This is a genomic window from Thiohalocapsa sp. (assembly GCF_022340605.1).
GTDB lineage: Bacteria > Pseudomonadota > Gammaproteobacteria > Chromatiales > Chromatiaceae > Thiohalocapsa.
Map to the genome: position 1 here is coordinate 1 of NZ_JAJDNQ010000076.1, position 56905 is coordinate 56905.

Annotated in this window: 53 protein-coding genes, 1 tRNA gene and 1 pseudogene (1 of these 55 cut by a window edge); 31 read left to right on the forward strand and 24 right to left on the reverse strand. The window is 67.1% G+C overall.

Annotated features, from left to right (window positions below; genetic code table 11):
* From LJE69_RS09680 to LJE69_RS20980, 7 genes are all read left to right on the forward strand, one after another.
* Window positions 1–930, forward strand: a 930-nt coding sequence (locus LJE69_RS09680) for a hypothetical protein (protein WP_296924328.1), incomplete at its 5' end; no start/stop codon positions are given.
* Between the two features lie 132 nt (window positions 931–1062).
* Complete coding sequence (locus tag LJE69_RS09685; RefSeq protein WP_296924331.1) at window positions 1063–1650, forward strand: hypothetical protein; 588 nt, start codon at window positions 1063–1065, stop codon at window positions 1648–1650.
* An 85-nt stretch (window positions 1651–1735) separates the two neighbouring features.
* On the forward strand, window positions 1736–1945 hold the full coding sequence (locus LJE69_RS09690; RefSeq protein ID WP_296924332.1) for a helix-turn-helix domain-containing protein: 210 nt from the start codon (window positions 1736–1738) through the stop codon (window positions 1943–1945).
* Between the two features lie 10 nt (window positions 1946–1955).
* Window positions 1956–2309, forward strand: coding sequence for a hypothetical protein (locus LJE69_RS09695; protein WP_296924334.1), 354 nt, complete (start codon window positions 1956–1958; stop codon window positions 2307–2309).
* A complete protein-coding gene (locus tag LJE69_RS09700) occupies window positions 2302–3861 on the forward strand; it encodes a YfjI family protein (protein ID WP_296924336.1) in 1560 nt (519 codons plus the stop codon). Before LJE69_RS09695 ends, LJE69_RS09700 begins: the two co-directional genes overlap by 8 nt.
* Window positions 3858–4232, forward strand: coding sequence for a hypothetical protein (locus tag LJE69_RS09705; protein WP_296924338.1), 375 nt, complete (start codon window positions 3858–3860; stop codon window positions 4230–4232). The genes LJE69_RS09700 and LJE69_RS09705 overlap by 4 nt, the downstream gene beginning before the upstream one ends.
* A gap of 96 nt (window positions 4233–4328) precedes the next feature.
* Entirely contained in the window at window positions 4329–4628 is a 300-nt protein-coding gene (locus LJE69_RS20980) for a ribbon-helix-helix protein, CopG family (RefSeq protein ID WP_367114649.1), read from the forward strand.
* Between the two features lie 273 nt (window positions 4629–4901).
* On the opposite strand, the gene LJE69_RS09710 is transcribed toward LJE69_RS20980, so the two are convergent.
* From LJE69_RS09710 to LJE69_RS09735, 6 genes are all read right to left on the reverse strand, one after another.
* On the reverse strand, window positions 4902–5438 hold the full coding sequence (locus LJE69_RS09710; RefSeq protein WP_296924341.1) for a hypothetical protein: 537 nt from the start codon (window positions 5436–5438) through the stop codon (window positions 4902–4904).
* A gap of 234 nt (window positions 5439–5672) precedes the next feature.
* Window positions 5673–5748: transfer RNA gene (locus tag LJE69_RS09715), tRNA-Thr, on the reverse strand.
* 348 nt (window positions 5749–6096) lie between these two features.
* A complete protein-coding gene (locus LJE69_RS09720) occupies window positions 6097–6849 on the reverse strand; it encodes a type III pantothenate kinase (RefSeq protein ID WP_296924343.1) in 753 nt (250 codons plus the stop codon).
* Between the two features lie 199 nt (window positions 6850–7048).
* Complete coding sequence (locus LJE69_RS09725; protein WP_296924345.1) at window positions 7049–8584, reverse strand: DHA2 family efflux MFS transporter permease subunit; 1536 nt, start codon at window positions 8582–8584, stop codon at window positions 7049–7051.
* A gap of 24 nt (window positions 8585–8608) precedes the next feature.
* A complete protein-coding gene (locus tag LJE69_RS09730; protein ID WP_296924347.1) occupies window positions 8609–9775 on the reverse strand; it encodes an HlyD family secretion protein in 1167 nt (388 codons plus the stop codon).
* Window positions 9776–10103: 328 nt separating this feature from the next.
* A complete protein-coding gene (locus LJE69_RS09735; protein ID WP_296924349.1) occupies window positions 10104–10976 on the reverse strand; it encodes a serine hydrolase in 873 nt (290 codons plus the stop codon).
* A gap of 150 nt (window positions 10977–11126) precedes the next feature.
* On the opposite strand from LJE69_RS09735, the gene LJE69_RS09740 reads away from it, so the two are divergent.
* The 5 genes from LJE69_RS09740 to LJE69_RS09760 all read left to right on the forward strand — a co-directional run bounded on the left by LJE69_RS09740 (window position 11127) and on the right by LJE69_RS09760 (window position 16979).
* The gene (locus LJE69_RS09740) at window positions 11127–12041 is read left to right on the forward strand and encodes a DMT family transporter (protein WP_296924351.1); all 915 of its coding nucleotides are present in this window, start codon (window positions 11127–11129) and stop codon (window positions 12039–12041) included.
* A gap of 88 nt (window positions 12042–12129) precedes the next feature.
* On the forward strand, window positions 12130–13215 hold the full coding sequence (locus tag LJE69_RS09745) for a polyamine ABC transporter substrate-binding protein (RefSeq protein WP_296924534.1): 1086 nt from the start codon (window positions 12130–12132) through the stop codon (window positions 13213–13215).
* Window positions 13216–13696: 481 nt separating this feature from the next.
* Window positions 13697–14848 carry a polyamine ABC transporter ATP-binding protein gene (locus LJE69_RS09750; RefSeq protein WP_296924353.1) on the forward strand — a complete coding sequence of 384 codons (1152 nt, stop codon included), beginning with the start codon at window positions 13697–13699 and terminating at the stop codon, window positions 14846–14848.
* Window positions 14849–15255: 407 nt separating this feature from the next.
* Window positions 15256–16185, forward strand: a complete 930-nt coding sequence (locus LJE69_RS09755) for an ABC transporter permease subunit (RefSeq protein WP_296924354.1) — start codon at window positions 15256–15258, stop codon at window positions 16183–16185.
* Window positions 16182–16979, forward strand: a complete 798-nt coding sequence (locus tag LJE69_RS09760; RefSeq protein ID WP_296924356.1) for an ABC transporter permease subunit — start codon at window positions 16182–16184, stop codon at window positions 16977–16979. Before LJE69_RS09755 ends, LJE69_RS09760 begins: the two co-directional genes overlap by 4 nt.
* Window positions 16980–17323: 344 nt before the next feature.
* Here LJE69_RS09760 and LJE69_RS09770 read toward each other — a convergent pair whose 3' ends face one another.
* From LJE69_RS09770 to LJE69_RS09785, 4 genes are all read right to left on the reverse strand, one after another.
* A complete protein-coding gene (locus LJE69_RS09770) occupies window positions 17324–17575 on the reverse strand; it encodes an antitoxin (RefSeq protein WP_296924358.1) in 252 nt (83 codons plus the stop codon).
* A gap of 140 nt (window positions 17576–17715) precedes the next feature.
* Window positions 17716–19359: a chaperonin GroEL gene (groL, locus tag LJE69_RS09775; RefSeq protein WP_296924360.1), complete on the reverse strand. Its 1644-nt coding sequence runs from the start codon at window positions 19357–19359 to the stop codon at window positions 17716–17718.
* Window positions 19360–19443: 84 nt separating this feature from the next.
* Window positions 19444–19734 carry a co-chaperone GroES gene (groES, locus tag LJE69_RS09780; protein ID WP_296924362.1) on the reverse strand — a complete coding sequence of 97 codons (291 nt, stop codon included), beginning with the start codon at window positions 19732–19734 and terminating at the stop codon, window positions 19444–19446.
* Between the two features lie 886 nt (window positions 19735–20620).
* A complete protein-coding gene (locus LJE69_RS09785; protein WP_296924364.1) occupies window positions 20621–21058 on the reverse strand; it encodes an FxsA family protein in 438 nt (145 codons plus the stop codon).
* 376 nt (window positions 21059–21434) lie between these two features.
* Between LJE69_RS09785 and cutA the strand changes: the two genes are divergently transcribed.
* The 14 genes from cutA (at window position 21435) to LJE69_RS09855 (ending at window position 37190) form a co-directional block, all read left to right on the forward strand.
* Entirely contained in the window at window positions 21435–21776 is a 342-nt protein-coding gene (gene cutA / locus LJE69_RS09790; protein ID WP_296924366.1) for a divalent-cation tolerance protein CutA, read from the forward strand.
* Between the two features lie 116 nt (window positions 21777–21892).
* Window positions 21893–24286, forward strand: coding sequence for a protein-disulfide reductase DsbD (dsbD, locus tag LJE69_RS09795; RefSeq protein WP_367114653.1), 2394 nt, complete (start codon window positions 21893–21895; stop codon window positions 24284–24286).
* Window positions 24283–24846: a TlpA disulfide reductase family protein gene (locus LJE69_RS09800; protein WP_296924370.1), complete on the forward strand. Its 564-nt coding sequence runs from the start codon at window positions 24283–24285 to the stop codon at window positions 24844–24846. Before dsbD ends, LJE69_RS09800 begins: the two co-directional genes overlap by 4 nt.
* A gap of 425 nt (window positions 24847–25271) precedes the next feature.
* A complete protein-coding gene (gene aroQ / locus LJE69_RS09805) occupies window positions 25272–25721 on the forward strand; it encodes a type II 3-dehydroquinate dehydratase (protein WP_296924372.1) in 450 nt (149 codons plus the stop codon).
* Between the two features lie 86 nt (window positions 25722–25807).
* A complete protein-coding gene (accB, locus tag LJE69_RS09810) occupies window positions 25808–26266 on the forward strand; it encodes an acetyl-CoA carboxylase biotin carboxyl carrier protein (protein ID WP_296924373.1) in 459 nt (152 codons plus the stop codon).
* A complete protein-coding gene (gene accC, locus LJE69_RS09815; RefSeq protein WP_296924375.1) occupies window positions 26263–27603 on the forward strand; it encodes an acetyl-CoA carboxylase biotin carboxylase subunit in 1341 nt (446 codons plus the stop codon). Before accB ends, accC begins: the two co-directional genes overlap by 4 nt.
* A 445-nt stretch (window positions 27604–28048) precedes the next feature.
* Window positions 28049–28978 carry a 50S ribosomal protein L11 methyltransferase gene (gene prmA / locus LJE69_RS09820; RefSeq protein WP_296924377.1) on the forward strand — a complete coding sequence of 310 codons (930 nt, stop codon included), beginning with the start codon at window positions 28049–28051 and terminating at the stop codon, window positions 28976–28978.
* A 382-nt stretch (window positions 28979–29360) separates the two neighbouring features.
* Entirely contained in the window at window positions 29361–30383 is a 1023-nt protein-coding gene (gene dusB, locus LJE69_RS09825) for a tRNA dihydrouridine synthase DusB (protein WP_296924379.1), read from the forward strand.
* Window positions 30380–30709, forward strand: coding sequence for a helix-turn-helix domain-containing protein (locus LJE69_RS09830; RefSeq protein WP_296924381.1), 330 nt, complete (start codon window positions 30380–30382; stop codon window positions 30707–30709). The genes dusB and LJE69_RS09830 overlap by 4 nt, the downstream gene beginning before the upstream one ends.
* 289 nt (window positions 30710–30998) lie before the next feature.
* Complete coding sequence (purH, locus tag LJE69_RS09835) at window positions 30999–32567, forward strand: bifunctional phosphoribosylaminoimidazolecarboxamide formyltransferase/IMP cyclohydrolase (protein WP_296924383.1); 1569 nt, start codon at window positions 30999–31001, stop codon at window positions 32565–32567.
* A gap of 203 nt (window positions 32568–32770) precedes the next feature.
* The gene (lpxA, locus tag LJE69_RS09840) at window positions 32771–33544 is read left to right on the forward strand and encodes an acyl-ACP--UDP-N-acetylglucosamine O-acyltransferase (RefSeq protein WP_296924385.1); all 774 of its coding nucleotides are present in this window, start codon (window positions 32771–32773) and stop codon (window positions 33542–33544) included.
* Between the two features lie 23 nt (window positions 33545–33567).
* A complete protein-coding gene (apaG, locus tag LJE69_RS09845; protein WP_296924387.1) occupies window positions 33568–33951 on the forward strand; it encodes a Co2+/Mg2+ efflux protein ApaG in 384 nt (127 codons plus the stop codon).
* 330 nt (window positions 33952–34281) lie between these two features.
* Window positions 34282–35115 carry a symmetrical bis(5'-nucleosyl)-tetraphosphatase gene (locus tag LJE69_RS09850; RefSeq protein ID WP_296924389.1) on the forward strand — a complete coding sequence of 278 codons (834 nt, stop codon included), beginning with the start codon at window positions 34282–34284 and terminating at the stop codon, window positions 35113–35115.
* A 23-nt stretch (window positions 35116–35138) separates the two neighbouring features.
* Entirely contained in the window at window positions 35139–37190 is a 2052-nt protein-coding gene (locus LJE69_RS09855) for a transglutaminase domain-containing protein (protein ID WP_296924391.1), read from the forward strand.
* A 10-nt stretch (window positions 37191–37200) separates the two neighbouring features.
* Here the strand turns inward: LJE69_RS09855 and LJE69_RS09860 are convergent, their stop codons facing one another.
* The gene (locus LJE69_RS09860; protein WP_296924393.1) at window positions 37201–37866 is read right to left on the reverse strand and encodes a ceramidase domain-containing protein; all 666 of its coding nucleotides are present in this window, start codon (window positions 37864–37866) and stop codon (window positions 37201–37203) included.
* Between the two features lie 158 nt (window positions 37867–38024).
* Here LJE69_RS09860 and LJE69_RS09865 point away from each other — a divergent pair, with 158 nt between their 5' ends.
* The gene (locus tag LJE69_RS09865) at window positions 38025–39308 is read left to right on the forward strand and encodes a serpin family protein (protein ID WP_296924395.1); all 1284 of its coding nucleotides are present in this window, start codon (window positions 38025–38027) and stop codon (window positions 39306–39308) included.
* 106 nt (window positions 39309–39414) lie between these two features.
* Here LJE69_RS09865 and LJE69_RS09870 read toward each other — a convergent pair whose 3' ends face one another.
* The 3 genes from LJE69_RS09870 to LJE69_RS09880 all read right to left on the reverse strand — a co-directional run bounded on the left by LJE69_RS09870 (window position 39415) and on the right by LJE69_RS09880 (window position 42529).
* Window positions 39415–40911, reverse strand: coding sequence for a DHA2 family efflux MFS transporter permease subunit (locus LJE69_RS09870; RefSeq protein ID WP_296924397.1), 1497 nt, complete (start codon window positions 40909–40911; stop codon window positions 39415–39417).
* Between the two features lie 67 nt (window positions 40912–40978).
* Window positions 40979–42058: an HlyD family secretion protein gene (locus LJE69_RS09875; protein WP_296924399.1), complete on the reverse strand. Its 1080-nt coding sequence runs from the start codon at window positions 42056–42058 to the stop codon at window positions 40979–40981.
* Between the two features lie 36 nt (window positions 42059–42094).
* Window positions 42095–42529, reverse strand: coding sequence for a MarR family winged helix-turn-helix transcriptional regulator (locus LJE69_RS09880; RefSeq protein ID WP_296924401.1), 435 nt, complete (start codon window positions 42527–42529; stop codon window positions 42095–42097).
* 222 nt (window positions 42530–42751) lie between these two features.
* On the opposite strand from LJE69_RS09880, the pseudogene LJE69_RS09885 reads away from it, so the two are divergent.
* Window positions 42752–42925: pseudogene (locus LJE69_RS09885) on the forward strand (GxxExxY protein); the annotation flags it as partial.
* Between the two features lie 242 nt (window positions 42926–43167).
* Here the strand turns inward: LJE69_RS09885 and LJE69_RS09890 are convergent.
* From LJE69_RS09890 to LJE69_RS09930, 10 genes are all read right to left on the reverse strand, one after another.
* Window positions 43168–43401, reverse strand: coding sequence for a tautomerase family protein (locus LJE69_RS09890; protein ID WP_296924403.1), 234 nt, complete (start codon window positions 43399–43401; stop codon window positions 43168–43170).
* A 3-nt stretch (window positions 43402–43404) separates the two neighbouring features.
* Window positions 43405–43812: a cupin domain-containing protein gene (locus LJE69_RS09895; RefSeq protein ID WP_296924405.1), complete on the reverse strand. Its 408-nt coding sequence runs from the start codon at window positions 43810–43812 to the stop codon at window positions 43405–43407.
* A gap of 182 nt (window positions 43813–43994) precedes the next feature.
* Window positions 43995–44741, reverse strand: a complete 747-nt coding sequence (locus LJE69_RS09900) for an SDR family oxidoreductase (protein ID WP_367114654.1) — start codon at window positions 44739–44741, stop codon at window positions 43995–43997.
* A gap of 723 nt (window positions 44742–45464) precedes the next feature.
* On the reverse strand, window positions 45465–45635 hold the full coding sequence (locus LJE69_RS20985) for a cyclophilin-like fold protein (protein ID WP_367114650.1): 171 nt from the start codon (window positions 45633–45635) through the stop codon (window positions 45465–45467).
* Between the two features lie 283 nt (window positions 45636–45918).
* Entirely contained in the window at window positions 45919–46353 is a 435-nt protein-coding gene (locus LJE69_RS09905) for a hypothetical protein (protein WP_296924409.1), read from the reverse strand.
* A 994-nt stretch (window positions 46354–47347) separates the two neighbouring features.
* Window positions 47348–49075, reverse strand: coding sequence for an alpha/beta hydrolase (locus tag LJE69_RS09910; protein WP_296924411.1), 1728 nt, complete (start codon window positions 49073–49075; stop codon window positions 47348–47350).
* Between the two features lie 85 nt (window positions 49076–49160).
* The gene (locus LJE69_RS09915) at window positions 49161–50357 is read right to left on the reverse strand and encodes a serine hydrolase (RefSeq protein WP_296924412.1); all 1197 of its coding nucleotides are present in this window, start codon (window positions 50355–50357) and stop codon (window positions 49161–49163) included.
* Window positions 50358–50481: 124 nt separating this feature from the next.
* The gene (locus LJE69_RS09920; RefSeq protein ID WP_296924414.1) at window positions 50482–51276 is read right to left on the reverse strand and encodes a DnaJ domain-containing protein; all 795 of its coding nucleotides are present in this window, start codon (window positions 51274–51276) and stop codon (window positions 50482–50484) included.
* Between the two features lie 37 nt (window positions 51277–51313).
* Entirely contained in the window at window positions 51314–52027 is a 714-nt protein-coding gene (locus LJE69_RS09925; RefSeq protein ID WP_296924416.1) for a VWA domain-containing protein, read from the reverse strand.
* 18 nt (window positions 52028–52045) lie between these two features.
* Window positions 52046–52678: a nucleotidyltransferase family protein gene (locus LJE69_RS09930; protein ID WP_296924418.1), complete on the reverse strand. Its 633-nt coding sequence runs from the start codon at window positions 52676–52678 to the stop codon at window positions 52046–52048.
* Window positions 52679–52858: 180 nt separating this feature from the next.
* On the opposite strand from LJE69_RS09930, the gene LJE69_RS09935 reads away from it, so the two are divergent.
* From LJE69_RS09935 to LJE69_RS09945, 3 genes are all read left to right on the forward strand, one after another.
* Window positions 52859–53548 (forward strand): tellurite resistance TerB family protein, encoded by a 690-nt coding sequence (locus tag LJE69_RS09935; RefSeq protein WP_296924420.1) that lies wholly within the window; start codon window positions 52859–52861, stop codon window positions 53546–53548.
* 499 nt (window positions 53549–54047) lie between these two features.
* The gene (ptsP, locus tag LJE69_RS09940) at window positions 54048–56582 is read left to right on the forward strand and encodes a phosphoenolpyruvate--protein phosphotransferase (RefSeq protein ID WP_296924422.1); all 2535 of its coding nucleotides are present in this window, start codon (window positions 54048–54050) and stop codon (window positions 56580–56582) included.
* A gap of 110 nt (window positions 56583–56692) precedes the next feature.
* Window positions 56693–56905, forward strand: partial view of a hypothetical protein gene (locus LJE69_RS09945; RefSeq protein ID WP_296924424.1) — the beginning only. The gene runs 285 nt beyond the window's last position; 213 of the gene's 498 nt are visible here — the first part of the coding sequence; the start codon lies at window positions 56693–56695; its stop codon lies off the right edge, out of view.

The window sequence follows — 56905 nt, forward strand, 5'->3', positions numbered from 1 at the left end:
GGCATAAGGCTCGACAGCGCGTGCAACCTGTCCGAACAGATCGATGCTGCCGTGGGGGCGAGCGCCGCGAACACCGTTCTTACGAACGTGGAAATCGGGCGCGAGCCCCTCAGCGCCGAACGCGCCAAAGAGACGGTGGAAGCACTGGCCGCAAACCCGCCCGCCCCGGTCAACCTGTCCCGCATGGCCCGCGTGTTCTCCACCAAGGTGCAGTTCGTCGAATGCACGCTACGCGGCGCGCAATGGACCGAGCGCGAAACCAAGGTATCCAGCCTGCTGTTGAACGCGGATGTCTCGGATGACCTCGTGGAACTCTTCGACACCAAGATTCGGCCGTTCTCGAAACAGGCGGACGTGCCAATCCCGGTTCAAGCCATGATTCAGGGTCAACTCGCCTTCGACAAGGGCGGCAAACCGCTGATGACAGCCATGACCCAGGCCGAGATCAAGCAGGTTTGGAACGACATCCTGAAGCGCTACCTGCACCGGATGCGCGGCTTCGGGCTCCTGATCCGCCGTGCGGACAAGCCGCAGTTCGAGGCGGAGGTTACCGCCTTTGAAGAGGTGCTGAAGACCTGGGTCAGCGGATTCCGCAAGCAAGTCAAGACTGACGAGGATGAACTGGTGAAACAGATTGCGGCCCTGGTGCTGAGCCGCCGAGAGCGAGCTTCTTCCGCACCAGCGGGGCCGCAAACCAAGCCCGATGAAATCGAGGCCATCATTCGGACGGGCGTGCAAGGGATGCGGGTCATTGAGCCAACGGTCAAGCTGGTCTTCAAGGACGTGTCGTGGGAATCAACCGGAGACCCGGAATTCGCCCAGGCACTGCGCGACACCCTGCCCGAAAAAGACTTGAAGGGCTGGTTCGAGGTCTACTCTGCCGCGCCGGTCCTGGAGAAGCGGAACGTGTCCGATGCGGAATCGCCATAGTCACGCATTAATCACTAGGAACGAAACGGACCGGATTGCAACCCGACCGACAGCGAAAGACTGCGGCGCAGCGTTCGGACTGCCGCCGCGTAGTCCCGCCTCCAAAGCGGCGCAGTTCGCGAGGGCCGCGGGATGAGCAAGCCTGAACTGAGCTGCGAAGAACTGCGCGACCTGCTGTTCGCCTTCGAGGGTAGCGACGAGCCCGAGGACACCAAGACCGTGTTCAGCCGGCTCTGCGAGTTCTTCGCATGGGCGGCGCAACGGGGCATTGATACGGTTCCTTGTCGCGATGGCGACGATGCGGTTCCGTTGCGCAATTATGCCGCGTTGTTCACCAGCGTCGTCGCATTGCGCATGACCGGGCAGGACGGCAACGCCGAAGAGCCGCCGCGGGGACCTTTGAAGGTAATCGCGCCCAATCAAGCTTTGGGCTGGGCCAACCCGCCTAATCGGCCGCCCGAGTCGAAATACGCCCGCATCGAGCGCGACTTCGCAATGGCCGCGTGCGTCGAGCTGTTCGAGCGTGGGGACAGCGAGCTAGGGAAGCGCAAAAGGGCAGTAACCCGCGTCGCGCGTCTGTTCAATTGCAGCCGGAGGCGCGTGCAGGCTGCGCTGAGTTTCTTCGCGCAAGTTCCCCCCGTCGTTTTCAGAAGCCTATCAACCGCAGAACTAAAGGAGATTCGCAGAGACGCCAAGCCGCTTCCCCCGCGTCGCCGCTAATGTGCAAATAAGCCCCCCGCTCTTATTTGCACGCAACGTGCCTTAGGCTGGCCCTGCATCGTAGTTGACAGCAGAGGCTAGACCGATGACGAACCCCGCAGTATCGCCCGCCCGCCAACTCGACAACGAGAAGGAAGCGGCGGCCTATCTCAAACTTTCCCCGAGGACCCTTCAGGCTTGGCGCCTTCGTGGTGGCGGCCCCGAATACGTGAAGCTCGGCAATGCGGTTCGCTACGACCGCGCGGCCCTCGACCGCTACATTTCTGAGCGCACCCGCCGCAATTCCGCGGGATGAGGTGCGGACCATGAATAACATCCAACGACGACGCCCGCCCTTCGTCCGCACCATCCATCCCGGCACGCGCGACGTGCGTGCGTTTCTCAACTGGGACGATGCCAAGGCATCCGCGGCCGACGGCCGCGCGACTGTTTTGCTCCCGCCCGGCACCGCCCCTGAGGCGATGGACTGGACCTGCTGCCGCGGCGCCGAGGTCTGGCTTCGCTGGCGGACCGACGAGACCGCCCCGGACACCGTTCACCGGTTGGCCGTGGCGATGGTCCGAGCTGGTGCCGAGCTGGTGCTGTCCTGCGAGACCACCGGCGTCCCAGACTGCCAGTTGACCAGCTACCGGCCGCGGGAGGTGCCACGTGTTGCGTGAGCCGACCCGAATCCCGCTTGAGTCGCGACCGGCCGACTTCCTGGTAGACGTGCCCGCCGGCACCGGGCACGGCGACGACTGGCCCGCGCCCGAGGACCTGCCCGCCGGCCTGCCGCCCGTTCAAACCTTCGACCCGGCACTGCTGCCGGCGGCGCTTCGGCCCTGGATTACCGACATTGCTGACCGTATGCAATGCCCGCCGGACTACCCCGCCGCGGCGACCGTTGTCTGTCTGGCGGCCGTTGTCGGGCGGCAAGTCGGCATCCGCCCCAAGGCCCGCGACGACTGGACCGTTGCCGCGAACCTGTGGGGTGCCATCATCGGCCGCCCGTCGCTGCTGAAGAGCCCGGCGCTTGCCGAGCCTATGAAGGCCGTTGACGCCCTGGAAGTGAAGGCCCGCGACGCGCACGCCGACGCCGAGAAGGAGCACCGGGCGGCGCTGACGCTCAACGCGGCCTATGCCAAGGAGGCGACGACCCGGCTACAAAAAGCCGTCAAGGACGGCGACAAGCTGAAGGCCGAAGCCCTGGCGCGCGAAGCCATCGAAGAACCCGAGCCACCCGCGCGGCGACGCTACAAGACTTCCGACGCGACCGTTGAAAAGCTGGGCGAGCTGCTACGCGACAACCCCCGCGGCGTGCTGGTGTTCCGTGATGAGCTTGTCGGCTTCCTGCGAAGCCTCGACCGCGAAGGCCGCGAAGGCACCCGCGCGTTCTATCTCGAAGCCTGGAACGGCACCGGCGGCTTCGTGTTCGACCGCATCGGCCGCGGCACCGTCGAGATCGAAGCGGCTTGTGTGTCCATCCTAGGCGGTATCCAGCCCGGCCCCCTGGCGGACTACCTTAGCGAGACCCTACGCGGCGGCGCTGGCGACGATGGCCTCTTGCAACGCTTCCAAGTCGCGGTTTGGCCCGACCCGCCCGCGGTATGGGTCAACGTGGACCGCTGGCCAGACTCGACCGCGCGGCAAACCGCGCGGCAGGTATTCGACCGACTCGACGCCATCGACCCCGGGGCCATCGGCGCGACCCAGGATGAAGGCGACCGCTTGCCCTGGCTTCGCTTCGACGCGGCGGCACAAGCCCTGTTCGACCACTGGCGCGCGGTCCTTGAGCGGCGCTTGCGGACCGAGGACCTACCGCCCGCCCTGGAATCGCACCTTGCCAAGTATCGAAGCCTTGCCCCGTCCCTGGCGCTGCTGTCCCACCTGGCGGATGTTGGGCGCGGCCCCGTTGGCGAGCCATCACTGCTGCGCGGACTGGCCTGGTGTGAGTATCTGGAATCGCACGCGCGGCGCATCTACGCCCCCGCCCTGGCGCCCGACCTGTGCGCGGCCCGCGAGCTGGACCGGCGCTTGCTGAGTCTGCCCGAGCCGTTCACGGCCAAGGACATCTACAAGAACTGTTGGCGCGGCCTCGACCGCGAAGGCACGACGGCGGCACTGGCGACCCTCGAAGACTTCGGCCGCGTGCGTGGCGAGCGCACCCAAGGCCCCGGACGCCCGACCGTGCGTTACCGCGTCAATCCCGCCCTGCGAGGTGCGCAGCAATGAGCTATCTGGACCTACTGCGCACACTCGACGACGACGGCGATTCTTCGGAAATGCCCAAGTCGCCTACTGTCGAAACCGTCGAAACCCCCTCAAAGCCGGGCTTAGGCAGTTTAGACAGTTCGCCATCTGGCACTTTCCGGAAAATTCGCAGCTTCAGCCCGCCCGAACTGCCGCCGCTTCATGAGCAACTACCCCCCGAGCTGGTGGCCCGGCTCGGGAAGGCCGCGAAACGCATCCTTTGGGACGTGGCCATCGAGTATCGCGACGATGCCGACACCCTTGAAGACCTCACCGATGACGAGCTGGTGCTCGTTGTCGGGCACTACTTGCTAATGCGACACACGCAATACATCGGGTGCGCCAAGCCATGAGCCGCCGACCCAAGCGCCCGAGCCGCGCCCAGATCGGTGCGGAGTTGGCTTTCTTCCAACCGACCGAAACCGTGGCACCGAAGACGAGGACCGACAGTGACGACCGCAGCACGACAAGCCAAATGGCGCCGCCGCGACAGCAAGGCGTTGATACAGGCTAGGCTCACGCCCGAGGCGGTCGAGCGGCTGGACGCGCTCGTTCGGGACCACGGATGGACAGGCCGGGCTGAGGCCATCGAGCGACTACTGACGGCCGATGCAGGACCGGCGCCCGCATGGGTCGCTGACGAGGCAATTCGGCTGGCGCGGGCATTTTTCCAAGCGACTGGCCGCTCGTCATTGTCGGTGCGTGACGGAGGCGCGATTTACACGATTTCGCGCCACGCGCAGTGGTAACGGTTGGACGACGACGCACACGCCTGCGACGCGGCGCCCGTTGGCATGTAGACGCCGCGCCGGCGGCCCGACGGCATTTTCGCGACTGTTACGCGCGCGCGAGGGGGACTTAACGGGGGCGCGCAGCTACCGTGCCCACCGCGTTTCAAACGCGACCCTTCCAAACTCCCCCGCTCCACGCACGCATAACCCGGCCAACCCTGTGCGGCTCCACCGCCACCCGAAGCAAGCCCCGTGCGCCCCGGCTCCCGGTCAATGGCAGATACCTCCTATTCACTTCGGCTGGAACTCACGAACGGCGGACAGCCAGCGTTGTCGACCCACTGCAAACATACTGGCAAGCTGGCCCGCAAGGAACCCGCAGCGAGCGTCGAGACTGTGGTCTTCGCGTCTGGCAGCAGCAAGGAAATTGCCCACGAACTCTTCCGCCTCCTCTTTCGCTTGCGTGGTTGTAGACAACATCAGATCGTTCCAATCTCCATCGTCAAATTCAAATTGCGATACAAAAGCCTCGACTTCTGCCAAAGCCGCCGAATATTCCGGCGGATTCTTGATGAGATAAGCGCATTCCGTGTCCGCGCCGACATTCATCCATACTACAGCCCCAAGGTACGCCCCAAACCCTTCCCCAAGCGTATAGAGTTCGTTCCGCGACTGCACAAGGACTAGCTGCCCAGGCTGTGCATGGGACGCGGTAAACGTATGAGAAGCGCCGACGGGCACGCCCTTCGGTGCATAAACAATAGTCTCGGCCTTAGCCGGATTTAACCATATAGCCGTGCAGAGACCTACGAGCAACACGACCTTCATACTCGAACCTCTCGATAGTCGGGCAGCGGCAGGCTGCGTGACTGGTCAACCTCATCATCGGCATACCCCCCAGCGCTGCTGGCGACCGATGGCCGAGGATGGGAACAGGGTTGGCATCCTTCGCCAAGCCCCGCAGCGGCGACTCAAGCCCGCGAAATCGCCCCGCGTGGTGACTCCATGGTGACTCACGATGGGAGCGGCTTCGGCTGATTCAGCCTAACTATCTGTTTTACATGGAGCTGGCGGACGGATTCGAACCGACGACCTGCTGATTACAAATCAGCTGCTCTGCCAACTGAGCTACGCCAGCGGGGGAAGGAGCGGCGCTGGCTGGTGTCGCCGGCGACCGGTCGGTGATTGTATGCGAGCCGCGCGGCAGCCTCAATCAGTGGAGCCACTGACGGGCGAGTGTCAGCGGCCCAGGCCCGGGTGCGAGCGCAGGGGGCGCTCGGGGCCTCCGCGGGTTTGCCGTGGCGACTGCCGGTGCGCTCGTGGGCTCAGGCGCGTTGGCGATTGCCGTGACCTGCGTAGATCGGGCTGAGGGACGAAGCCCGGCAGGGCGTCCGACCTGAGCACCTGCATGTCAGACTTCCTCGGGTCGGCCCGACCTACGGCGGCTGCAAGCCCCGAAGCCGCAACGGATTTGCGTCAGATCCTCTCAGCCGAAAGCGGCGAGACCGCGCAACACGAGGTCCGGGATGTGCGTCGCGGGCAAGTCGATGGCGGCAGCGAGGCGCTCGGCGTCGCCGCCGCTGAGGATGAGCTGGGGCTCCGTGCCGCCGTGTTGCTGGAGGCGGCGGCCTAGGCGCTCGATGAGGGCGGCGGGAGCCTGGATGCTGGCGGCCGCGATGGCCTCGCCGGTGTCGGCGGCCCAGGCCAGGTCGGCCTCGGCGGGCTCGTAGCGCGGGATCTGAGTGCCGGCGAGCAGACTGTCGCGCATGATGCGGATGCCGGGGAGGATCAGGCCGCCCAAGTGCTGCCCGTCGGCTTGGAGCAGATCGTAGGTGATGGCGGTGCCGGCGTCGACGATGAGGGCCGGGGCAGGATCGCCCTGCTCCGCCGCCAGCCACTGGTGGACCGCGATCAGCGCCAGGAAGCGATCCACGCCGAGGCGTGCTGGCTCCGGGTAGGCGATGCGCACGCCGCATGCCTCGGATCGCGTCTCCACCCACTTGGGCTCACAGCCCCAGCAGGCATCGCAGACCCGGCCGACGGCGTCCTTGACTTCCCGCGGACCGACGCCGGCGGCGATGACCGCATCGATGCCGTCCAATTCATCCCAGACGGCGAGCAGGTCGAGCGGCAGCGCCCCGCCATGCATGGCGGCGCCGTAGTCGTTGAGCTCGGCGTCGTCCGGATGCCGGAGCGCCCACTTGATGCTGGTGTTGCCGATGTCGACGAGGAGTTGCATGGCTAGCTTTATCGAGGTCAGGTAGCTCTCGCGGTGGGTTAGGCATGGAGACCGTGAATGTATGGGAGGTCGGGTTAGCGCAGCGCAACCCGACGTTGAGCGGCGGTAAGCCGTTGATTGTCAGGTTACGCTATCGCTAACCCGACCTACGATCCTCAGCTCGTTGTCGTGATGGTATCCGGATTTTCGCCGCGGGCCATCAGGCGGTCTTCGGCTGCGGCTGGAGCAGCAGGGCCAGCGGCATGGCCAGCAGGGCGAGCACGGCCAGGATCTCGGCGAGCTGGGTGATGGCGAGGATGTGGGATTGCCGCGCGAGCTCGTCGGCCACCACCGCCGCGGTGAGGTCGAGGTTGCCGGACAGCGGTGGGCCGTGCAGGAACTGCTCGAAGGCCGGGTTGCCGGGCGACACGTCGCCCACGTAGCGGGTCCAGTTGCCGAGATTGCCCCGGTAGATCATGGTACCGACGAAGGTAACGCCGAAGGAAAAGCCCAGTGTCTTGACGAAGTTGAACAGGCCGGCGCCCTCGTCGCGCTCGTCGGGGCGCAGGTTGCGGAACGCCTGCGCCGCCAGCAGCGGAAAGATCAGGAACAGCCCGAACATGATGATCGCGCTCGGCACGAAGACGTCAACCGGCCCCGCGTCGGGGTTCAACCCGCTGTAGCGCAGCCAGCCGACGGCCATCAGCCCAGCGCCCACCAGCACCATGAGCCGGATGCCGAAGAAGCCGACGATGCGCCCGCCCACCAGACTGCCGACGACGCCGCAAGCGCCGGCGGCGCCCATCACCAGGCCAGCGGTGACGACCTCCCATTGGTAGTCGTCGATGAGCAGTTCCGGCGTCATGATCAGGCTGCCCAGGAAGATGCTGCCGAGCAGCGCCACCAGCAGCGAGCAGGCGAGAAAGTTCGTGTCGGCGAACAGCCGCAGGCGCATGATGTTGGCGTCGCCGACGACGATGCCGCGAGCGATGAAGGCGAGCGCAAAGGTGAAGGCCAGGATCGCCAGCACCCAGATCTCGACGGCGCCGAACCAGTCCATGGTGTCCCCCTGGTCCAGCATGACCTGAAGGCTGATGACCCAGATGGCGAGCAGCACCAGCCCCACCAGATCGGTGCGTACCCGCTGCGATGGCACCGCACGGACGAAGCGCAGGATCAGCAGCACCGCCACCACGCCGATGGGCAGGTTGACCCAGAAGTTCCAGCGCCAGTCCAGGTCCTGCGCCAGATAGCCGCCGACGATGGGCCCGAGCGCCGGCCCGCCGAGCACGCCCACCGCCCAGATGGATAGCGCCTTGGGCCGCTCTTCCGCCGGGTAGGCGTCCACCAGAATGGACTGGGACAGGGGGATGAGCGGCCCGCTGAACACACCCTGAATGAAACGGAAGATGACAATCTCAGTCAGGCTCTGCGACAGCCCACAGCCGATGGACGACGCGACGAAGCCCACCACGACGATGATGGCGAGCCGCCGCCGACCGAGCAGCCGCGACAGGTGCCCGGTGAAGCCGATCACCAGCGCCTGACCACAGGTGAACATGGTCACCACCCAGGTGATCTGGTCCGGCCCCGCGCCGAGGTTGCCCGCCATGTACGGCAGCGCCACCGAGACGATGGTCATGTCCACCGCCGCCATCACCGACACCATCAGCGCGGTAAGCAGCAGCATGGTGCGCTGGGTGCCCGGCGGCAGGGGCGGCGGTGCGGCGACGGCGTTGGTGTCGGCGTTGCTCATGGGTCGGGGCTCGCCGCAGTGGGGCTACCGACTCGCCGAAGTGGCGGCTTCGGCCTCGTCCGCGCCCTGCCCCTGTCCGCCGGCAACCGCCTCGGCTATCGCCGGTTGGGCATCGGCGCGTTGCCGCTGCGCTTGTGACCGCGCGGACGGTTCGTCAGCCGCCAGCACCGTCACCCTGGCGCTGGCGCCGAGCCGGTAGGGTGCCTCAGGTACCATGGGCTCCAGGCGAATGCGCACCGGGATGCGCTGCGTGACCTTGACCCAGTTGCCGGTGGTGTTCTGCGGCGGCAGCAGCGAGAAGGACGCGGCGCTGGCCGCGCCGATGCTCTCGACCCGGCCGCGGAAGTGCCGGTCGGGGTAGCTGTCGATGCGGACGTCCGCGGGCAGGCCGGCCTGAATGGCCTCGAGCTTGGTCTCCTTGTAGTTGGCCTGCACCCACCAGGTGCCTTCCTCCACCAGCACGAAGAGCTCATCGGCCGTCTTCACGACATCACCCGGGCGCAGCGTGACGCGCGAGACCCAGCCGGCGGCGGGGGCCTCCACGCGGGTCCAGTCCAGGTTGAGCCGCGCCAGCGCCACCGCCGCGGCCGCCTCTTCCACGCGCGCCTGCTGCACCGCCGCCGGCCCCAGCCGCTGGCGGGCCACCTCCTGCTGCGCCTTGGCATCAGCCAGCGCAGCGTCGGTGGCGCGGAAGACGTCGCGAGCCTGGATGCCCTTGAGCTCCGGCTCGTCGCCGCGCTTGACAAGCTCCGCGATGCGATCCGATTCTGCCTTGGCCTCGTCCCTGTCCGACTGCGCCTTACGCACCTTGGCCTCGGCAGCCTGTACCTGCGACTGCTGCATGATGATGTCCTGGCGTACCAGGCGCTCGGCGCTGACCGCACGGTCCAGCGTGGCCTGGAACGGCCGGGGATCCATGCGAAACAGCAGGTCGCCCGCCGCCACGTGCTGATGGTCCACCACGTGCACTTCGGTCACCTGCCCGTTGATCCGTGGCGAGATCCACAGGTGGTTGGCCATCAGGTAGGCATCCTCTGCCGAGGGCCGCTGGCGCTCGTAGTTCCAGTAGACGTAGGCGCCAAACGCGAGCAAGCCACCGACCACGAGCGCCAGCGCGATGGCGAGGCCTTGTTTGGATATGTTGTGCGCGGATGATCCCGCGCCGGTTGGCGCTGCCGGTTGCTCGGGCATGGGAAAACCTCTGGAGTAAAAGCCGGCATCCCGCGGGTGGGCTGCCGGCGACTACTATGCCCGCGGCACGCGCAAGCCTCCAAGTGCGAATGGAGCGAGCGGGACGGCCTGCTGTGGGGTGGGCAAAGCGACAGGGGCTGTGAAAGTATTCGGTGTAGTCGGGTTAGCGCAGCGTAACCCGACGCTGGGCGTCGGTAGGCCGTTGATGGTCGGGTGACGCTATCGCTAACCCGACCTGCGATCCGCTCGTTTTCGGAGTTGGGAGCAATACTTTCGCGGTCTCTCCGACGCGGGAGCGAGCGGGAATGGCCGTGCGGCGCCAGGCTGGTCAGCCCCCCGTGCTCGCGAGGCTCGCGGTGCGGGTGTCGCCATGAGTATTGAGCCAATCCCGCAGCCGGTTGGAGTCCGCCACCGGCGTCAGCTTGCCCTGGGCGTTGAGCAGCACGATGTAGAGCCGCCTCCCAGCCACCACCGCCTGCATCACCAGGCAGCGCCCAGCCTCGTGGATGTAGCCGGTCTTGCTCAGCTCCACCTGCCAGCGGCTGTCGCGGGTCAGCGGATTGGTGTTGCGATATTCCAGCGGCCCTCGCTTGGTGTTCGGGTACGGGTGTGCGGTGAACTCGCCGGTGGAAGTGACCTCGCGGATGAACGGATACTGCGCGGCGGCGTTGATCATGCGCACCAGGTCTTCCGCCGTCGACACGCTGTTGGCGTTCAGGCCCGAAGCATCCGCAAAATGACTGTCGCGCATGCCGAGCGCGGCGGCCTTGGCGTTCATGGCCTTGATGAAGGCGGGCGTCCCGCCGGCGAAGGTGGTGCGCCCGAGCGCGTGGGCGGCACGGTTGTCCGACGACATGAGGGCAACGCGCAACATGTCGCGCCGAGACATCGTTGCCTCGTCGATATAGAGCCGCGAGCGGCTCCAGCGCATGCGGTCGCGGTCCTGCTCGGTGATGGTGATGGGGTCATCCAGCGGCACGTCGGCATCCAGTACCACCATCGCCATCATCAGCTTGGTCACGGAGGCGATGGGCCGGACCTCGGTGGTGTTGCGGCTGACGAGGCGGTTGCCGTTATGGTCGATGACGAGCGCGACCTCCGAGCGGATGTCCGGGCCCGCCACCGCCACACCGGCCGCGGCAAGCAGTGCACAGGCTGCGGCGACCGCGAGCATGCGACGGGGCAAGGCGTGCGAAATCATCTCAAGTCTTCCCGCTAGCGGACTGTTTGTACGGGGCAAAGTGTTCTAATTATGGCACATGATCGAGACTTCATGGCACGGATTCACCACGCCGTTGCAGATTCGCCGCCGAAGTCGTTTCCGTCTTCGCAAGCCACCACGATCAATGTGTTGAACCCCCTCCCCGTCTGGCTCCTGGCCGCCCTGCCACCGCTGTTCTGGGCCGGCAACTTCGTCCTCGCCCGGGCGCTGCACACGCACCTGCCACCCATTGCGCTCTCGTTCTGGCGCTGGACGTTGGCGCTGGCCATCCTGCTGCCCATCGCGTGGCCCGCCCTGTTGCGCGAGCGGCGCACGCTGGGCCAGTTTCTGCGTCGGCACTGGCGCCGGCTGGTGCCGCTGGCCGTGCTCGGCATCACTGGCTACAACACCCTGCTCTACATCGGCTTGCAGGACACTACCGCCACCAACGCGGTGTTGCTGTCCGCGGCGACGCCGGTAATGATCGTCGCCCTGTCTTTCCTCTTGCTCGGCGAGCGCCTGCGCATCGCGGCACTCATCGGATTGGCGCTGTCGCTGGCCGGGGTGCTGGTGATCATGGCCAAGGGCGACCCGGCGGCCATGCTGCGGCTGAAGCCGGCCGCCGGCGACGGCTGGGTGCTCGCGGCGGCACTGGACTGGGCGTTGTACTCGGTGCTGTTGCGTCGGCGCCCGGCGGGCCTGGACCCGCTCGCCTTCCTCACCCTGCTGGTCGCCATGGGCCTGGTGCCGCTGGCCGGGCTCTACGCCTGGGAGCTGTCCACCGGCGCCCGCTTCGCGCCCGACGCGGCCAATCTCGCGGCCATCGGCTACGTGGCGCTGCTCCCGTCGGTGCTTGCCTACATCATCTGGAACCGCGCCGTCGCCGAGCTCGGCGCCAACCGCACCGGTCAGTACATCCACCTGCTGCCCGTGTTCGGCACGCTGCTCGGCGTGTTGCTGCTGGGCGAGCGGCTCGAATGGTTCCATGCGCTGGGGGCGGTATTGATCGCGGCCGGAATCCTGCTTAGCGCATCGCGCTTTCGACCGCAACGCCCAATGCATTAGCATTCGTGCTGCCGGCGTGCGCCGCCTGTCCCCGTCGTTCCGCCCGAAACGGAGAAACGCGTTGTATATCCAGTCCCGACTCCGTCCCCTGCTCCGAACCGTCCTCGCATTCCTGCTGCTCGGTGCCGCCGCGGTCGCCGCCGACGAGCAGACAGTGCACATCTATAACTGGAACGACTACTTCGCCGAGGACACACTGCCGGGTTTCCAGAAGGCCACCGGCATCCGCCCGGTGCTGGACCTGTACGATGCCAACGAGGTGCTGGAGGCGAAGCTCCTGGCCGGCAGCAGCGGCTACGACGTGGTGTTCCCCACCGCGCGGCCGTTCGCCGCACGGCAGATCGCGGCCGGTCTGTACCTGCCCTTGGACAAGAGCAAGCTGCCGGGGCTGGACAAGCTCGACCCGGCCATCATGCAGAGCCTGGCCAAGATCGATCCGGACAATGCACACGTGGTGCCCTACATGTGGGGCACCTCCGGGCTCGGCGTGAACGTGGCGAAGGTACGTGCCGCGCTCGGCGACGACGCGCCGCTCGACACCTGGGCGCTGATCTTCGACCCGGCGCAGTCGGCGAAGCTGGCCGGCTGCGGCATCAGTCTGCTGGATGACCCCACCGAGGTCTTCTCGGCGGCGCTCGCCTACCTGGGCAAGGACCCGAACAGCCTGGACAAGGCCGACCTCGACGCGGCGGCCGAGCTGTTGAAGAAGGTCTATCCGAACATCCGCTACTTCCACTCGTCGCAGTACCAGAGTGACCTCGCCAATGGTGATCTGTGCGTGGCGATGGGCTACTCGGGCGACGTGCTGCAGGCGCAGAACCGTGCGGAGGAAGCCGGGAACGGCGTGGACATCGCCTACCTGATCCCGCGCGAGGGCGCGGCGCTGTGGACCGACGTGATGGCGATCCCGAAGGATGCGCCCAACCCCGACGCCGCGCATGCCTTCATCGCTTACCTGTTGCAGCCGCGGGTGATTACCGATGCGTCCAACTACGTCTACTACGCCAACCCGAACCTGGCGGCAACGCCGCTGCTGGATAAGGCGCTGCGCGAGGACCCGGGCATCTACCCGCCGCCGGCCGTGAAGGCGCGGCTGTTCGCGCCGAGCGAGCGCAGCGACCGCCAAATTCGCGACCTGAACCGGCGCTTCACGCGCCTCAAGGCCCAACGCTGAGTCCAGCGCTAGAGCCGGGGCCGAACGGATTTGAAGCGGAGCGGTCGCGGCTTTGCGTCACGCGGCGCTCGCCGCAGCCTTTGTGGGAGGGGCTCTTGTGGGAGCAGCGCCTGTGGGAGCGGCACTCTTGGTGCCGCGACCGGCGGCAACGCTGCGCAACACGCCCCGAGTAACTGCCAAAGCGGCAGGCAACCGCGCGACCGCAGTCGCGCCACAAAGAGCAGTGGCGCTCCCACAGTGCCGGTGCGCCCGGAGCAGCCTTTCTGGCAGGTCGGGCCGACGCGGGAGGCCCCACGATCAGGTCGGACAATCAGGCATGGCCATCAAGCAGTTATGGCAACCGCCGCGTCGGGCTTCGTTGTTCGGCCCGGCCTAGGCGGGGGCGCTTCACGAGCTTTTCGACCAACGCTGAGAGCAGCGCTGAGCCGCCACGGCCCCAGCCTACCCGCCCACCCTGCCAGCACAGTCTATAGGCACCGCAATGGCCGTCCCCGATCAACGCCGCTCACTGGAGCCCTGGCAGGACCCGGACGCCGCACCCTACGTGCGCATCGATCGGGTCACGAAGAAGTTCGGCGATGTCTACGCCGTCGACGATGTCAGCCTGAACATCTACCAGGGCGAGTTCTTCTCGCTGCTCGGCAGCTCCGGCTGCGGCAAGTCGACGCTGCTGCGGCTGTTGGCCGGCTTCGAGCAGCCCACCGCCGGGCGCATCTACATCGACCGCGCCGACGTGACGGACATCCCGCCCTACGCGCGGCCGGTGAACATGATGTTCCAGTCCTACGCCCTGTTCCCGCACATGACGGTGGAGCAGAACGTGGCGTTCGGTCTGAAGCAGGACCGCTTGCCGCGGGCCGAGCGTCACGAGCGGGTCGGCGAGATGCTGGCGCTGCTCAAAATCGGCGAGCTGCGCCGGCGCAGGCCCGACCAGCTCTCCGGCGGCCAGCGCCAGCGCGTGGCGCTGGCGCGCAGCCTGGCCCGGCACCCGAAGCTGCTGCTGCTCGACGAGCCGCTGGGCGCGCTCGACAAGCGCCTGCGCGAGAACACCCAATTCGAGCTGGTGAACCTGCAGGAGCGGCTCGGCACCACCTTCGTCACCGTCACCCACGACCAGGAAGAGGCGATGACCATGTCCACGCGCATCGGCGTGATGGACGCGGGCCGCATCATGCAGGTGGACACACCCACCGCCATCTACGAGTACCCGAACAGCCGCTTCGTCGCGGACTTCATCGGCTCGGTGAACCTGTTCGAGGGCAAGGTCGCCGCCATCGACGGCGACCAGGTGCTGGTGCAGAGCCGGCTCGGCCGCGGCATGCGCATGCGCTGCCCGCACCCGCTGGCGCTCGGCACGCCGGTGACGGTGGCGGTGCGCCCGGAGAAGATGCGGACCTGCGACGACTACCGCGACGACGGCATCAACCAGATCAAGGGCGTGGTGGAGGACATCGCTTATCTCGGCGACGTCTCCATCTACCGGGTGCGCGTCGGCGAGCGCGGCGACACCGCCTCGGGCATCGTCGAGATGACCCTGACCAACACCCAGCCGCGCACCGAGCAGGCGCTCACCTGGGAACAGGAGGTGGCGATGGAGTGGGCGCCCACCAGCGGCGTGGTGCTGACGGATTAGGGCGCAAACGCCGACATGTGGCGGACAGATAGGATCGGGATCGAAGGCGAAATCGGCCGGCGGGACGCCGGCCATCCCAGTGGCCGGCGAGACGCCGGCGCTCCCGGTGGGCGGCATCACCGGGAAGGCGGCGGTAACCCGACAGCGCCGGCGGCACTGGGAGCGCCGGCATCTTGCCGGCACACTGGGTCCGTCGGCGTCTCGCCGACGGCACGGCAGGAACCTCTGCACAGCAAGCTGTCGTAGTATCGGTACTGCCGATCCCCCCGCCTCGCCCCGTGGGCCAACGAGATGCGCGACCGATACCAGAACGTGGGCAACCCTTGCTCCAAGCGCCACCAGCAGGCACCCCGGACACTGCGCCAAGCGGCAGCTTGTCGGCCGCGCCACCTCCCGCGGTGGCCGGCATGAAAGCGCCCCACCCACGCCGCCGGCTCAGCCCGCTCCTCAACATCGGCGCGCCCTACCTCTGGCTGTGCCTGTTCTTCCTGCTGCCGTTCCTGATCGTGCTGCGCATCAGCATTGCGGAGCCCGCGCTGGCGCAGCCGCCCTACACGGCGCTGTGGGAGTGGATCGACGACGGCGTGCTGTCGATTCAGCTCAACTTCCAGAACTTCATGCTGGTGGTGGAGGACGAGCTGTACCTGGCCGCGTTCCTGAACTCGCTGTGGGTGGCCCTGGTGTGCACGGTGCTGTGCCTGCTGCTCGGCTACCCGATGGCCTACGCCATCGCCACCGCGCGCGAGCGCTGGCGGGTGCTGCTCTTGCTGCTGATCGTGCTGCCGTTCTGGACCTCGTTCCTGATCCGCGTCTATGCCTGGATGGGCATCCTGAAGCAGAACGGGCTGCTCAATCACTTTCTCATCTGGCTCGGCGTCATCGACCAGCCGCTCACCATCCTGCACACCCAGCTCGCGGTGTACATCGGCGTCGTGTATTCGTACCTGCCGTTCATGATCCTGCCGCTGTACGCGAATCTGACACGGCTCGACTTCAGCCTGCTGGAAGCGGCCGCGGACCTAGGCTGCCGGCCCTGGCGTGCTTTTCTCAAGATTACCCTGCCGCTGTCGCTGCCGGGCATCGTCGCCGGCAGCATGCTGGTGTTCATCCCGGTGGTGGGCGAGTTCGTGATCCCGGACCTGCTCGGCGGTCCGCGCAGCCTGATGGTGGGCAAGATGCTCTGGACCGAGTTCTTCTCCAACAAGGACTGGCCGCTGGCCTCGGCGCTCGCCATCGTGCTGCTGGCGCTGCTGGTGGTGCCGTTCGTGCTGATGCAGCGCCTGGAAGCAACCGAGGCGCAGCGGCTCGACGACGCCGCCGACGGGCGCGGGCAATGAACCGCCGCCGCTGGCCACTCCTGGCCGTGCTGGCCTTCGGCTATGCCTTCCTGTACGTGCCGGTGCTGCTGTTGATCATCTACTCGTTCAACGAGTCGCGACTGGTCACGGTCTGGTCCGGCTTCTCCACCAAGTGGTACGGCGAGCTGCTGCACAATCGCCAACTGCTCGACGCCGCCTGGCTCAGCGTGCGCATCGCCACGGTCAGCGCCACCGTCGCCGTGATCCTCGGCACGCTCGCCGCCAACGCGCTGGTGCGCCACGGCCGCTTTCGCGGTCGCACCGGCTTCGAGCTGCTGCTGACCGCACCACTGGTGATGCCGGACGTCATCATCGGCCTGTCGATGCTGCTCCTGTTCGTCGCCATGCAGCAGCTCATCGGCTGGCCCCACGGGCGCGGCTTCACCACCATCGCCATCGCTCACATCACCTTCAGCATGGCCTACGTGGCAGTGGTGGTGCGCGCGCGTCTGGCGCAGATGGACCGCTCGCTGGAGGAGGCGGCGATGGACTTGGGCGCCCGGCCACTCACGGTTTATCTCAGCATCACGCTGCCGCTGATTGCGCCTGCGCTGCTGTCCGGGTGGCTCCTGGCGTTCACGCTATCGCTGGATGATCTCGTCATCGCGAGCTTCGTCTCCGGCCCCGGCTCGACGACGCTGCCGATGGTCATCTACGCCAGCGTGCGCATGGGCGTCTCGCCGCAGATCAATGCGCTCGCCACCATCGTCGTCGCGCTGGTGACGCTGGCCGTGATGGTCGCCGGCATGACGATGCGGGAGCGGCGGCGGTGATCATGCCGATTCTGTCTTTCGCTTCGGCATCGGGCGCTTAGGCGTCGGGTCTCAGACCTCGTCCGGGTCGAACCCCGCCTCGCGCAATCTGGCCGCCAGGGGCGACGACGACAACGACCAAGCGGTCATCGAACACTTGGTAAGCAAGGCGTTACCCCGCAGTGCGCAGCTTGATCTTGTACACATGATCGAACCCGTGGAGGCACGCGGAGGGGACATGTGGAGTCTCAAGACACTCCACGAGCTTCCTCTTGAACTGCGCTTGCAGCGACGGATCGAGCTTCTTCTATTCTCTGAGTGCGGCGGGAAGGAACTGGAACCGGTACGTCGTGTGGCAGGCGTGCTCAGAGCCCATCGAGCGTCACATCGACAGCTTGGTCGAGGTCTGGCTGGCGCTGCTGCACGACCTCGGTAAGCTCGGCATCATCGAGCCGTTCCAGCAGCCTCTCGAAGGCATCGGCGGAGATAAGATAGGCCGCCGGTCTATCCTGATCGAGGCTCGCCAAGGCCTCATCACCCGCAGTTGCGAGGACCGCAGCTGGGTCCCGCCGCAGTTCCTCCAGCGTGGTTGCACACTCTGCAAATGCGCGGTTCATGACATTCGGTCTCAGCATGCGCGCCTGCGCCTCGCGTCGGCATGCCTGGATTCTACACAGAAAAAAGCCCCGCCGAAGCGGGGCTCTTTGCAGGCATCCTTGCCTAGCGGCTCTTTCCCCGTGAGGCGGGAAAGGCGCTGTTACATCATCCCCATGCCGCCCATGTCGCCCATGCCGCCGCCGGCGGGCATCGGGGTCTCGTCCTTGGGCTCTTCGGCAACCATGGCCTCGGTGGTGATCATGAGGCCGGCCACGGAGGCGGCGTTCTGCAGCGCGGTGCGGGTGACCTTGGTCGGGTCCAGGATGCCCATCTCGACCATGTCGCCATACTCGCCGTTGGCGGCGTTGTAGCCGTAGTTGCCCTCGCCGTCGGCGACGCTGTGCAGCACGACGCTGGCCTCGGCACCGGCGTTGGTGACGATCTGACGCAGGGGCTCTTCCATGGCACGCAGCGCGATGCTGATGCCGACGTCCTGGTCGTGGTTGGCGCCGGTGATGGTGCCCTTGATCTTGGTGAGCGCGCGCACCAAGGCGACGCCGCCGCCGGGGACGATGCCCTCTTCCACCGCCGCACGGGTGGCGTGCAGGGCGTCTTCGACGCGGGCCTTCTTCTCCTTCATCTCGACTTCGGTCGCGGCACCGACCTTGATCACGGCCACGCCGCCGGCGAGCTTGGCCAGGCGCTCCTGGAGCTTCTCGCGGTCGTAGTCGGAGGTGGTGTCCTCGATCTGGGCACGGATCTGCTCGCAGCGGCCCTTGATCTCGCCGTCCTGACCGGCACCGTCGATGATGGTGGTCTCTTCCTTGGAGATCTGGATCTTCTTGGCGGAGCCCAGCTCGTTCAGGGTGGCCTTCTCCAGGGTCAGGCCGACTTCCTCGCTGATGACGGTGCCGCCGGTGAGGATGGCGATGTCCTGCAGCATGGCCTTGCGGCGGTCGCCGAAGCCAGGAGCCTTGACGGCGCAGACCTTGATGATGCCGCGGATGGAGTTGACGACCAGGGTGGCCAGGGCCTCACCCTCGATGTCTTCGGCGACGATCATCAGCGGGCGACCGGCCTTGGCGACGGCCTCCAGCACGGGCAGCAGATCACGGATGTTGGAGATCTTCTTGTCGTGCAGCAGGATGAAGGGGTCTTCCAGCTCGGCGGTCTGGCTCTGCTGGTTGTTGATGAAGTACGGCGACAGGTAGCCACGGTCGAACTGCATGCCCTCGACGACATCCAGCTCGTTGTGCAGGCTCTTGCCCTCTTCGACGGTGATGACGCCTTCCTTGCCGACCTTCTCCATCGCCTCGGCGATGATCTGGCCGATGGAATCGTCAGAGTTGGCAGAGATGGTGCCGACCTGGGCGATCTCCTTGTTGTCGGAGCAGGGCTTGGACAGAGTGGCCAGCTCGGCGACCGCGGACTCGACGGCCTTGTCCATGCCGCGCTTGAGGTCCATCGGATTCATGCCGGCGGCGACCGCCTTCAGGCCCTCGCGCACCATGGCCTGGGCCAGCACGGTGGCGGTGGTGGTGCCGTCACCGGCGACGTCGGAGGTCTGCGAGGCGACCTCCTTGACCATCTGCGCGCCCATGTTCTCGAACTTGTCGGAGAGCTCGATCTCCTTGGCGACGGAGACGCCGTCCTTGGTGACGGTGGGCGCGCCGAAGGACTTCTCCAGCACGACGTTGCGGCCCTTCGGACCCAGGGTGACCTTGACCGCGTTGGCCAGGATGTTGACGCCTTCCATCATGCGGTTGCGGGCGTCGGAGCCGAAACGGACTTCTTTTGCACTCATGGCGTGGTGACCTCGATGTTCTGATCGCTGTGTTCTGAATCAGGGATGTGTCAGCGTGGCTGCGATGTCAGCGTGGGGCGCTGCTCAGGACTCGATCACGCCCATGATGTCGTCCTCGCGCATGACGAGGAACTCTTCGCCGTCCAGCTTGACCTCGGTGCCGGAGTACTTGCCGAACAGCACGCGGTCACCCACCTTCACGTCCAGCGCGCGGTGGTCGCCGTTGTCCATGATCTTGCCGTTGCCAACGGCGATGATCTCGCCCTGGATGGGCTTCTCGGTGGCGGAGTCCGGGATCACGATGCCGCCGGCGGAGGTGCGCTCCTCCTCCATGCGACGGACGACGACACGGTCATGGAGCGGTCGAATGTTCATGTGTTGGGTTCCCCTCAGCTTCAGGAATCTGGTTGCGGGTGGGTTGGCGGGGAGCGCGCCTCAGGATTTCTGCCGACCGCGATGCGGCGGCGACGACCTGTTAGCACTCACCCCTGGCGGCTGCTAATAATAGGCGGGGCACGGCTGCTGTCAAGTGCCGATTCCGGCAATTGGGGCCAGAAGTTTCGGGGGATTTGCGCAGGCTGCGTTCAGCCTGTGTATGGCGCTCCGGTGCGGCTGCCGCCCATCAAGGCGTTGGACGCAGCGTTGGGGCCGATGAAGAAGACCAGCGTAGGACGGGCTGAGGAACGAAGCCCGACTCTCCGCGCGCGATCCAGTGCACGGCCTTGGAATTGTCGATACCGTTCGCTGCCCGGCGCGAGCGAGTGTCGCCCCGGAGGGCGACACTCCGGCCATCGCGACCCGCGACCGGCGTGTCGGCCTCCAGGTCGACACGGATCAGCGCCGCGGACGACCTTGAGAGTGGCCCCGATACTTCCGCATGAGTACACGAGTGCACCCGTCCCGAGACCATCTCAGGTCGTTGTCGTGGTCGTGGTCACGGTCGTAATCATGATCTCAACCGTCCGGATATTCGCGATTAGGACCACGATGGAGCCCGTTCTCGGAATTTCCGCGGCGAGGCACTGGCCGGCTGCTTGTCGGGCCTCCTTCGTCGGCCCGATCTACAAGAAACCGCTATGGAACGCGGCGAGCACGAAACCTTCACGGTCTCGAAGCTCATCCGCCGGCCGCGCTCAAGCAGTCGCGGCGGGGACGCCGCTCCCACGGCGCCGGATACAGCCTGTCGCCGGGCTCCCTGCGTCGGCCCGACCGAACGACGGCGGCCTGAATCGACGCCGCGGCGGGCTTGCGTCAAACCGTCTCAATCCTCGCGCCGGTACTCGCCTTCGATGATGTCCGGCCGATGGCCGACGCGGTGATGCTCGACATCCTGCCCGCGGCCCGGCCCCAGCGGCACCACCTTCACATAGCGGCGGATCAACGCGTGCCGCAGCGGCGGCACCAACAGCAGAAAGCCGACTATGTCGGTGAAGAAGCCCGGCAGCAGCAGCAGGAAGCCGCTGATCAGCAATACTGCGCCCTCCATGAGTTCCAGCGCGGGTGCCTCGCCGCGGTCCATGGCCTCACGCACCCGCATCAGCACGCCGAGCCCCTGCATGCGCACTAGCGCGCCGCCGATGATCGCGGTCAGGATCGACAGGGCAATGGTGGGCAGCGCGCCGATCACGGAGCCCACCTGAATCAGAAAGTACAGCTCCACCAGCGGTATGCCGACGAAGAGCAGAAGGAAAATCCACATGGGCCCGGTCTCTGGCTGTAACGGTGGACGGTTTGCGCCGCGTGCGGCAGATCGTCCCGGCATCGGGAGCTGGGCGTGACGACGCGCGAAAATCCGGAACATTTGTCCGGATAAGGCGCGATTCAACCAGCGGCCGGTCGGTTCGCGTCGCCGGCGCCAAACGCCATCGAACCACGGCCGCGAATTCCGTTAGGCTATCGGCCCGCCGCACAGGATACGTCGATTTTTCAGCGTTTCCCGAGGTCGCGCGCCGAAGCACGCGGTGAGGCGCGCCGAACAGTGCGTGCCGGCCTCGCCGCCGAATCAGCCAACAGGCGAGCGGCGCCGGCCATTATCGGTCCACGAAGCAGCAGCCCAACCAGCGGAGTCTGTGCCCATGTCCGCCGAGCATCCCGCCAAGGTCTACGTCGCCTATTGCACCTGCCCGGATGCGGCCACCGCGGAATCCCTCGCCGGCGAGCTGGTCGAAGCAGGGCTGGCCGCCTGCGTCAACATCCTGCCGAGCGTGCGCTCCGTCTATCGCTGGCAGGGCGCCATCGAGCGCGACGAAGAGCTGCTGATGCTGATCAAGACCAGCGCCGCCCGTGTGGACGCGCTGATCGCACACATCCGCGAGCGACACCCCTATGACGTGCCGGAGGTGATCTGCCACCCCATCTCCGCCGGCAACGACGACTACCTCGATTGGGTTCGACAATGCACGAAAACACAAGCCTGATCGCCGCCGGGCCGAGGCGGCCGCAACACCGGCGCACGCACTGGCCGACGCGGTGGAGCCCGCGCGCCCCAACGGCAACGCTGCCGCGGCTGCTTCCGATCCTGCTCGCGGCGCTGATGCTGCTGCCGGCGGCGGCCTCCGCCGAGGACGATTTCCTGCAACCCGATCAGGCGTTCCGTATCTCCGGCACCGCGGCGGGGCCGGAAGCCGTGGTCGTGCGCTGGAACATCGAGCCCGGCTACTACCTGTACCGGAGCAAGTTCCGCTTCCGGAGCGAGAGCCCCGGTATCGCGCTCGGGCACCCCGACCTGCCGGCGGCCGAGACCAAGCACGACGAGTTCTTCGGCGACGTGGAGATCTACCGCGACCACGTCGAGGCCCGCGTGCCGGTGGAGCGCGGCGCGAACGCCGGCAACATGGTGGCCATCGAGGCCAAGTCGCAGGGTTGTGCCGACGCCGGACTCTGCTATCCGCCGCAGCAGCAGCGCATCCTGCTGGAGTTGCCGAAGCTCGCGGCGGTGGACACCGATGCAACCCAGACCGGCGCCGCGGCCGTCCAGCCCGAGCCGGCCGAGCCGGCCGAGCCGTCGCCACCGCAATCCATGGCGCAGGCGCTGGCCGGCGGCTCCGGCAAAGGCGGCGGCGTCGCCCAGTCCCTCGGGCTCGGCATGGAGGACGACATCCTGCCCGCCGAGGAGGCCTTCCGCTTCAGCGCGGAGGTGGCCGCACCGGACCGGCTCCAGCTTACCTGGGACATCGCGCCCGGCACCTACATGTACCAGGAGAAGATCGAGCTGGCGCTGCAGGACGCCGAGGGCGTGCAGCTTGGCGAGTACGAGCTTCCCGAGGCCGAGATCAAGCACGACACGGTGCGCCCCGACGGCAGCATCGGCGATGAGGCTATCTACCACGGCACCGTAAACCTGGACCTTCCGCTCGAGCGCGGCAGCGCCGAGCCCACCGACGTGACCCTGGTGGCCAAATTCCAGGGCTGCGCCGAGCGCGGCATCTGCTACCCGCCGGTGACCGAGCGCGTGCCCCTGGCGCTGCCGGCGGCGAGCGCGACGGTCGCGCTGGCGCAGGCGGCGCCCGCGGAAGAGAACGCCAGCACGAGCGGCGGCGGCTCGGGCGGCAGCGGTGACGACAGCGCCTCTGCCAGCGCTGGTGGCGGCAGCCAGGCAGCACCCGCCGGCAGGCGCATCTCGGAGCAGGACCAGATCGCCGCGCGCCTCGCCGAGACGGGCATCTTCGGCGCCATGGCCATCTTCTTCGGCCTCGGCCTGCTGCTGGCCTTCACGCCCTGCGTCTTCCCGATGATCCCGATCCTGTCGGGCATCATCGCCGGCCAGGGGGAGACCATCACCACCCGCAAGGCGTTCTTCCTGTCGCTGGCCTACGTGCTGGCCATGGCGCTCACCTACGCGGTGGTGGGCGTCATCGCCGGGCTCTTCGGCGCGAACCTGCAGGCCACCTTCCAGAACCCCTGGCTCTTGGGCGCCTTCGCGGCAGTCTTCGTCGCGCTGGCGCTGTCCATGTTCGGCTTCTACGACCTGCAACTGCCGAGCAGCTGGCAGAGCAAGCTCACCGAGATCAGCAACAAGCAGGAGGGCGGCACCCTGGCCGGCGCGGCCATCATGGGCGCGCTGTCTGCGCTCATCGTCGGTCCCTGTGTCGCGCCGCCGTTGATGGGCGCGCTCATCTTCATCGGCCAGACCGGCGACGCGGTGCTCGGCTTCTTTGCGCTGCTGGGCCTGGGGCTCGGCATGGGGGCGCCGCTCCTGGTGATCGGCACCTCCGCCGGCAAGCTGCTGCCCCGCGCCGGCGCCTGGATGGACGCGGTCAAGGCCGTGTTCGGCGTGCTGCTGTTGGCGGTGGCCATTCTGCTGCTGGAGCGGGTGCTGCCGGCGGCCGCATCCATGGTGCTGTGGGCGCTGCTGCTCATCGCCTCCGGCGTCTACATGGGCGCACTCACCACGCTGACGCCGGCGTCCCGCGGCTGGACCAAGCTGTGGAAGGCGCTGGGCCTGGCGCTCTTGGTGTATGGCGTGCTGATGCTGGTGGGCGCCGCCGCCGGCGGCAAGGACACCATCCAGCCGCTGCGCGGCCTGGTGCCCGCGGGCGGCGGTGGCGCGACGGCGGCACAGGCGGAGTTCAGGCGCATCAAGACCGTCGACGACCTGGACCAGGCGCTCGCCAGCGCAAGCGCCGCGGGCAAGCCGGTGATGCTGGATTTCTATGCCGACTGGTGCGTGTCCTGCAAGGAGATGGAGCGCTACACCTTCCCTGACCCCAATGTCATCGCCGCCATGAACAAGTTCGTGCTGTTGCAGGCCGACGTCACCGCCAACGACGCCGAGGACAAGGCGCTGATGCAGGAGCGCTTCGGCATCCCCGGCCCGCCGGCGATGCTGTTCTTCGACCCGAGCGGCACCGAGCTGCGCGGCTATCGGCTGGTGGGCTTCGTGCCCGCGAATGACTTTGCGGCTCACCTCAACGAGGTTGCTCCATGAATCCGGCAAAGGTACTGGTCGTCACCATTCTCGCCGGCACACTGAGCATCGGCGCCGCGCTGTTCGGCGAGCGCTGGTTCGCGCGGCATGACCTCGACTTCGGCGGCGGCCGCCAGGACGACGGCCGCATCGCCACCCTGCCTGACCTGCGCCTGCCGGACCTTTCGGGGCAGGAAGTCGCCAGCAACGCTTGGGCCGGCAAGGTTGTGGTGCTGAACTTCTGGGCCTCTTGGTGCCCGTCCTGCCTCAAGGAGATGCCGATGCTCGACGAGCTGCAACGGGGCGTCGATCCAGGGCGCCTCAAGGTGGTGGGCGTCGCCATCGACGCGCCCGATGAGGTGCAGCGCTTCCTCGGGGAGAACCGGGTGGACTACCAGATCGTGCTGGGCGGCGCGGACACCGTGGAGCTCTCTCGGCGGCTCGGCAACCGCACCAGCGGCCTGCCCTTCACGGTGGTCTTCGACGCCCTTGGCCGGCGCGTCTACAGCCATACCGGCGAAATCACGCCGGCGGACGTGCGCGAGCGCATTCTGCCGCTGCTCCAGGCCGAACCCGGCTGATCTGGGGGGAAACCCGCGGCCATCTGCGCCGAAACCCGAGTAGCCCGGTCTTTGTAATCCCGCCGCAATTGCCTTAGAGTGTGCGAGATTGACTGAGCGGTGCGCTTGTCGCCCGATCGCCGCAGTTACCGCCCCGAAGACGACGCTTTTCCGGCGCACGGTAGCCGGTCCGTGCTTGCCGGACCACTGGTGCGGCCTGAATGCGCCGGACTTTGGCGGAATGCGCCGAAATGTGCCGGACCGCGCCCCAACATGTGCCCCTTGAACGCGCCCAATAAGCAGACCCGAGAGACGAGCCTGCGCAGAGGCGCCTCGGCTGCCGGGCGCAGTGACTCGCGCCGCCACGCCCGGCTGATCCGATCCGCGTGCGACACCCCAGTTCCAGGCATCCCAGTTCCAAGCGCCACAGCCCCAACCGCCCAAGCATGTCCAAGATTCTGTGCCTCAACGGCCCCAACCTGAACCTGCTCGGTGCCCGCGAGCCGGACAAGTACGGCCGTGACACCCTGGCGGACATCGGCGCACGGCTCACGGCCATGGCTTCCGCGGCCGGCCATGAGCTGCTGCTGGAGCAGAGCAACGCCGAGCACGCGCTCATCGACTGCGTGCACCGCGCGGGCGCCGCGGGCGTCGCCTTCGCGCTGGTGAACCCGGCTGGCTTCACGCACACGAGCGTCGCGCTCCGGGATGCGTTGCTGGGCGTGCGGCTGCCGTTCATCGAGGTGCACCTGTCGAACATCCATGCCCGCGAGCCGTTTCGCGCGCACTCGTATTTCTCGGACATCGCCGAGGGCACCATCAGCGGCCTCGGCGCCATCGGCTACGAGTTGGCGCTCACCGCCGCCATGCGCCGCCTGGACGGACGCGGCGCCTAGGCCCAGGCCGTCGCCGACCCCGCCGAGCCCAGTGCCGCCGCCCGCACAACGCATCACCAAGGCCCAAGACCCGGAACAACCGCCCAATGGATATCCGCAAGGTCAAGAAGCTCATCGAGCTCTTAGAAGAATCCAACGTCGCCGAAATCGAGATCCACGAAGGCGAGGAGTCCGTGCGCATCAGCCGCCACGGCAGCATGCCCATGCCGATGATGATGCAGGCGCCGGCTGCCCCCGCGGCACCCGCCGCGGCGCCGGCCGCCAGCGCGACAGCGGCCGCGGCGAGCACCGCCGAGCCGGAGGTGGACGAGGGCTCGCTGGTGCGCTCGCCCATGGTGGGCACCTTCTACCGGGCGCCATCGCCGGGCAGCAAACCGTTCGTCGAGGAGGGCCAGGACGTCAAGCTCGGTGACACGCTGTGCATCATCGAGGCGATGAAGATCCTGAACCAGATCGAGTGCGAGAAGGCCGGCGTCGTGCGCCGTATCCTGGTGGATAACGGCCAACCCGTGGAGTACAACCAGCCGCTGTTCGTCATCGAATGATCGAGAAGATCCTCATCGCCAACCGCGGCGAGATCGCGCTGCGCATTCAGCGCGCCTGCCGCGAGCTCGGCATCAAGACCGTCGCCGTGCACTCGGAGCCGGACCGCGACCTGAAGCACGTGCTGCTTGCCGACGAGTCCGTCTGCATCGGCCCGGCGCCATCGCGGGACAGCTATCTGCACATCCCGTCCCTCATCAGCGCGGCGGAGGTGACCGACACCGTCGCCATCCATCCGGGCTACGGGTTCCTGTCCGAAAACGCCGACTTCGCTGAGCGCGTGGAGCGCTCCGGCTTCGTGTTCATCGGCCCCAAGCCCGACACCATCCGGCTGATGGGCGACAAGGTCTCCGCCATCAAGGCCATGAAACAGGCCGGCGTGCCCTGCGTGCCTGGCTCCGACGGGCCGCTCGACAGCAACAGCAAGCGCACGCTGGAGCTGGCCCGCGAGATCGGCTACCCGGTGATCATCAAGGCCGCCGGTGGCGGTGGCGGACGCGGCATGCGCGTGGTGCACTCCGACGCCACACTGCTGAACGCCATCTCGCTCACCAAGGCCGAGGCCGGCGCCGCCTTCGGCAACGACACCGTGTACATGGAGAAATACCTGGAGAACCCACGCCACGTGGAGTTCCAGGTGCTGGCCGACCAGTACGGCAACGCCATCCACTTGGGCGAGCGCGACTGTTCCATGCAGCGCCGCCACCAGAAGGTGGTGGAAGAGGCCCCGGCACCCGGCATCACGCCGGAGCAGCGTGCCTTCATCGGCGGTCGCTGCGCCGAGGCCTGCAGCAAGGTCGGCTACCGCGGTGTCGGCACCTTCGAGTTCCTGTACCAGGACGGCGAGTTCTACTTCATCGAGATGAACACGCGCGTCCAGGTGGAACACCCTGTGACGGAGATGATCACCGGCGTCGACATCGTCAAGGAGCAGATCCTGGTGGCCTCCGGCGAGCAATTACGCTACCGCCAGGAGGACATCACCTGGCGCGGCCACGCCATCGAGTGCCGCCTCAACGCAGAACATCCGGAGACCTTCCGTCCCAGCCCCGGGCGCATTGAGGAGTTCCATGCGCCGGGCGGCCCCGGTATTCGCATGGATACGCACATCTACGCCGGTTATGTCGTGCCGCCTTACTACGACTCTATGATCGGCAAGCTCATTGCCCACGGCGAGGATCGCCCGGCGGCACTGGCACGCATGTGCAACGCCTTGCGGGAGACGATCATCGAAGGCATCGACACCAACATCCCGCTACAACGCCAGATCATGAAGGATGCCGCCTTCCAGCAGGGGGGCGCCAACATCCACTATCTGGAAAAGAAGCTCGGCCTCTAAATGAGGGACTACGGGCTAGAGGCAAGGGACTAGTGCACGGCCTTGGAATTGTCGATACCGCTCGCTGCCCGGCGCGAGCAAGCGTCGCCTTGGAGGGCGACACTCCGGCCATCGCGACCTGCGGCCAGAGTGTCGGCCGGAGTTTCGGCCTCCAGGTCGACACGGATCAGCGCCGCGGGCGGCGTTGAGAGTGGTCTCAATACTTCCGCATCAATGCACTAGGTGCCACGCGCTGCGCCCGGTACCCGGACTCACCCCTGGTGCACCAGCGCGGAAATGCCGAGACCGAACTCCCGCGTTGTCCTAATCGGAGTCGTCATCGAATCTCCGCACGGTTGGAACCACGATTACGACTACGGCAACGGCAACGGCAACGACCTGAGACGGTCTCGGGACTTGCTGTTGCACCAGTCCCCCTACCCTGGCCCCTACTAGCCCCTCATTCATGCCCTGGCTGCAGCTCACAGTGATTGTCGACCGCGACCACGCCGAGCCGGTAGAGTCGGTGCTGGAGAAGACCGGCGCGTTGGCCGTCACCATCGATGACGGCGCCGAGGAGACACCCACCGGCGGCGCGGCCGATCCGATCGCGGGCGGCGTCTGGGAGCCCGCGCCCGCCACCCAGCCGTTGTGGCAGCAGATCCGCGTCACCGCGCTGTTCGAGGACAACGATGCGGGCGCCGGCGCGGCGCGGCAGGCCGCCGAGCGGCTCGCCGCGCTGGCGTTGTTCCCGCCCGGCGTCACCCGCCTGGAGGATCGCCCCTGGGAACGAATCTGGCTGGAGGAGTTTCACCCCACCCGCTTCGGCCGGCGGCTCTGGGTCTGCCCGCGCGGCCAACGCCCGCCCGAGGCTGGGGCAACCGATTGGACCGGCGTCGTTGTCGATCTGGACCCCGGGCTCGCCTTCGGCACCGGTCATCACCCGACCACTGCGCTCTGTCTTACCTGGCTGGACGGGCTGGACCTGGTCGGCAAGCGGGTACTGGACTACGGCTGCGGCTCGGGCATTCTCGCCATTGCCGCGCTGAAGCTCGGCGCCGCGGCCGCCATCGCCGTCGACCACGACCCGCAGGCGCTCGAGGCCACGGTGGACAACGCTAGCGGCAACGGCGTGCTGGAGCGACTCTCCGTGCTGCGTCCCGAGCAATCGCCCGACGCGCCCGCCGACGTAGTGGTGGCCAACATTCTCGCCGGACCGCTGTTGGAGCTGGCACCAACGCTCACGGCACTGGCGGCGCCGGACGCGACGATCGGTCTCTCGGGCATACTGTGTCATCAGGCGCAGCGCATCACTGATGCCTATGGGGGGCATTTCCTGATGAATTATCCTGAGACCTGCGATGGCTGGGCGCTGATCACCGGCCGGCGGCGCTGACCCCGCGTGCGACCTGCACGGGGTTGCGGCCTGTCGTTCACGAATTGACGACAAACACCCTGTCGCGTCGACACTAATTACCAAAAATCAATACGATGTGCACTTGGCAGTGCACATTAGGTGCATTTGTCGGTGAAATTCGGGCATATGCAGTGATGCACGGCACTGTGCCGGCGCGCGAGTTTGGCTAGAATTTCGGCTCTTAGCACCGCCTCCTCGGTGACCCATGCCAGCCCTGCCGACGCGCCCGTACTCCAATGGCGACGCAACCGCCGCCGTGCGGCCCTGCGCTAACCCCGATGGGGTATCGGGCGTACCCTTAAAGGCTGAGTCATCAAATTGCCTGACAGCCACACCCTTACGTGAAGCAAAGATAGAATGCTTGCCTTCGACCTGGGGCGATCCGCTAAGGATTGGTAACGTAGAGATCGAGAACCGGCTCATTCTGGCTCCTATGGCCGGCATCACCGACCGGCCCTTCCGCAGCCTCTGCCGGCGCCTGGGCGCGGGGCTCGCGGTGTCCGAGATGCTCTCCGCCAACCCGGCGCTGCGCGGCTCGCGCAAGAGCCGCGAGCGCGCCGACCACCGCGGCGAGCCCGGCCCGATTGCGGTGCAGATCGCGGGCAGCGATCCCGCCTGGATGGCCGAGGCCGCTCGCGCCAGCGTGGACCAGGGGGCCGAGATCATCGACATCAACCTGGGCTGCCCGGCAAAGAAGGTCTGCAAGGTGGCCGCCGGTTCCGCGCTGCTGCGCGACGAGCCGCTGGTGGCGCGCATCCTGGCGGCCGTGGTCAATGCGGTGCCCGTGCCCGTGACGCTGAAGACCCGCACCGGCTGGTCGCCCGAGACGCGCAACCTGCGCCGCATCGCTAAGATCGCGAAGGAATCCGGCATCGCCATGCTGGCGGTGCATGGACGCACCCGCGCTTGCGGCTACAGCGGCTTGGCTGAATTCGACAGTCTGCGGGCGCTGCGCGCCGAGACCGACTTGCCGCTGGTGGCCAACGGCGACATCGACTCGCCCGAGCGGGCCCGATGGGTGCTCGGCTACACCGGCGCCGACGCCGTGATGATCGGCCGCGCGGCGCAGGGCCGCCCCTGGCTGTTCCGTGAGATCAGCCACTACCTTGCCACGGGCGAGCGGCTGCCACCGCCGACACCGGCATGGGTTTGCGCGACCCTGCTTGGCCACCTGGATGCGCTATACGACCTTTACGGCACCGCCCGCGGCCCGCGCATCGCCCGCAAGCACATCGGCTGGTACCTGCGCGGACAATGGCCCGGGGACGACCCATGCCGCAACGAAATCCTGGCCCGCATCAACCGGGCCGAGACGACTCAACGACAAACCGAATTGGTCCGCAGCCTGTTCGACGGGCTGCGGCCCCTGGAGGATGCAGCATGAGCAGCGCAACAGCCGCCGAGCTTGCGCAAGTGGACAATCGGGAAGCACATCGGGAAGGACTGACCGTGATTCAGATGAGTCGAGGCGAGCCGCTGCGCGAATGCGTGCGCACCGCCGTGCGCGTCTACCTGCGCAACATGGACGGCCAAGAGGTGCAGGGTCTGCACCGTCTGGTGATGGACGAGGTGGAGCGCCCCCTCATCGAGACGGTGCTGGAGAGCACCAACAACAACCAATCGGTCACGGCCCGCATACTCGGCATCAGCCGCAGCACGCTCCGCAAGAAGCTTGCCTGCTATGCCGAAACACCGCAGACAAAGGGCTGAGGCCACCTGCCCCTCCCGTCTCACCACCGCTGACCGCCGCCGCAAGGACCTGCCGTTGGTGCAGGCGCCCCTCTGCGGCGCGGGTTCCGCGGTGGCATAATTCCCCTTCCAGCAGCGCGCTGCCCGCCGGACGCGGCACCGATCCGCAACCATAGGCTCGCGCCATTCGCGGCGTCTCACGCATAGCCCAACCGGCCAGTGCGATGCACCGGGCACCCCGGCGATGTCGGCGCGACCCGGCGACCGCAGCAGACACCGCGCCTACCGAACCAACATCGCGAGGCCCTACATGCAACCCATCCGACGCGCCCTGATCAGCGTCTCCGACAAGACCGGCCTCGCCGACTTCGCCCGAGCACTGACCGAGCGCGGTGTCGAGATCCTCTCCACCGGCGGCACCTCCAAGCTGCTCACCGATGCCGACATCCCCGTCACCGAGGTCTCGGACCACACCGGCTTCCCGGAAATCATGGGCGGACGGGTTAAGACGCTGCACCCGCGCATCCACGGCGGCATCCTCGGCCGCCGCGGCATCGACGACGCGGTGATGCACGAGAACGAGATCAAGCCCATCGACCTGGTGGTGGTGAACCTCTATCCGTTCGAGGCCACCATCGCCAAGCCCGACTGCGACCTCCCCACCGCCATCGAGAACATCGACATCGGCGGCCCGGCAATGCTGCGCGCGGCGGCCAAGAACCACGCCGCGGTGACCGTCGTCGTGGACGCCGCCGACTACGCCCGCGTGCTCGCCGAGATGGCCGACCACGACGGCGCGGTCAGCGATACCACCCGCTTCGACCTGGCGGTGAAGGCCTTCGAGCACACCGCCGCCTACGACGGCGCCATCGCCAACTACCTCGGCAGCATCCTCGAGCACCCGGAGCACAAGCCCGAGGCTTGGCCGCGCACCTTCAACCTCCAGTTCCACAAGCGCCAGCCCATGCGCTACGGCGAGAACCCGCACCAGCAGGCCGCCTTCTACAGCGCGCGCCAGGTGCCGCCGGCCTCCGTCGCCGGCGCCGAGCAGCTTCAGGGCAAAGAACTCAGCTACAACAACATCGCCGACACCGACGCCGCTCTAGAGTGCGTGAAGCAATTTTCCGACGGCCCCGCCTGCGTCATCGTCAAGCACGCCAACCCCTGCGGCGTCGCCTATGGCGAAACCCTGAAGCACGCCTACGAGCGCGCCTTCGCCACCGACCCGGAGTCCGCCTTCGGCGGCATCATCGCCTTCAATGGCGAGCTCGACGCCGAGACGGCCGAGGCCATCGTGCAGCGCCAGTTCGTGGAGGTGATCATCGCACCCTCCGTCACACCCGACGCCACGGCGGCCGTCGCCGCCAAGAAGAACGTGAGGCTCCTCGCCTGCGGTGCCTGGGGCGATGAGGTCGCCCCCTTCATGGACTACAAGCGCGTCCTGGGCGGCCTGCTGGTGCAGGACGCGGACTTGGCCCTCACCGGCGAGCTCAAGGTCGTGACCCGCCGCGCACCGTCCGAGCAGGAGATGCGCGACCTGCTGTTCGGCTGGCGCGTGGCCAAGTTCGTCAAGTCCAACGCCATCGTCTACGCACGCGATGCGCAGACCATCGGCGTCGGCGCCGGGCAGATGAGTCGGGTCAACTCCGCACGCATCGCCAGCATTAAGGCGGAGCAGGCCGGGCTCGCGGTACAGGACGCGGTGATGGCATCCGACGCCTTCTTCCCGTTCCGCGACGGCATCGACCAGGCCGCCGCCAACGGCATCGCGGCCGTGATCCAGCCCGGCGGCTCCATGCGCGACGAGGAGGTCATCGCTGCCGCAGACGAGCACGGCATGGCGATGGTCTTCACCGGCATGCGGCATTTCCGCCACTAAAATCAGGGGCTAGGAGCTAGGAGCCGGCAACTAGTGCTTCGCTGCGGAAATTCCGAAACCGGGCTCCCCCGTGGTCGTGGTCGTGGTCGTAATCGAATATCCGGACGGTGGAGATCACGATTACGACCACGACAACGACAACGACAACGACCCGAGACGGTCTCGGGACTTGTGCACTAGGCCCCCAGCCCCTAGCCCCTCATATGCTCCACCCCACCGCCATCATCGAGCCCGGCGCCGAGCTGCACCAGAGCGTGCGGGTGGGCCCCTACTCCATCGTTGAGGCGGGCGCGGTGTTGGGCGAGGGCTGCGTGGTGGAAAGCTGCGCGCGCGTCTACGGCCACACGCGACTCGGGCGCAACAACCGGGTCTGCCATGGCGTAACGCTGGGGTCAGACCCCCAGGACCTTGGCTACACCCCCGCCAAGGCCAGGCCGCTCACCATCGGCGACGACAACAGGTTCCACGAGGGCGTCAACATCAGCCACGGCATCAAGTCCGAGGCCGGCACCCGCATCGGCAGCCGCAACTTCTTCATGGCCCACAGCCACGTGGGCCATGACTGCACCGTGGGCGACGACAACATCTTCGCCAACACCGCCACCCTGGCGGGACACGTGGAGCTGGACCACCATGTGTTCGTATCCGGCCAGGTGGCGGTGCACCAGTTCTGCCGCATCGGCGCCTACGTCATGCTCGGTGGTGTCAGCGGCGTGCCCAAGGACGTGCCGCCGTTCGTCATCGCCAACGGCCAGCGCGCGCGCATCGTCGGCCTCAACCTCGTGGGGCTGAAGCGCAACGGCTTCGACGCCGCACGCCGGGCGCACATCAAGGCCGTCTACAAGCTGCTGTTCCACTCCGGTCTGCGCCTGGCCGAGGCTCTGGCCCGCGCCGAGCAGGAGCTGCCGGGGCCGGATACGGATACCATCGTCGCCTTCTGTCGCGGCTCCGAGCGCGGCATCACCGGCTTTGTCTGAACCACCAGTCACGGGAGCCCCAGATGGCAACCGAAGAGCGTTACCGGATCGAAGTCAGCGCGGTCAGCGACTACATCGCCGAGCAGTCCGCTCCTGAAGATGGCCGCTATGTCTTCGCCTACACCATCACCATCCGCAACACGGGCGAGATCCCCGCGAAGCTCCTGAACCGGCACTGGATCGTCACCGATGCCGACGGCAAGGTGCAGGAAGTGCGCGGTGCCGGGGTGGTCGGGGAGCAGCCGCACCTCCAGCCCGGCGAGTCTTTCCGATACACCAGCGGCACGCAACTTGCGACCCCACTGGGGAGCATGCACGGCAGCTACGACATGCTGGCCGACGACGGCACCCGATTCGACGCGGAAATCGCGCCGTTCTCCTTGGGCGACCGGGGCCGGCTGCACTAACTGCCTCGCGGGGGAGTGCCCTGCAAGGTGCGTCGAGCTGCCCACGGAATCCAGCACCTTGGCCCTCGGTGCTCGGCGCTCGGCCCCGTTTCAGCCAATTTTGCAGGCGTCAACCCGGGTGATGCCGGAGCCGCGAAACCAGGTCGAAGTCTCTGCTCGTTCGTGGTCGTGGTCGTGATCGGATACTCGACAACGACAACGACAACGACAACGACAACGACAACGAAGGCAAAGTTAGGTGAAACGCTGCACTAGTGCGCCCATCCACCATTTGGCGGCAACCTCGACGTCCGCCAGCCAACCGACGAATGGCCTCCCTTAGAATCTGATATGGCTACCTACGCCATCGGCGACATCCAGGGCTGCTACGACGAGTTGCGGCGGCTGCTGGACCACATCGAGTTCGACCCCACCCGCGACAAGCTCTGGTCGGTGGGCGATCTGGTGAACCGCGGGCCTGGCTCGCTTGCGGTGCTGCGCTGGTTCAAAGCGCTCGGCGAGCGGGCCGTCGTGGTGCTGGGCAACCACGACCTGCACCTGCTCGCGCTCGCCGCCGGCAATCACCGGCGGGCGAAGAGCCACACCATGGACGAGGTGCTGAACGCCCCGGACCGCGATGAGCTGCTGCACTGGCTGCGCCATCGTCCCGTGTTGCATTACAGCGACCACAAGCGCTTCGCCATGGTCCACGCCGGTCTGCCGCCGCAGTGGGACCTCACCCAGGCGCGCGCCTGTGCGGCGGAGCTGGAGGTGGAGCTGCGCGGCCCCGGCTATGCCGACTTCCTGCACGCCATGTATGGCAACGAGCCGGACTTGTGGTCGGACGACCTGCGCGGCACCGATCGGCTCCGCTTCATCACCAACTGCTTCACGCGCCTACGCTACTGCAACATCGACGGCCGCCTCCTGCTGCACGAGGACGCCCTGCCGGGCAGCCAGCCGGAACACGCCCTCCCCTGGTTCAAGGTACCGGGCCGGGCGAGCCGGGAGACGCGCATCGTCTTCGGCCACTGGTCCACGCTCGGCTACGCGGCCGAGCACAACGCCTGGGCGCTGGACACGGGCTGCGTCTGGGGTGGACGCCTGACCGCCGTGCGCATCCGCCGCAAGCGGCCCATCAAGGTCTACGACCTCGACTGCCAGGGCCATCAGACACCGGGCTGAGTGCGCCCGCCCCGCCGACGCCAATGGTGCAGCATGCCGCTGACGCCGCGGCCGAGCCGGCCCCGGTCAAAGCGCTGACGGCGCAACGGGAGCCGCCAGCGTGGTTGATCCCGGCGGGACTCCTGTTCTGGGGCCTGCACACGGGGCTTTGGTGGCTGGCGGCACCGCTGGCGCTGTTGGCGGCACTGCCGGCCTGGCGCGGCCGGCGCTTCGAGCTGGCCACCACCGAGCGCCGCCGCGTCGCGGACCTGTGCTCGTTGCTCATCATGCTCGCCGGCGCCTGGCTGCTGCTGAACCAGGCCCGGCTCGGCGTCGCCTTGATCCTGCTGATCCAGTGGCTGCCGGGGCTGCTGTTCCCGTTGCTCGCGGTGCAGCTCTTCTCGCGGCGGCCGGGGGTGGAGCTGTCGGTGCTGTTCCTGAGCCTGCGCGCGGGCCGCAATGGCCACCGGCCGGGGGGCGAACTGCTGGCGGACCTGCGCTGGCCCTACCTGCTGCTGTGCGTACTATCCGCGTCCATGATCCAGCCGCAAACGCCTTGGTTCCTGCCCACGCTGGTGCCGCTGGCAGCGGGCGCGCTCTGGCCCTGGCTGCCGGCACTGCCGCGGCGCACGCCGCTCGCGACGGGACTGCTGGTTCTCACGCTGGCGCTGGCCATGCCACTGGCCGCGGGCATCCGCTGGGGCCACGCGGAGGCCGAGCGCGCGGTACTGGCCTGGATGGAGCACTGGCTCGGCGCCGGGCTCGACCCCTACCGCGCCACCACCGCCATCGGCGAGGTGGGTCGCCTCAAGGGCTCCACCCGCATCTTGCTGCGGGTCTATCCGGACCTGCCGCAGGCCGGCCCGCTGCTGCTGCGCACCGCCGGCTACGACCGCTACGTGAACGGCACCTGGTTCACCACCGGCTCGCTGTTCCAGCCGGTGCCGGACCAGCGCGGGCGCCGGCCATTGCTGCCGGACACGGCGCAGGCCGCCGCCAATGACAACGGCATGCGCGTCGTCATGCTCCTGCGCCGCGCCGAGGGCCTGCTGCCGGTGCCGCAAGGCACGACCAGCGTCAGCGGCCTCGAGGGCCTGGAACTGCACCGCAACGGCTACGGCACCCTGCGCTATCGCTCCGGCGGCGGCCGACCGCTCCTCAACTACCATGCATACGTGGCGCCACGGCCGGCGCGCGCCGGTTTCGAGACTGCGCCAGGCGACGCAGACTTGCGCGTGATCGGCCCGGATGCCCCGGCCATCAAGGCCCTTGCCGATAACCTCGGCCTCGCCAGGCTGCCACCCGCAGAGGCCATCAAGACCCTGCAGCACTACTTCACGCGCAACTTCCGCTACACGCTGGACCTGCCGCCGACGCCGCCGGACACGGGTCCGCTGACGGGCTTCCTGACTGTCAGCCGTTCGGGCCACTGCGAGTACTTCGCCACCGCGGGCGCCCTGGTGCTGCGCGCAGCCGGCATCCCGGCCCGCTACGTGCGCGGCTGGTCGGTGCAGGAATTCAGCCCGCTGGAGCATGCGTGGATCGGCCGCGACAGCGACGCCCATGCCTGGCTGGAGGCCTTCGTGGACGGCCGCTGGCAAACGTTCGACCCGACGCCGCCAGAGTGGTCGGTGCTGGAGGCCGACCAGCGCCCGTGGACGCAGCAGATCGGCGACTTCCTGGCCTGGCTGCGGCTATCCTTCTCCGGCGCCGCCGAAGAGGACCGGCACGACCGCCAGTGGCTGCTGCTCCCGCTGGTCGCACTGGTGCTGCTGCTGGCCTGGCGCATCGCCCGACGCATCCGCCGCGGCGGCGGCGAAGGTGTAACGCCGCCGGCACAGCGGCAGGCGCGCGCACCGACGGTCTTTGCCGAGCTGGAGCGTGCCGCGGCGAGGCTCGGCCACGGCCGCCGCGACGGCGAGACGCTGCTGGAATGGGCGCGGCGGCTGCACGGCGAAGGCGTCGGCGCGGCACCCGCGCTCACCGACGCCGTCACCCTGCACTACCGCCGCCGTTTCGACCCCGCCGGTATCGAACCCGCGGCCGAGCGCCGACTGCACTGGCTGCTCGACGACTGCCAGCGGCGCTGGCGCTGAGCCGGCCGCGTCAGTCCCGGCCGTGCCGAAGCAACCCGTCCAGCAGCAGGAACAACAACAGCGCGTTCAGCAGATGCCAAAGGAAGTGCGTGCCCACCGGCAGCCAGCCGCAGACCACGGGGTCCAGCGTCCGTAGGGTGACTGACACGGCGAACAGCGCCGCCGCCAGCACCATGGTGCGCCACATGGGATGCCGGGACCGGTGCAGCCACCAGGCAAAGGCCACGAGAAATGCCAGCGCCGGCAGATAGCCCACCGAGCCGTTCAGCGCGTCCGCACCGACACCGGCCACGAGCCCGAAGCTCACGGCCTGGTAGCCGAGCCAGAGCAGCGGCAGGTCCACCCAGCGCAGGCCCAGCACGCGCCAGCCGAAGGCCAGCAGATAGACGTTGATGAACAGCGTGATGGGCAGGACGTCCGCGAGCAACGCCCAGGGCGTTGCGAAGGTGTGGTAAAGACCGCTTCCGACACCGATGACCGCCAGCAACAAGGCCAGCAGCCAAAGGTCCCCGCCGTTCCGCCAGCCGAGCCCGGGCGCCCGCGCCAGCCGCAACCCGACCACCACCGCCGCGACGATGAAGGCGAGATTGGTCAGCGCATTGACCGGTTCGGCCCAAAGGCCGGCGGCGCCCGCGCGTTCGCAGTAGACGTCGAGCATCAGCGTATCAATCGACACCGAAGTTCACGCAAAGGACGCTCCGGGACTTCTGCTGACTTTTTAAGGCTATCCCGGAGCATCCGAAAATCCGCCGATGTTTACTCTTGAAGTCAGTATCCGCCCTGCAAAGCCTTGCGACCTGTCCAGCCCCCGGGGTCCACCTCAGGAACAAACCCATGATGACACTCAGCGATCTTTTACCGATACGGGAACTGCCTAACCGCGCGGCGCGGATGACGCTCGTGCTGGCGTTGTGCGCGGTGGCGTTCTGCTTTCCGGCAAGGCAGGCCAGCGCCCAGGCCGACTATGAAGCCGTGCTGGAAAGCAATACGGCCTTCGCCTTCGACCTCTACCAGCGGTTGGCCGCCGCGGGTGACGGCAATCTTTTCTTTTCGCCCTACAGCATGTCGATGGCGCTGGCGATGACCTACGCCGGCGCGCGCGGCGAGACCGAGACGCAGATGGCCGAAGCATTGCACTTTACCCTGCCGCAGGCCGAGCTCAATCCGGCCTTCGCCGCACTGGATGCAGCCATCCGCACCCCGCCGGCGGACGCCAACGTGCCGGAGGAAGAGCGGCTCATCCTGAACATCGCCAATGCGCTGTGGGGGCAGGAGGGCTTCCCCTTTCGCCAGGACTATGTGGACCTGCTTGATCGCTACTACAACGCACCGCTGATACTGCTCGACTTCCAGACCGCGCCAGAAGACGCGCGTCAGGTGATCAACGACTGGGTGGCCGAAAAAACCGAGGATCGCATCCAAGACCTGCTGCCGGAGGGCAGCGTGGATGCCATGACCCGCCTGGTGCTGACCAACGCGATCTACTTCTACGGACAGTGGGCCAGCCAGTTCAACGAAGGAGCAACCGCCGACGAAGCCTTCACGCTGCTGGATGGCACACAGGTGATGGTGCCCATGATGCACCAGGTGGCGCCGTTCGGCTACACGGCGGGAGCTGGGTATCAGGCCATCAGGCTGCCGTACACGAGCGGACAGGGCGCGATGCTGGTCATCCTGCCGGACGAGGGGCGCTTTGACGATGTGGAAGCCCAACTGAACGCCGAATTCTTCCAGGACGTGCTGGACGATCTGCCGACACGGAGCGTGATCCTCACCATGCCGCGCTGGAAGCTGGAGTACGAGGTCTCGCTGGACGGGGTGTTGCGTGCGCTCGGCATGACCGACGCCTTCGACCCGCAGGCGGCGGACTTCTCCGGCATGGCCGATCTCTCGCAGGCAGCGGGCAACCTGTTCATCAGCGCGGCGTTGCACAAGGCGTTCGTGAGCGTGGACGAAAACGGGACCGAGGCCGCCGCCGCCACCGGCATCGTCGCGGGTGTGACCTCCATGCCGATAACCGATGTCACGCTGCGCCTGGACCGGCCCTTCATCTACGCCATCGTGGACGGCAACACCGGCTCGATCCTGTTCCTGGGGCGGCTGCTGGATCCTTCTTGACGGCGGGAGCGCCGGTGAGCGCTCCGGCGCATGCACGATTGGAACGCCATGTGACCTACAGGCTTGCGCCAGCAATCCTTCATTGCAACCGCGGGTTGGCGGGGCATTATGCCGACGACGGGCTCGATGCGCGCGTGGCGAGTCTCTCGTTCCGGTTGGGATGGTGCAGCAACAGCAGCAAAGGCAGCGCCGCCAGGCTCACCAGCATCATCAGCCGGAAATCCTGCAAATAGGCGAGGGTCGCGGCCTGCTTGGTCACTTCCGCATTGATCCCGACCAGTCCTTGCGTCGTACCCAGCCCATAGCCTCCAGCCTGAGCCGCCTGCTTCAGGGCCAGATTGAAGGGCGTGATGTAGTCGGCGAAGGCTGCGTGGTTGATCTGGGTGCGCTGTGACAGATAGGAGACGACGACCGAGATCCCGATGCTGCTGCCGATGTTGCGCATCAGGCTAAACAGCGCGGTGCCCTCGTTGCGGTAGTGCGGCGCCAGGGTCGAGAAGGTGAGCGTGGACAGCGGCACGAAGATGAACCCGAGCCCGAGCCCTTGGGTGACGCCGGTTCGCACCACGTCCCAGCCCGAAATGTCGAGCGTGAAGCCCGTCATCTCCCAGAGTGACAGGGACGTCAGCAGCAGCCCCAGCAGGATCATGGCGCGCGGGTCGACCTTGCCGGACAGACGCCCCACGGTGGCCATCGCGATCATGGTGCCGAACCCGCGTGGCGCCAGGATGAGCCCGACGTCGATCACCGGATAGCCCATCAGGTTCTGCAAGAACGGCGGCAGCAGTGCCATCGTGGTCAGCAGAATGACGCCCACGATGAAGATGAAGACGAGCCCGACACTGAAGTTGCGGTCTCTGAAGAGCCCGGGCTCGATAAAGGGATGCTCCGACGTGAGCATGTGCACCACGAAGAGATAGAGCGCCAAGCCGGTGAGGAGGGTCTCGACGATAATCTCCGGGCTATTCAGCCAGTCGAGTGTCTGGCCGCGATCGAGCATCATCTGTAGGGCGCCGATGCCCAGGCTCAACAAGGCGAAGCCCAGCCAGTCGAAGCGTCGCACCCGCTCGAGCGTGGTCTCGCCCACGAAGGTGATCAGACCCAGGCAGGCCAGCACGCCGAACGGCAGATTGATGTAGAAGACCCAGCGCCAACTGTAGTACTCGGTCAGCCAACCGCCGAGAGAAGGCCCCAGGATGGGTCCAACCATGACGCCCAGCCCCCACAAGGCCATAGCCGAGCCATGGCGCTCGCGCGGATAGGTATCGAGCAGAACGGCCTGCGACAAAGGCACCAGGCTGGCGCCGAAGACGCCCTGCAACAGCCTGAAGAGCACGATCTGCGGCAGGCTCTGCGCCGCGCCGCAGAGCATGGACGACAGGGTGAACCCGACCACGGACCACACGAAGATCCGTTTGCGCCCAAAGCGCGCAGAAAGAAAGCCAGTCAGCGGCATGCAGATCGCCGCCGCAACGATGTAGGAGGTCAGCACCCAGGAGATCTGGTCCTGCGTCGCGCCCATGGCCCCCTGCATGTGCGGGAGCGCCACGTTGGCGATAGTGGTATCCAGCGCCTGCATGACGGTCGCGAGCATGACCGACAAGGTGATGAATCCGCGGTGCTCGCCGATCGCCCGCCCGGGGGCTCGAAGTCTGATCACGGCACCACCGTCAGAGCGACAGGCCGAGCAGTTGCCGGCGATGGCCGGTATCGATCTCCACGTCGGCGCTCAATCCAGCACGCAGGCGCGGCTGATCCGCAGCCGCGGCGATGCGGATGCGCACCGGTAGCCGCTGCGTGATCTTGACCCAATTGCCGGTGGCGTTCTGTGCCGGGATCACCGAGAACTCGGCACCGGTCGCCGGGCTCAAGCTCTCGACGACGCCCTTCCAGCGATTTTGTGGATAGGTGTCGATGCGGATGTCCACCGGCTGCCCGGGACGCACATAGGTCAGATCGGTCTCGGTGAAGTTGGCCTCGATCCACGGCTTTCCAGTCACCACCAGCACCATCAGCGTCGACCCGGCCGCGGTGTACTGACCCGGCTTGGGCAGGCGGCTAACGGTCCCCGGCAGCGGCGCGGACACCTCGGTGCGGCGCAGGTCCAGCTTGGCCTGATTCAGCTCGGCCAGCGCCTCGCGGTACCTTGGGTGCTGCTCGAACGGCGCCTCGGCGTTGCCGCCCAGGGTGGCGGCGATGCGCCCGAGGTCTTGCTCCAGCGCGGCGATCTGCTGCTCGGCAAGATCCTTTGCCTGGCTGGCATCATCGAAATTGGAGGCCGAGACGAACTTCTTCGCCACCAGATCAGCCTGGCGCTGCTGTGCCTTGCGAGCGAAGGCGAGCTTGGTTCTGGCCAGCGCGATCTCGGCCTGCTTCTCGCGATAGCTCGCCTGCGACGCCAGCAGCTCGGTGCGCACCTGAGCGAGTTTGGCCTGCGCCTTCTCCATCGCCAGCTCGAAGGGTGCGGCGTCGAGCCGGAACAGCGGCTGCCCCGCCCGCACGGCCTGATTCTCCTCGACGAGTACGCGCGCGATCACACCCGACACTTCCGTGCTGATCGGAACCTTGTCGGCCTTCACGTAGGCATTGTCGGTTTCGACATAACGGCCGCTGCCCAGATACAGGACACCGCCCACGAGTGCGGCCAACAGCGGCACCAAGACCATCAAGACCAGACGCTTGCGCCGACGGCCCGCCCGGCCGGCCGCGACTGGGGTCGACGGCTCACGGGATATCAAATCCTGGGTCATGCTCAGTTGTCTCCGAGGATCGCCAACTGCCTGAAGCTATCCCCGCACCGTGAGTTGATCGCGCATCTGGCCCAAAGCGAGCAACACCGTACCGACTTGGTCCTTGGTGAGCCCTTGCAGCGCCTCCGCGCTGATCGCCGCGCCCACGTCACGAATCGCCGCCAGTTGGGGAGCCGCCTCCGGCGTCAAGTGGAGCAGGTGAGCACGCCGATCTGCCGGGTCCGGCCGGCGCTCGACGAGCCCGGCCGCCGCGAGTTGGTCGATCGACCGCGCCAGCGTGATGGGCTGAACGTCGAGCATGTCGGCGATGACGACTTGGCGGACGCCTTGGTTGCGCGAGATGTAGACCAGGGTCTGCGCCTGCGCCAACGTCAAGGCGCTGCTGGCCTCCAAGCGCTTCTGAAAGGCGCGCCGGAGCAGTCGATACACATCCGCAATCAGGAACCCGAGGCTGTCTTCCTGCTGTTGCATCAGATAGTTAGCATATAGTATATGTTACTTATTATATACTACGAGTTAGTATCTGAGGCAAGCCGCCGCAAGGCAGGCGGCCCGCCGGGAGCGACAGCTTGCAGCCGGCGCGCCGAGTGCCGGGCTCGACGCCGGGCACGCGGCGTCAGGGTGTCGACACGCGTATTGATTAGGCGTGAATAAGGGCTCAATGGGTGTCCCCCTCAAGCCAATGTCGTCGTCGATGGCGCGCTGACGGTACATCGCGCGCCGGGTCCAGGCCTGCTCGACTCGGTCTACGAACCAGCCCTCGCGCACGAGCTGGAGCAACGCGGACTGAGCGTTGAGCGCCAGGTGCCGATTCAGAAAGATATCTCGCGCAGAGACGCAAAGGCGCAGAGAAAAAGAGAGAAATGAGGCAAATGAAGGCGTCGATCGTAAGTCCACCCACCGGCAGGGCGCTGGCTCCCACGCTCAAGCGTTGGGAGCAAGGGCGGACGCTCCGCGTCCCGAGCCATTGTCACTTGATGGTCGGAGTGATGATCAAGGCCCATTGTTGCGAGGCCGCATCCGTTCAGTTCTCGCATCGTTCCCCAGCGTCCCTGCCGATTCGGCCGGTCGTCGTTAGCCGGACAACATGTCCGATTCTGCTGCAATGATCAGGGTTTTCGACCGTAGCCGGGCGTCTTGGCGAGACTGTCCCATTTCCCGAGAATGTCGGGCTCGAACACCTGCTCGGTCCAAGCTTCCGGGGCGATCTCCTCGAACGCGACCGAGACAGACTCATCGCCATAGTGCAGCACGCTCGTCACATCCCGCACGATTGCCTCGGTCAGCCGCGCCTTCTGCTCATCGCTCTTGCCAGGCCAGAGTTTCACGATGACATGTGGCATGATTCACGCTCTTCCGCTGGCAAGATATTCTTCGTCCGTCACCTTCTCCATCCAGGTGACGTTCTTGCCGTCGAGCGCCTCCTGAATAGCGATATGCGTCATCGCCGTCGTTGCCGTGGCGCCGTGCCAATGCTTGTGCTCGGGCCGACACCAAATCACGTCTCCGGCATGGATTTCCACGCGAGATTCTCGTTCGCATTGGGTCCAACCTGTCCCGGAAGTCACGATGAGGGTCTGCCCAAGCGGATGGCTGTGCCAGGCGGTGCGTGCGCCCGGCTCGAATGTCACGATGGCGCCCGTCAGCCGTGACGGCTCGCTGCGCTGGAACTGCGAATCGATCCGCACATCGCCGGTGAACCACTCGTCCGGCCCTTTGACCGAGGGTCGGGTTCCGTTACGCGCAATTTCCATTGATTACCTCCCATTTTTCGTCGGTGGTGAAGGTCGCGGTCTGACCATCCAGTTGGTGAGCGGCAGGCCAAGACATCTCTCTGCTGCTCCTTTTGCGGACCTCGAAAAATGCCCTCCATGGCATTTTTCGAGACGCGGGCACCTCGAATTATTCGAGGTGCCCTTTTGTCAGCGGTGCACGGCTAAACCGGCTGCACGGTCGGACGGAACAGGATTTCGTTCACGTCCACGTCCTCCGGCTGTGAGATCGCGAACGCAACCATGCTGGCCATGGTGCTGGCCGGCAAGCCGATCTGGCTCACGACGTCCTTGACGTCGTCCGCCAGTCCGGGCTCGCTGATGTGATCGGCCAGCTCTGTGCTGACCGCCCCGGGCGAGATGGTGGTGACGCGGATGTTGTAGTCCTTCACCTCCTGACGCAGCCCTTCGGAGATGGCACGCACGGCGTGCTTGGTGGCGCAATAGACGGCGCCGGTGGCAACGACCTTGTGGCCGTAGACCGAGGAGACGTTGATGACGTGTCCGGACTTCTGCTCTTTCATGTAGGGCAGCGCGGCGGCAATGCCGTAGAGCGTGCCCTTCATGTTCACGTCGATCATGCGGTCCCATTCGTCGATCCGCAGGCTCTCCAGCGGCGAAAGCGGCATGAGGCCGGCGTTGTTTAAGATCACGTCCACGCGACCGTAGGTCTCCTTGGCGGTGTCGACCAATTTCCGGACGTTGTCGAGCTTCGTGACATCGGTGGCGAGAGCGACCGCCTCACCTCCGGCCTCGGTAATGTCCTGCACGATGGCCTCGAGCCGGTCGGCACGGCGGGCGCCGAGCACGACCTTGGCCCCCTTGGCCGCAAGATCGCGGGCGGTCGCCTCGCCCATGCCACTGGAGGCGCCGGTGATGACGATGACTTTGCCGGTGATGTTGTCAGTCATGACGATCTCCCATGAGGTTGTTGTTTGCCGCTGTGATGCGAGCAGCGGAACGGCCCGGTTCGCGGGGGCGAGCGCAACACGCGGTCCGGAGCGGGCAGGCTTCTCGACCACGTCGATTGCGGGCGAGGCAATCAACGCATCCGTGCTGGCAACTGCATGAGGGATGCCAAGGGCGTCGGCGTGGCTGCGCTCGAGCCGGCTGCTCGCGACACCCGCCCCTTTCTCGCCGCTCTTCTCGCTTGAGCTGAGACCGACGCCACTGATCCGGATCACGTCCGCGTTGATGCCGTTTCCTCGTCATCTTGGAACATCCACGGCAGGGCGCCCCGCCCTGTGCCGTCGGCATAGCGTGCCGTCAAGACCGGCCCTACGACTCGGCCTCCTCGACGCCGTCCGCACCGGCGCCGCATTTTCAGCAGGGCGTCGATCACCTGGCGCCGATGGTAAGTCCGACCAGCGCCACGGCACTGGCTCCCGTGCTCCAGAGACCGGGCAAATATTGCTCGCAACGCCGAAATCAGGGCATGGTAGGTCGGGTTAGCGATCGCGTAACGCGACAATCAACGGCTTACTCGCGCCCTGACTGGCGCCCTGACTGGCGCCCATCGTCGGGTTACGCTGCGCTAACCCGACCTCCCATACTTGCCCAATCTCTCCAGTGTGGGAGCAAGCGCGGACGCCCGGCGGCCCGGAGCCATTTTCGCGAGATGGTCGAAGATATGCTCAGGGCAGATCGGCGAAGGTGCCGAGGCGGATGTGGCCGCCGGAGGTCCGGACCGGCGTGCAGAAGATCGCCAGATTGCCCACGGGTGCCGAATAGGTGATATGACCCGCTTCCGGGTGTAGTCGGCCAACGCGTCCGTGGTATCGAATCGCAGACGTCAGTTCTCGCATCGCTGGGCGTCGTCCCCGACGATTGGAGAGCAATAGGGGACGTGAGGTATTCCCACGAATTGCGCCGCACCGGACTGCTCCCGACCTGCACGGCCCGCTGGGAGCGCCGGCTTCCAGCCGGCTCGCCGCGTGCCCGGCTCGGCGCCGGGCACGCGGCCTCAGCGCGTCAGCACGCAGTTAAGCCTTTACCGAGGCAACCGATGTTTTGGGGACACCCCAGGATTTGTGCCTGTATTTTCCAGGTCAGGCCAAAGATGCGGTGCCAGTTGATCACCGGCCGACGTCAGTCCGTATCCGGCAGCTCGCGATCGAGCAGCGCACGGAGTCGCACGAGCTCTTCCTTGCTCAGACCTTGCAGGCGCTCCTCGGGTGGTAGCCCGCGCAGGCGTTCTTCGGGTCGTAGCCCACGCAAGCGCTCCTCAGGCGGCAACCCACGCAAGCGCTCCTCGGGCGGTAGCCCACGCAGACGCTCCTCGGGCGGCAGCTCCGGCAGCACCTCCAGCGCCACGTCACGGCGAAAGTCTTCGATGGTGTAGGACATGCGCAGGCCCGCATTGCGGTAGTGTCGGTACAGCTCGTTGAGGATAGGCAGATGATCGGCCGCCTGCCAGCGGAAGTTGCGCGCCCCCTCGGCCACCCGCTCCGCCTCGGCGCTGAACAACTCCCACAGCGCGTTGCGCGGCGCGCGCTCGACCGCGCGCGGGACGATGACGGTCACCGCACGACCGCACGACCGATCGCCGGGAGGCGGTAGACGCCAGGCTTAGACTCGGCAGGCTGCACCTGCTCGAACAGCGCGCGGGATGGCGCGTGGACACCGCATACAGCCCGAACGCGTCCGGCGCGGCACCCGGCGCGAACGCCTTGCGGTAGTTGACATAGTGGCCGATCAGCTCCTCGATCGCCCAGCTGTCCAGGCTCTCGTGCAGCGACTTGTAGGTCAGCAGGTTGTGCGCGCGCAGCCCTTCCAGCCCGTCACACGGCGCCGGCAGTCGCCACACGGGCGTGCGCTCCGGCTCGCGGATCACCAGCACGTCGAGCAGCTGGCGCTTGCGCGCCAGGTCCTTCTCCAACTCCACCGCATAGCCGGTACCGGTGAAGTAGTCGTCCAGCGTCAGGCCGAAAAGGCGGTGCCAGTTGATCATGACGTCCAAAGAGAAATCAGCCGATAGCTGGAACTACAAGCGCGCAAAAACCGCGAATCCTCTTGTGAAGGTGCCGACGACAGTTACCGACTATCCGCACAATATGGCGTGTTTGGTGCAAAACGCCGGCACGAATCTGGCACACCGACGGAGAACCTCGTGCCTTTGTGCACCGCTCCAGCGTCTCCGTTGATGCTTGATTGCAAGACTTGCCCCCATCTCTGGTGACCGCGGCCGTCACGCCGAAGAAGGCGCTCCCACGGCGGTGGAAGGACTTATGATCATGGCCGGCGATTCATTGGGTGCCATGCAGAAAACGTGGTGCGTCCCCATTTTCCCGTTTTCCGTTACACGCCATTGGTGGAACCGCTCCGAGACTGAGAAAGAATGCTCCGTAGATCAGGCTGAGGAACGAAGCCCAACACCGCGCGCGACCTAACCGCCGGTTTGTCGGCCCTCCCTCGTCGGCCCGACTAAAAAAGAACGCTTTGGATGCGGCGAGCAACATACTTCCACGGTCTGTCCGCTTGCTGCACCCGACGCCGCTGCCTTTGCGGGATGCGGAGCTCATTGTGAAAACGGCGGAGACTCCTGCGCGCACCGGGCGCTATCGGGCGGGAGGTCTCCGTCGATCAGATAAGCGGCAACGTAGTCTTGCGCGCACTGGCTCGGATTGAGCAGTTGGGTATGCCCGAAGCCGTCGACGGTTAGCAAATGGCCGTCCCATAGCTCGTCGGCCATGCGCCGCGAGCTGGAATACGGGGTGGCCGGGTCAAAGGTGTTGCCGATCACGAGTACCGGCGGGGTCGGCGTGTCCCACGGCCCGAGATAGCGATTGGACGCCCTGACCGACCAGCGGTTGCACACGGCCCCGAAGGGCCAGCCGTTGAGTCCGGCGCGCTCGTACGAAAACCACGCCTGCGCCGCGTACGCCGCCGGCGTCGTCGGGTTGGGGCTCTCCCCGCAGATCACCGAGCGTTGGCGCCCCACGCTGGTGACGTAGGTGGACGGCGCCGGCGGCCCTGCCGCTTCCTCGGCCGCTTCCCCCGCCGGTTCCTCGGCGGGGGCCGGCGGGGCCAGGGGCTGAGCGGCAAGGCACGCGGCGACGTCGCCGTCCCCGACTTGCTGTTGCGATGCCTCCCAGACCTTCTCTAGTGCCTCCGCAACGGCACGCCATCCCGGGAACCGGCCGAAGCCGGGCAATGGGCGCAGGAGGTAGATCTTGCTCGTCACGTACGCAATCAGCGCCCGGTTGTCGACGGGCTGATCGAGACCGTCGACCGACCCGGCCGTCACGGGGCACGCATCGATGCGCGCCAGAAGAGTCGCCCATTTGCGCCATGTCGCCTCGGGCGATCCGGCCGAGAACGCGCAGCTGGCCGTGTCGACGTCGCCGCATTGGTTCATGAATTCACTGACTGTATCCGCGGCGCCCAAGTCCGAGCCGATCCGCACGAAGGTGCTCAGCAACGCCCCGTCGCCGTCGTTGCCAGCCCAGGCCCTGGGGTCGGCGGCGCCGTCGAGGACGACCGCCCGGACCCGGTCCGGAAACATGTTCAGGTAGGTCGCTCCTAAGAACGTGCCGTAGGAGGTTCCGTAGTAGGTCAGTTCCTCGTCGCCGACCGCCTGGCGCAAAAGGTCAAGGTCGCGTGCGTTGTCTGCCGTCGATACATGCGCCAGCAGGTCGCTATTCCTGCGCAGACAACGTCGATTGAGCCTGGTGTGGCCTTCGATGTAGCCCGCCAGCTCCCGCGCGGATACGGGGATAGCGGGGAGGTCGGCGAATGCGGCTTCAAGGAAGCCGATCTCCTGCTCCTCGCTGTCGAAGCATTGGACGACGGGAGTGGTGCGCCCTCCCATGCCGCGCGGGTCCCAGCTCACGACATCGAACGAGCGCCGCACCGCTTCGGGAAAGCCCCAAACGGACGCCGGCAGGTATTGAGTACCGACATCGCTCGGGCCACCCGGGTTCCAGAACAGGGTCCCGATTCGGCTGCCCGGGTCCTGTGCCGGCGCTTTGATCAGGGCAAGGCTGAACGTCTTGCCGCGCGGCCGCGAATAGTCCATCGGTACGTCGGCGGTCGCGCACTCGAAGCCGTCTTCATCGGCACAGGGCTGCCAGTCGAGCACGGGTACGCGTACGCTGGCCAGCTCCGGTGTTGCGGCGACGACAGGAGATGCGACGTCCAGCAGGCCGGTCATCGCCAATGCGGCGGTCATTGCGATCGGCTGCCGGCAGCGGCGTTGCGGGCGCGGTTCGATGGCGGATGGGGCACGCTCGGAACGCATGCTCATGGACACCTCGGCGCAATTCATCGATGGAATGGTAACGACGCCTTTGTCAACGGCGGCGCGGCAGGCTGGCGGATTTGCAGCGCCCTCACCCTTCCACCGCTTTGATCACCGCAAGCGCCAACTCACCGGCGTGGTCGGCGTCACCTTCCGCCCCGCTGTTGAGCGCGATGGTCACGATCAGGTCCTTGTCCATGAGATAGACATAGAGGACGCGGTAGCCATTGGTCTCGCCCTCATACTGCCAGCCGGTGCCGAGTTTCGAGGCGAAGCCGGAGACGCCAAGGCCGAAGCCGCGGGGGTCGTCGGTGGTCACTCCATCGATCGGCTTGCCCGTCTTCATCGAGACCATCTGGGTCAGCTCGTCGCGCGCGGCGGGGTCGAGAAGATCGCCCGAGCCGAAAAGCGCGCGGACCCAGCGGTTGACTTGCTCGGGGCGCGAAACGATCGCGCCCGCCGGGCCCGCCCAAGACATGTCCTCCAGCATTACGTCGGCGCCATCATAGGCCCAAAGGGGCGCATATCCGTCGGCAATGAAATAGCCCGAGGCCATCCGGTCGGTGATCTCGGGTGGATAGATCTCGTCACGGTAGTAAGTCGAGGTCAGGCCGGAGCGCGGGCCGAAGAACCGCTCCTCGAAGTTCTCGCGGACACGCTTGCCGGTCGCGCGCTCAATGACCATGCCGGCGAGCATGTAGTTGGTGTTGGAGTAGGAATAGCCCGTTGTCGGCGCAGGTGCGCTGGGATAAGAGGGATCCGCGAAGCCCACGAGCACCTCGGGCGAGAAGTGGCGCGAGAGGCCCACCTTCGCGATGCTGTCGAGCATGGCATCGATGTCGTCGTAGCTCGGGATGCCGCTCGTCATGTTGAGCAGTTGACGGAGCGTGACATGCTTCCAGGCGGGATATTCCGGCAGCCAAGTGCCAAGCGTGTCGTCGAGATCGAGCACGCCTTTTGACTGGAGCTGGAGGAGGGTCACCGCAGTGAAGGACTTGGTGATGCTGCCGATCTGGAACAGCGTCTCGGGCGTCACGTCCGCCGCGTCCGGCGCGTTCGAGACCTTGCCCGAGGCGACGTTCACCGTGCCCGCATCGCCCGGCAGGCTCACGCTGATCGAGATCGCCGTGGCCCGCTCCCCCGGCGCGGTGTCGGCGATGTAGCTGTCGGCGATGGTCTGGAGCTTCGATTCGAGCGTGGCTTGGGACGTGTCGGCGAAAGAGCGAGCGCCGGGAAGGCCAAGGCACATTGCGGCGACGACAACAACGGCGGCCGTTGGACGGTTCATGGTTTTTTCCTGAAAAGTCTTGTGCTAGCCGCGACCTAAATTCCATCGCTCGGGGCACTCATGCAGTGCCTACCTCCCCCGTACGCCGTGCTCAGCACTGCGTGCCGCGCACGGAGTGCGCGCCCTAATCTTCCAGCAACAAGTCCTTAGCCGCGTTGATCTGCGCGGCCAGGTAGTCGCTGCCGCCGCGGTCGGGATGCAGGCGCTGCATCAGGCGGCGATGGGCGGCGCGGATAGTCTCGGGATCGGCGCCGGGTTCAACACCGAGGATAGACCAAGCGTCCTCCTTGGTCATCCCCCCGGTAGCGGCGTGGGCACCGCCGCCTGGGGCTTCGCCGCTGCCGGCCGTCGCGTCGCGCCAGTCGCCGTGCTCGCGGTCCAGGTACGCGGTCAGCACCGCCGCGGAGCGAGCGTCGGATTCTTGGTATAGCTCCAGCATCCGCAGCAGTTGCGACAGCGAGAGCTGCGAGAGCCTCTGGCCGGTGAACGGGCCTTCACGCACCTCGCCGTCCATGACGCCGTTGGCGTGGTCGAGGCTCATGTCCAGGTAACGGGTGCGGATGGACGAGGTCCTGCCGGCGCCAGCAGCGCTCCCGGCGCTACCGCCCGCGCCGCCGCCCGAACCCGCGCCGGGAGCACCCGGCCCGACGAGCCCCAGGGACTGCAACAGCCGATGCAACGCCGGCAGCGACTGGAGCAGGTTCAGCGCCCGCATCGCCACCGGCACGGCGGCGGCGACGGCCGCGAAGATGGGGTTGAGCCGCCCGCTCATCACCGCCAGCAGCACCAGCGCCACAACGGCCCAGACGGCGCCCTTGCGCAGCACCGCGGCGACCTTGGGCGCCGGCGTGGTGCGGAACCAGTGCAGGAACCACCACAGCAGCAACACCACCGCCAGCAGGACGATCAGCCGGGCCATATGCGACCTCTAAACCTCATCAACGTCTCCAATGCCGTCAGCGCTCGCCGAGCTGCCGGGTCAGTTGCAGCACCGCGCCGCCGCGGCGACGGCCGAAGTCCGTCAGCGCCCGGCGGCCTCCGGCGGCGAACACGGCCACGGCGCTGAGCAGGTCCTTGAGCACCTGCGGGCTGTTGTGATCAAACGGGCACCAGGCGCCACCGGAGAGCCGGGCGATGTCGCGGAGTATCCGCTCGGCACCAGGCTCGCGCCCCTCCTGGAACACGAACACGGGCACGCCGAGCAGCCCGAGCTCGCCCGCATGCCCGGCGAGGGCATCGTGGTCTTCTTCCACGCAATCGCCGACGAACACCAGGGCGTTCACGGCGCCGCGGCCGGCCTCGGCCTTGGCGTGGGCCAGCACCCGGCCGATCTGGGTCAGACCGGCGGCGCAGTAGACGCGGGTCATGCGCGGCAGCAGCTCGTCGGCGCTGCCGCACCACGGGGAGGCATGGAACTCGTGAAAGCCGCGGTACCAACAAAGCTGCACCTCCAGCCCGCCCAGGTCACGGGTCTCTTGGAACATGGCCGCCTGGATGTCGGCGGCCCGGTCCCAGGTGGGCTCACGGCTGGCGGTGGCGTCCATGGCGAAGATGAGCCGCCCGCGCGCACCGGCGCCGGCGCGCTGCGGTGTACGCGCCACCTGCGCCAGAAAGGCGTCGATCTCGCCGTCGCTGGAGGTCTTCTGGAGGTCTTTGCCGGATTTGCTCATAGATGTCTAGATGGGGCTTCAATCGTCCCGATTGGACCGGGTGGCGGCGCCCGGGTGCCGCGCCGCGGCGCCCATCCACACCGGCCCTGTGGCAAGGTCGCCGGGCCGATCGAGATCTTGCAGGATACCCGGGTCGTCCACGGGGATCGTAACGAGCTGATCCGCGTGGGCCACAAGCAATGCGCGCGCCCCCTGATCGCCGCGCGAGGCCAGCAGCGCATCCCGCCAGCGGGCGCCGAAGCCCACCGGGTGGCCACGCCGGCCGTCCAGCGTCGGCGCCGCGATCCCGGCGCCCGCCGCGACGGCCCGCGCAACCGCCGCGATGGTCGCTGGCTGCAAGAAGGGCATGTCGCCGAGCGCCACCACCCACCCGTCCGCAGCCTGACTGGCGCCGACTCCGCAGGCAAGGCTGTGTCCCATGCCGAGGTGCGCGTCCGCGCAGCCGATGACGACCACGCCAAGCCGCCGCAGCACGGGTCCGACGCCCTCCTCCGGCGCGCGCACCACCGCCAGCACATCGCAGCCGGCAGCGAGCAGGTTGCGCGCCGCGGCGACGCACATGGGCGTGCCATCCGCCAGCAGCGCGCTCAGCTTGTCGCCGCCGAAGCGCCGCCCCGAGCCAGCGGCGAGCAAGAGCGCCCGAATGCTCATTCACCCCCTCTATCCACCCGATCCTCCGCTCGACCATCCGCCCGGTGCGACGGACGGGCGGGCCGAAGCGCTCCGTTCCCCGCATCCCCCGACATGCGGCCGTCATCGTTCCCATCTAGACTCCGCTGGCCGCCAGCGGCAAATGCCAACAAGACACCACCACCCAAGAGGATTTCAGCCATGGCCTTCAAAGACATGCTCGACCAGATGCTCGCCGCCGGCAAGGATTTCGCCGCCCAAGGCAGCGATTTCGCGGAGAAGCACATGAAGCTGCCGCCGGAGGGACCGGAGCGCGACGCCATGCTCGGCAACCTCGGCAAGGGCGCCCTCGCGGGCGGCGCGCTGGTGGCGCTGCTGGGCACCAACGTCGGCCGCAAGCTCACCGGCACCGCCGCGGCCCTGGGCGGCATCGGCCTGCTCGGCAAGGTCGCCCACGACGCCTTCAAAACCTGGCAGGCGGACCAGGGCGACAGCTCGGACGCGGGCACGCCGGTGCAGCAACTCCCGGGCGCCGAGGCGGAGGATCGCAGCAAGGCGCTGTTCAAGGCCATGATCGCGGCGGCCAAGGCCGACGGTCACATCGACGATGCCGAGCGCGCCGCCATCGAGCGCTCCATCGCGAGCCTCGGGCTGGACGATGCCACCCGGCAGACGATGGAGGCGGAGCTGGCGCGGCCGCTGGATGTACAGGAGGTCGCCGCCGGCGCCGACTCTCCGGCCGCCGCCGCCGAGATCTATCTCGCCTCGCTGTTCGTCATCGACGCGGCCAATCCCAGCGAAAAGGCTTATCTCGATCAGCTCGCCGCGGCGCTGAACATCCAGCCGGCGCTCGCCGAGCAGCTACGGGAGAAGGCACAGGCGACGGCCTGACGCCGCCGAGCGCGCAAACGCTGGCTCGCTGGACGCGCCCCGGGATCGCTCGGGGCGTCCGGCTGCTGCCGCTCAATGTCGGTCGAGTTAGCGATAGCGTAACCCGACCTACGATCCTCGCGATCACTGCCCGACAGCGCGTACAGGCTCCCGAGTTTCTGCTCGACAGCAGACAACAGAAGCTCGATTCTGTCCAACCGCTCGCCATGATCGGCCAGCGTTACGCGGATCGCACGGAGGTGCTCCAGGACCAGGTTTTCCACGTCGCTCGTCATCGCAGATACCGCTATCGATATTCGTCAATTGGTTCAATGAGGCACCCACGCCAGCTTTAGCCCATCCGCCACCCACGGGTCGCGACACCAAACGGCTATTCTCCGCACACGAAACCCGCTCTCTTCTGGGCTACACTCCATCGGGCTGACGTACCCCGACGAATGAGATCCGGCACGGCCGGTGCAATCGCCTCGTGCCACCAAGCCCGCAGGAGGAAGCCGCCTTGGCCAGCATCACCCTGAAGGCCCCGCTTACCGGCGTCATCGTGCCGCTGGAACAGGTGCCGGACCCCGTCTTCTCGCAGAAGATGGTGGGCGATGGCGCGTCCATCGACCCCATCGATCAGTTGCTGGTGGCGCCCTGCGACGGCAAGGTCACGCAGCTCCATAAGGCCCACCACGCGGTGACGCTGACCACCGCCGATGGCATCGAGGTGATGATGCACATCGGTCTGGACACGGTGAGCCTGAAGGGCGAGGGCTTCCGGCCAAGGGTCGCCGAGGGCGATGCGGTGCAGACCGGCGATCCGCTGATCGAATTCGATGCGGATTACCTGGCCACCCACGCGAAGAGCCTGCTGACCCAGATCCTGGTCACGAATATGGAGCGCGTAACGGCCCTGGAGCCGGCGTCCGGCCTGGTCAATGCGGGCAGCGACGCATTCCTGACCCTGACGACGGCCGCCGCCGGCGCCGAGGCGGCTGCCACCGGCAGGACGGTCAGCTCCGAGGCCATCCTGATACCCAACCCCACCGGGCTGCACGCCCGCCCGGCCGCGGTGCTGGCGAACCTGGCCAAGCGCTACGAGTCACGCATCCTGCTTCAGCGCGGCAACGACGAGGCCAACGCCAAGAGCGTCGTCTCCATCATGGCCTTGGAGGTGTCACAAGACGACAAAGTGGTACTCGTCGCCACCGGGCCGGACGCGGAGGCGGCCATCGCGGCGATCGCGCCGGAGCTGGCCGCCGGACTCGGCGACGAGGGCACGGCCCCCGCCCCGGCGCCGGCCACCATGGAGCCGGACCCCGCCAACGCGCCGCCGCCGCGCCCGCGCTCCGAGGACCCAAGCCTGCTGCTCGGCGTCGCCGCATCACCCGGGCTTGGCGTCGGCAAGGTCTTCCAGCTCCGCCGCGACGAGATCCGGGTGCCCGAGGCCGCCACCGACGAGCCGCGCGTGGAGCGCCGCCGCCTGGACGACGCCATCGAGCACGCCAAGAACGAGCTCGAAGCCCTGCAGGCCGAGCTGCATGCCAAGGCAGACCCGGCCAAGGCCGCCATCTTCGCCGCCCATCAGGAACTGCTGGCAGACCCGGACCTGCTGGACATCGCCGAGAGCGCCATCGCCAAGGGCAAGTCCGCCGCCTTCGCCTGGCAGCGCGCCTATAGCACCCACGCCGAGCGCCTGGCGGGGCTCAAGAACGAGATCATGGCTGGGCGCGCCGCGGACCTGCGCGACGTGGGCCGGCGCGTGCTGGGCATCCTCACGGGCCAGCCGGTGCAGGAGCCGGAGATCCCCGCGGGCGCCATTCTTATCGCCGAGGACCTGAGTCCATCCGACACCGCCAAGTTGGACCCGGCGAAGGTCTTCGGCTTCGCCACCGTCGGCGGCGGCGCGACCTCGCACGTGGCCATCCTGGCGCGCTCGCTGGACATCCCGGCCGTGGCCGGCATCGAGCCACGCGCGCTGGAGCTGGCCGACGGTGCCGAGGTGATCCTGGACGGCGGTAAGGGACAGCTCCGCATCGACCCGGACCCGGCGGAGGTGGACCACATCCTGACACTGAAGCACAAGCTGGCGGAGAAGAAACAGGCCAACCTCGCCGCCGCCCACGAGCCGGCCGTCACCACCGACGGGCATCGGGTGGAAGTGGTCGCCAACATCGGCGGCATCGAGGACGCGCGGCAGTCGCTGCCCCTCGGCGGCGAGGGCGTGGGCCTGCTGCGCTCGGAGTTTTTGTACCTGGAGCGCCATACCGCACCCAGCGAGGACGAGCAGACCCGCATCTACGCCGACATCGCCACGGCCCTGGAGGGTCGCCCGCTGATCATCCGCACCCTGGATGTCGGCGGCGACAAGCCCCTGCCCTACCTGCCGATGCCGCGGGAGGAAAACCCCTTCCTCGGCATCCGCGGCGTGCGCATCGGCCTCGACAAGCCCGAGATCCTGCGCACCCAGGTGCGCGCCATCCTGCGCGCCAGTGCGACGCCCGGGGCGAAGCTGCGCATGATGTTCCCGATGATCGCCACCATCGACGAGATCCGCTCGGTGCGGGGCCTGGTGGACGAGGAGCGCGCCAAGGTGCCGGACGCCGGCGACGTCGAGGTCGGCATCATGGTGGAAGTGCCGTCCACGGCGGTGATGGCCCGGCAGTTCGCGCGCGAGGTCGCCTTCTTCTCCATCGGCACCAACGATCTCACGCAGTACACGCTGGCCATGGACCGCGGTCACCCGAAGCTCGGCGCCAAGGCCGATGCCATGAACCCGGCCGTGCTCAAGCTCATCGCGCAAACCTGCGACGGCGCCCATGCCGAGGGCAAGTGGGTCGGTGTCTGCGGCGGCGTCGCCAGCGATCCGCAGGCAGTCCCGATCCTGCTGGGCATCGGCGTGGACGAGCTCTCGGTGAGCGTACCGGCCATTCCAGCGGTGAAGGCCGCTGTCCGCGAGCGCTCCTTGCCGGAGTGTCAGGCGCTGGCCGAGCAGGCGCTCGCCTGCGACACCGCCGCCGAGGTTCGTGCGCTGGTGCCGAGCCAATATTGACCGAGGTGGCCTAGGCTGGACAGCGCGGCGCGTGCTCCGCGGCGCCCGCTGAACCCACCGCGCTTCGCCATCGTCACCGCCTAGCCACGTCACCACAGGAGGGGATCACCATGGGTTATGCAACCAACAAGGCCCCGGCTGTCGGCCCCATCGCCATCGCGCTGACGCTCGCCCTCGCCGGCGCCGCCAGTGCCGCCGCCGAGCGGCAGATGTACCGCTGCCAGACCGGCAACGACGTCATCTTTTCCGCGGAGCCCTGCGGCCCCGACGCACACGAGCTGGACCTGCAATACGATGCACCCAGCGCGCGCGAGGAGGCGGCG

What these genes read in the sequence shown, in the direction of transcription:
- lpxA (WP_296924385.1), top strand. Translation starts at nt 32,771, where the DNA reads ATGCTCCACCCCACCGCCATCATCGAGCCCGGCGCCGAGCTGCACCAG.
- LJE69_RS09725 (WP_296924345.1), bottom strand. Translation starts at nt 8,584, where the DNA reads ATGAGCAACGCCGACACCAACGCCGTCGCCGCACCGCCGCCCCTGCCG.
- purH (WP_296924383.1), top strand. Translation starts at nt 30,999, where the DNA reads ATGCAACCCATCCGACGCGCCCTGATCAGCGTCTCCGACAAGACCGGC.
- LJE69_RS09750 (WP_296924353.1), top strand. Translation starts at nt 13,697, where the DNA reads ATGGCCGTCCCCGATCAACGCCGCTCACTGGAGCCCTGGCAGGACCCG.
- LJE69_RS09930 (WP_296924418.1), bottom strand. Translation starts at nt 52,678, where the DNA reads ATGAGCATTCGGGCGCTCTTGCTCGCCGCTGGCTCGGGGCGGCGCTTC.
- LJE69_RS09705 (WP_296924338.1), top strand. Translation starts at nt 3,858, where the DNA reads ATGAGCTATCTGGACCTACTGCGCACACTCGACGACGACGGCGATTCT.
- LJE69_RS09900 (WP_367114654.1), bottom strand. Translation starts at nt 44,741, where the DNA reads ATGACTGACAACATCACCGGCAAAGTCATCGTCATCACCGGCGCCTCC.
- LJE69_RS09730 (WP_296924347.1), bottom strand. Translation starts at nt 9,775, where the DNA reads ATGCCCGAGCAACCGGCAGCGCCAACCGGCGCGGGATCATCCGCGCAC.
- LJE69_RS09925 (WP_296924416.1), bottom strand. Translation starts at nt 52,027, where the DNA reads ATGAGCAAATCCGGCAAAGACCTCCAGAAGACCTCCAGCGACGGCGAG.
- cutA (WP_296924366.1), top strand. Translation starts at nt 21,435, where the DNA reads ATGTCCGCCGAGCATCCCGCCAAGGTCTACGTCGCCTATTGCACCTGC.
- LJE69_RS09685 (WP_296924331.1), top strand. Translation starts at nt 1,063, where the DNA reads ATGAGCAAGCCTGAACTGAGCTGCGAAGAACTGCGCGACCTGCTGTTC.
- LJE69_RS09920 (WP_296924414.1), bottom strand. Translation starts at nt 51,276, where the DNA reads ATGGCCCGGCTGATCGTCCTGCTGGCGGTGGTGTTGCTGCTGTGGTGG.
- LJE69_RS09755 (WP_296924354.1), top strand. Translation starts at nt 15,256, where the DNA reads ATGAAAGCGCCCCACCCACGCCGCCGGCTCAGCCCGCTCCTCAACATC.
- LJE69_RS09695 (WP_296924334.1), top strand. Translation starts at nt 1,956, where the DNA reads ATGAATAACATCCAACGACGACGCCCGCCCTTCGTCCGCACCATCCAT.
- apaG (WP_296924387.1), top strand. Translation starts at nt 33,568, where the DNA reads ATGGCAACCGAAGAGCGTTACCGGATCGAAGTCAGCGCGGTCAGCGAC.
- LJE69_RS09760 (WP_296924356.1), top strand. Translation starts at nt 16,182, where the DNA reads ATGAACCGCCGCCGCTGGCCACTCCTGGCCGTGCTGGCCTTCGGCTAT.
- LJE69_RS09890 (WP_296924403.1), bottom strand. Translation starts at nt 43,401, where the DNA reads ATGCCACATGTCATCGTGAAACTCTGGCCTGGCAAGAGCGATGAGCAG.
- LJE69_RS09785 (WP_296924364.1), bottom strand. Translation starts at nt 21,058, where the DNA reads ATGTGGATTTTCCTTCTGCTCTTCGTCGGCATACCGCTGGTGGAGCTG.
- accC (WP_296924375.1), top strand. Translation starts at nt 26,263, where the DNA reads ATGATCGAGAAGATCCTCATCGCCAACCGCGGCGAGATCGCGCTGCGC.
- LJE69_RS09710 (WP_296924341.1), bottom strand. Translation starts at nt 5,438, where the DNA reads ATGAAGGTCGTGTTGCTCGTAGGTCTCTGCACGGCTATATGGTTAAAT.
- LJE69_RS09935 (WP_296924420.1), top strand. Translation starts at nt 52,859, where the DNA reads ATGGCCTTCAAAGACATGCTCGACCAGATGCTCGCCGCCGGCAAGGAT.
- LJE69_RS09880 (WP_296924401.1), bottom strand. Translation starts at nt 42,529, where the DNA reads ATGCAACAGCAGGAAGACAGCCTCGGGTTCCTGATTGCGGATGTGTAT.
- prmA (WP_296924377.1), top strand. Translation starts at nt 28,049, where the DNA reads ATGCCCTGGCTGCAGCTCACAGTGATTGTCGACCGCGACCACGCCGAG.
- LJE69_RS09800 (WP_296924370.1), top strand. Translation starts at nt 24,283, where the DNA reads ATGAATCCGGCAAAGGTACTGGTCGTCACCATTCTCGCCGGCACACTG.
- dsbD (WP_367114653.1), top strand. Translation starts at nt 21,893, where the DNA reads ATGCTGCTGCCGGCGGCGGCCTCCGCCGAGGACGATTTCCTGCAACCC.
- LJE69_RS09855 (WP_296924391.1), top strand. Translation starts at nt 35,139, where the DNA reads ATGGTGCAGCATGCCGCTGACGCCGCGGCCGAGCCGGCCCCGGTCAAA.
- LJE69_RS09720 (WP_296924343.1), bottom strand. Translation starts at nt 6,849, where the DNA reads ATGCAACTCCTCGTCGACATCGGCAACACCAGCATCAAGTGGGCGCTC.
- LJE69_RS09850 (WP_296924389.1), top strand. Translation starts at nt 34,282, where the DNA reads ATGGCTACCTACGCCATCGGCGACATCCAGGGCTGCTACGACGAGTTG.
- LJE69_RS09690 (WP_296924332.1), top strand. Translation starts at nt 1,736, where the DNA reads ATGACGAACCCCGCAGTATCGCCCGCCCGCCAACTCGACAACGAGAAG.
- accB (WP_296924373.1), top strand. Translation starts at nt 25,808, where the DNA reads ATGGATATCCGCAAGGTCAAGAAGCTCATCGAGCTCTTAGAAGAATCC.
- groL (WP_296924360.1), bottom strand. Translation starts at nt 19,359, where the DNA reads ATGAGTGCAAAAGAAGTCCGTTTCGGCTCCGACGCCCGCAACCGCATG.
- LJE69_RS09735 (WP_296924349.1), bottom strand. Translation starts at nt 10,976, where the DNA reads ATGATTTCGCACGCCTTGCCCCGTCGCATGCTCGCGGTCGCCGCAGCC.
- LJE69_RS09915 (WP_296924412.1), bottom strand. Translation starts at nt 50,357, where the DNA reads ATGAACCGTCCAACGGCCGCCGTTGTTGTCGTCGCCGCAATGTGCCTT.
- LJE69_RS09895 (WP_296924405.1), bottom strand. Translation starts at nt 43,812, where the DNA reads ATGGAAATTGCGCGTAACGGAACCCGACCCTCGGTCAAAGGGCCGGAC.
- LJE69_RS09865 (WP_296924395.1), top strand. Translation starts at nt 38,025, where the DNA reads ATGATGACACTCAGCGATCTTTTACCGATACGGGAACTGCCTAACCGC.
- LJE69_RS09830 (WP_296924381.1), top strand. Translation starts at nt 30,380, where the DNA reads ATGAGCAGCGCAACAGCCGCCGAGCTTGCGCAAGTGGACAATCGGGAA.
- LJE69_RS09770 (WP_296924358.1), bottom strand. Translation starts at nt 17,575, where the DNA reads ATGAACCGCGCATTTGCAGAGTGTGCAACCACGCTGGAGGAACTGCGG.
- LJE69_RS09910 (WP_296924411.1), bottom strand. Translation starts at nt 49,075, where the DNA reads ATGAGCATGCGTTCCGAGCGTGCCCCATCCGCCATCGAACCGCGCCCG.
- LJE69_RS09875 (WP_296924399.1), bottom strand. Translation starts at nt 42,058, where the DNA reads ATGACCCAGGATTTGATATCCCGTGAGCCGTCGACCCCAGTCGCGGCC.
- aroQ (WP_296924372.1), top strand. Translation starts at nt 25,272, where the DNA reads ATGTCCAAGATTCTGTGCCTCAACGGCCCCAACCTGAACCTGCTCGGT.
- LJE69_RS20985 (WP_367114650.1), bottom strand. Translation starts at nt 45,635, where the DNA reads ATGCGAGAACTGACGTCTGCGATTCGATACCACGGACGCGTTGGCCGA.
- groES (WP_296924362.1), bottom strand. Translation starts at nt 19,734, where the DNA reads ATGAACATTCGACCGCTCCATGACCGTGTCGTCGTCCGTCGCATGGAG.